Source organism: Ferruginibacter sp., from assembly GCF_031391665.1.
Classification (GTDB): Bacteria; Bacteroidota; Bacteroidia; order Chitinophagales; family Chitinophagaceae; genus Ferruginibacter.
The window spans coordinates 1-48678 of sequence record NZ_JANMUN010000241.1 but is presented as its reverse complement, the minus strand read 5'-3'; the positions used below and the strand labels follow the sequence as shown (position 1 = coordinate 48678).

Sequence of the window (48678 nt, the reverse complement as noted above, 5' to 3'; positions counted from 1 at the left end):
TAATCCCTTTTTTACCATTAATATCAAAGTAATTTTTCGGATCAATTTCTATACAATTATATACTTTGTTATAATTAATTTCTTTTCCAAAAATTACAGCAGTATAATTTAAATCGTATCCTTGAGTAGTATGGATACATCCGATTTCATTAAATGCGTTTGGTGAATTGATCCAATCCTTATCTGTAGAATTCCATTTAAAATTTAATCCGTCCAATTCAATGTCAGTAATATTTAGAGAAGGTTTTGGGTCTAGTTTTGGATTAGATAACCAAGGCCATGAATATCCTGCAATCATTCTGCATAACCCGAATTCATTTTCTTTTTTTATTAATTCAATATGCAGATCGGCAAAATTGTCAAAAACAAACATTTCATATTTCTCTTCTTGATATCTGGTAGTCTCATTTCTTTTGACATGAAGCAAGTCATCAACGAATTGTATATAATTATTGCCGCCTTTTACTCTCATTTGTGATTTCAAATTAAGCAGTAATGTATTCTTGTCATTTAAAAGTTTTATGAAATTTAGAGATCCAACATCTGATGGCTTTACTGATTGGGCGGAGTCATAGAAGAAAATTTGATTTTTACTATTTGCAATTATCCAATCTAATTCATTTCCATTGCCATCCAATCCTAACTTTTGATTATTTTTTTTAAATGCACCCATCCAACTAATGTTTTTGTATTGTCTTAGTCGGTGAGCTTCATCTACGATTAATAAATCATATTTATCTTTAGATTTAAAAGTATCGGATGGATTGATAACCATTGATGATTTCAATCCTGGGATTTTTTTAAAAACACTTTCTAAAGATTCTCGTAGCGAAGTCATTGCTACTACCAAGCCTATTTTCGCATTTGGATATTTATTCTTGAATTCCTTGATATAATTAACTTCTCTCAATTCGTCATCATTGAATTCTTCAAGCTGATAATTTTCCACATCTGAAGTTAATAGTTTCATCAAATATGTCGCAAGTATTGTTTTTCCAGTTCCTGCACTTCCGCTTATAAAAATTCTATTTGATTCTTTTAAAGTTAATCCATGTAATATTTCAAGAACAGAATTGTACTGATCTTCATTAAGTGATTTATAGGGGGAATATTTAAATAACTCCGAATTCTCAATTTCAGTTAAGGACTTTGTTACAATCTTTTTCTCAACAAGCTTATTCCAAACTTCTTTGAAAAGATTTTTATAGATATCCTGTTGGTAGTAATTGTGGTTGATTAAACCGTAATTACCATTTTGAAGTTTAAATGTACCTTCTGCTGTGATGTATTGAATTAAATTCGATTCAATATCCAATGTGGCGGATTTATTGAATTTATCGGAACCGATTATGGATATTTTATCAAGCTTGCATCTTTCAGGATTAGCCAAATGATTTTTTATTCGACTTAAAGCATTAGTTGATTCGCCTACATAGGCAATTTTAATAGAATCGTTTTGAATAAAATAAACTAAAGGCCATTGATTTTTAACCCAAGTATTTTGTTCAATCCTGTTTAATGATTCTTTAGTAAAATCATATTGTTCCGAAACCTCAATTGACAACTCGAAAGATAAACTCATAGTTCGTCATATTTTTTGGCAGTTCCTTTTGCTTTATTTACCGGGTATTTTTCAGAGTTCACTTTTATTTTGTCAAGAATAATTTGTTTCACATCAAAGCCATATTTATCGGCTAATAAAAATGCAAAAGAAAAAATATCAGCTAACTCTTCGCTTACTTTTTCCTTGTTGGCATCCTCAGCATTTTTCCAGAGAAACAATTCCAATAATTCTCCTGCTTCAATATTGATAGCTAATGCAAGGTCTTTAGGATTGTGAAATTGCTCTCAATCTCTTTCATTTCTAAACTTTATTAGTTCCTTAATTATTTCTTCCGATTCAGTCATTTTACTTGTTGGGTTTATTCATTGATAAAGCAAGTTTGTATTCATCATCATAAGGTAATTTGAGTTGAGAAATCATTTCTGGAATAGCCAACATCCAACTTACGTAATAGTATGCCAATATGTGATAGCCTGAAAAAACTTTGCCTGATATCGAATTTATTCTGTAATCTTTTTTATCAGGGCTATAACCTTGCGTTCCTTGCATTGCTATTTCAAAAGCAATCTCTTTAATTTCTTCTTTTGATTTTTTTTCAAAGAACTGAAAAGCATCTACCATAAACATAACAACTGCCATATTTGTACCAATACCTTTTTGCGACTTTTGAAATTTATCCATTTCCCTTTGCTTGTAAGGATCTTTGGATTTTAAGTCGTAAGGATCTTTTTCAATTGATGAGAGAAGATTATCTATATCCGTCCTTTTTGTTCTGTACTCAACTTCGTTAACGAGTTCAAAATTTTTATCAAGTTTTAAATCTTCTGCCCAATGTAAAACCATTTCATATTCTTCGGCAGGTTCTTTATCATCTCTGTATTGCAAATACTCGTCATAAAATTCCGTAGCATGCTTTAGTTCGGTTGTCGATGGTTGAAAATCTTTTATAAAGTCAATGCCAAACAAATCTTTGAATTGAATAGCATTTACCAAATTATATATTTTGCTTTTAGAAAGAATTTCTTTTGGCGATAGGTCAACTATTTTTTTATCAGTTACTGCCTTTAATCCTTCCTGAATTAAAGCATACAAAGAAAGAAACTGATAAGGCCTTAATTCAGCATATTCATTAAATATGAAATTCTCAATCAGTAAATCAATTGGGGTATTAAAAATTTGTCTGTTCATTCCATCGAAAAGACTTGAGGAGTAACTGGCAATTGAACTTTCGGAAATCCCCATTTTATTAAATTTCTTAATTGTTGGTTCAAGTCCTTTTATAAATTCAGATTTATGTTGTTGGGTAGAAATAAAGAGTTGATTTAATTCTCCTTTTCTTGCTTCGATTACAAAATCTAAGTGAACCAATTCATGCATTATTAAATGCTCTACTGCCGGATAGTTCGGTTTGTATTTTACTATGTGTTTTGGTCTGTCATAATTTTCTGCAAATTCTATTTTGGCTGCAGTAGGAATTTCTGTATCCTCTACAATATCTATTTCTTTGCCACCTTCAAATTCCAGTTTGTGCCTGTATTCCCTGAATATTTTTTTGCCTTCGCCCATTTCAATAATTTTCTTTGAAATATCAAATGCCTGCCTTACAGAATTTTGATACAATACGTCTTTGGTTTTATTGAGTTTAATGGCTTGTATAGTAATGTAAAAAGAAGAATGTAAATCATTTTCCATTTCTGCAATCATGCCTAATGCAAAATGTGTATTTGGGTATTGATCATTAATTTTTATTGCCTCCCAAAAATATTTTTTTGCTTCTTCAAGTTTTCCTTGTTGCATGAGATTAGCCCCAATATTATTAATAGCTATGTTATCGTTAGGATTAGCAATTAAAGCCTGGTCGTAATACTTCATTGCAGTAGGTACATCGTTTTTGAATTTCGCAAAAATGTTACCCATCATTAATAAAGCCCAACCATTTTTAGAATCCCAACGAAGTGAATCAATTAAACAATTGATGGCTTCTTCCTGATCTCCTTCATCAGAAAGTATTTGCCCCATAATTCGATGGTATTCCGAATTAGTGGGATTTTTTTGTATTAAATCTTTAAGTATTGGTTTTGCTTCTGCGTACTTTCCTTTTTCGCAAAGTGCTACGGTTTTTCTGTAGCCTGCCTCCTGTGAGATTATAGTTGGGGTGTCAATTTGTATTGTTACCCATTCATTATCTATTGTAACTTTAGGTTTAAAAGGACCGTATGTATAATAATTTTCTAACTCATTTATTATCAATGAATTACCCCCCCCCCTATTTTTAATTTAGGAAATATTGTAAATAAAAAATCGTCTATTTTATGAATGATTTGCATCTAATTTATATCTAAGTATTTATATAATTTTTCTAAAAAAATTTCTTAATGTCTAATTCAATTTACTAATTCTCAAGAACCGCTTAAATAAGATTTCAACAAAGGTATGTAGTACAGGTGAGTGACAACAACGATGCCCAACAAAGAACAAATGTCCGTTCCAAAAAATTATTTCAACCGCTCTCCTTTTCCAGTTCGTGCCTTTACAAAACATTTGCATCAATCTTTATTTACAGGCAAATCAACATAAAAAACAGTATCGATAAAAAAAATAATACCGCTGTTCATTATTACATTTTCGTCGTGTATATCTTCTAAAATAAGACCTAAGCTTTTATTAAAATAATCGTTACGACGGGTATTCTCAAAGCCATTAAATTCTAAGAAAGCTTTTACATCTGGTAAATGTACCGGGCTGTCTGAAATTACAAATGCCTGTTTTAATACTGCCTGTAAATTATTATCACGTTTTGCAAAACCAATTAATTCATAACTGGTTTCTTCAAACAAAACATTATGCAGGAGGATGCTGTTAAAAAAATCGAGCCATGTGGAATAATATACGGCATCATTAAGCTTTATTACATGCCGTTGATCTGTATTCATGTACACTTCTGCTTCTCCGCCAACAGTTAGCAAACGTTCTGCCTCGGGAGGTCTGTGTACCCACAAATGATTTTCGTTGATGTAATGTATTAGTGCTGCTGCCTGCTCTTCTTTGATGAGGGCTCTGTTATCGAAATCTTTTTTAACCGTTGTACTTGGGCTAAAGCTGCTGCAAAGGAAATTTCGGGCTGCTGTGCAAGTATTAGTTTGCCAGTGGATGTGCGTTCCGCAAATGATATCCTGTATCTTGTTTTTTGTATCATCGTTGAGCATGTTTTAAAATTTGCTGCCTGTTGCCGCTGTAAATATAATAAATACTTACAAGAGTTATCTTATGCAACACCTTTTCCATTATTTAGTGTGTTCATTTGTTATTCACATCAATCTACGCTGCAATAAAAGTTCAATAATGATATGCAGTACAAGAGTGCCCTTCGTTCCTCAGGATAAACTCTGCCAATGAAGCCAAATAGAAATACCAAAGCTTGGCCCAAACCCTTCGACATCGCTCAGGATTATTTCAGCCTCTCCTTAAAATCCAAATCATTATTCCTCAACGTATCCTTTGCCACATCATAACCAGCATCAGCATGCCTAACCACTCCCATGCCCGGGTCGTTGCGTAACACACGGCTTAAACGCAAAGCGGCATCGGCGGTACCATCGGCAACAATTACCATACCTGCATGTATGCTGTAGCCCATGCCCACGCCGCCACCATGGTGCAGGCTTACCCAACTGGCGCCGCCTGCAGTATTTACCAGGGCATTTAATATGGGCCAATCGGCAACGGCATCGCTGCCATCCAGCATGGCTTCGGTCTCACGGTTAGGGCTGGCCACACTTCCGGTATCTAAATGGTCTCGCCCAATTACAATGGGTGCTTTTACTTTGCCGGTGCTCACCAGTTCGTTAAATGCCAGGCCTGCTTTTTCTCTTTCGCCCTGGCCCAGCCAGCAAATACGGGCGGGCAAACCCTGGAAAGCAATTTTTTCTTTTGCTAAATCTAACCAGCGTAATAAAGAAATATTATCCGGAAATAAATTACGAATCACCTCATCGGTTACTGCAATATCATTGGCATCGCCGCTTAATGCTGCCCAGCGGAAAGGGCCTTTGCCTTCGCAAAAGAGCGGGCGGATGTAGGCGGGGACGAAGCCGGGAAAAAGCCCCCCCGCCCCCGGAAGGGGGGATCTGGACTCTAATGATTTGAAAATACTTTCGGAATTTGGATTACTGCTTTCATATTCTATCGCTCTTGCTCTTATATTATTTCCATAATCAAAAGTTATTGCGCCTTTGTCCATTAACTGCAACATTAATTGTACATGCAGGTACATGCTTTGGTAACTGAGTTCGGTATAATGTTCGGGGTTTTGCTGGCGTAAGGTGTTGGCTTCTTCGTTAGTCAAAGTATGCGGCACGTAACCTATCAACGGGTCGTGGGCACTCGTTTGGTCGGTAAGAGTATCGGGAATGATTTCTCTTTGTATCAAACGGTCCAGCAAATGCACGGCATTGCACAACACGCCGATACTTTTTGCAATGCCTTCTTTACGGTAATGCATGGCCGCATTTATGGCATCATCGATATTGGTATGTTTTTCATCAAGGTATTTTGTTTCAATGCGTTTGTCTATGCGCCACTCTTCTACTTCGGCAATTAAGGCTACGCCTTCGTTCATGGTAATGGCGAGCGGTTGTGCGCCACCCCTGCCGCCGAGGCCGGCGGTAACGTTGAGGGTAAAGCGAAGGGAAGCCCCCCCACCCCCCGAAGGGGGGATTTTTAGAGACTGAATATTTTTAGCTGCTTCATCTAATTGAGGTGTTTTTTGCTCCCCCCTTTGGGGGGCGGGGGGGCTGAAATGTTTGTTGGCAATGGCTGCGTAGGTTTCGTACGTGCCTTGTACAATGCCCTGGCTGCCGATGTATATCCAGCTGCCCGCCGTCATTTGGCCGTACATCATCAGGCCCTTTTTTTCCAGCTCATCAAAATGTTTCCAGTTGGCCCAGTTGGGTACCAGTTGACTATTACTTACTAAAACCCTTGGAGCATCTTTATGCGTTTTTAACATGGCTACTGGTTTGCCGCTTTGCACCAGCAATGTTTCATCGTCTTCCAAAGCTTTTAAAGCTTTTATAATTAAGTCGAGGCTTTCAAAATTTCTTGCGGCTTTGCCACGGCCACCATACACAATTAATTCTTCGGGGCGCTCGGCCACTTCGGGATTTAAATTATTTAAAAGCATGCGTAACGCAGCTTCCTGTACCCAGCCTTTGCAGTTGAGTTTGGTGCCGGTTGGGGTGGCGTATTTTATGGGGTCGTAGTTAGCCATTGTTTGAACGGGGATTTGGGGTGATTGATGTTGATTTTGGGGATGGATTGGGTTTGTATTTAAGATTTTCCAATCGCTTAAACTCCAAAGAAATTCCTCCGAAATTTAATAACAATCCAACTTCAAGGTTATACGCTTCTAAATAATTTCTTGCTTGTGCATAATGAACTTTTTCTAAAATCTCTCTTGCTTTTAACTCTACACTTATTAGTGCTTCTACAAAAAAGTCCACCCTTCTTTCTCCAATTTGTTCGCCATCATAAAATATGGGCATGTTAAATTCCCGTACAAATTGCAATTCCAATTTTCTCATTTCAATTTCCATTGCCCATTGGTAAATCACTTCCTGGAAACCATTACCTAAAGTGGAATGTACTTTCATGGCGGCACCAATTATTTTTTTTGTTATGTCTTCGTATTTAAACTGCGTCATAATTATATTTTTTGTCTGTACGTGGATTTTGAAGGATTAGAGGGATTGTATAGATTTTTTATTTCCAATCTTGTAAATCCTTTTAATCTACCCAAATCCCCCGTTCTAACTTATCCTTTTCATCCGCCCAAATCACCGTTCCGACAATTGTTTTATCAATTGCGTTTCTCTCACATCATACGGCGTTCCGTCTTTCCTAAATATATCATGAAACCAGGGATTGGGTTCGGGGCTGCCTTCTTTACTGCCCCAGGGAAAAATGGTATTGCTTTTGCCGCTTACCAATCCCCAGTTGATGGCACCAACATTATAGCGTTTTAAAATGGGTAAATGCGTTTCAAATTTACTCTTGTTACTCCTGGCCATATATTCGGTACAAATTACCGGACGGCCAATTTTTTGTAAACTGTCTATAGCTTTTTTCATAGAAACGGTGTCTTCGTAATTATGAAAAGTTATCACATCGCTATGTTGCAATTGATAAGCGTTAACAACAGGGAAATCCATAAACCAAACACCGGCAGTTAAGGGTTGCGATGGCCTTACCGCCCATGCCCATTGAAAAACTTTTTTTAATAATGGTAACGAAGTGATACCGTAACCACTGTTTGCCGGTTCGTTATACAGGTCCCACATTAAAATGCGTTTATCATTTTTAAAACTGTTTAAAATATCAGTTACATATTTTTGAAGATAAGCCCATTGTGTGCTGTCGTTATGTACACTCATGCCCGGGCTTCTTACCCAACCGGAATTATGAACACCGGGTTTAGGATCGGGTTGTTTACCAGTGGCAGGCTCAGGGTTCCAGCAATCATCAAAAATGCAAAACAATATTTTTATTTTATGTTTTGCGGCAATGGTTAAAAAACTATTCATGCGCTTTTTAAATCCTGCTGCATCTGCTTTCCATGCCAGGTCGTGCAGGTACACCCTCATTACATTCATACCGATGGCTGCAGCCCAGCCTAATTCTTTATCAATTGTTTTGGCATCAAATGTTTCTGCCTGCCACATATCTAATTGGTTGATGGCGGTGCTGGGTAAAAAATCGGCCCCCACTAACCAGCTTTGTTTTTTGTACCAATCGTTGGCTTTTGCTGCGGACCAGATTTTTGATTGGGCAAACCCGGTAGAAATGATGAATAGCAGTAAACAGAAAGGAAAATATTTTTTCATATCATTATAATTTTCACGCAAAGAAGCAAAGGAGCAAAGCCGCAAAGTTTTCTTAGCACCTTGTGTTTTTAACTTTGCGCCTTTGCGTTGAAATCTTTTTTTATAAATTCAATTGCCTTCACCATATCCACATTTAAAATTCTATCCGCATCATTAAAGCTTATTTCTTTTCTAAAGGCTGTAACTATTTGTTCAATGGCTGGCGAACTTTTTAATGGCCTGCGGAATTCTAATGCCTGCACAGCAGTTAATAATTCTATGGCTAAAACTTTTTCTACATTATCCACTACCCTTTTGCATTTGGTGGCAGCGTTGGCGCCCATGCTCACATGGTCTTCCTGGTTGTTACTGGATGAAATAGAATCTACACTTGCCGGTGTACACAATTGTTTGTTCTCACTTACAATACCTGCGGCAGTGTATTGCGGTATCATAAAGCCGCTGTTGAGGCCGGCATCTTTTACTAAAAATAAAGGAAGATTTTTTTGTCCGCTGATGAGTTGATACGTTCTTCTTTCGCTGATGTTGGCCAACTCACTCATGGCGATGGCTAAAAAGTCTAAACCTAACGCCAGGGGTTGGCCGTGAAAATTTCCGCCGCTAACAATCAGGTCATCATCAGGAAAAATATTGGGATTGTCGGTAACCGAATTTATTTCTTTGATGAAAATACTCAGCACATAATCGAAAGTATCTTTAGTAGCGCCATGCACCTGCGGTATGCAGCGGAAAGAATATGGATCCTGTATCTGTTGTTTTTTTTGTGTGGCGATGGCGCTGCCTTGTAATAATTCTCTTAATCTTGCTGCGGTGCTTAGCTGGCCGCTATGACTGCGGATGGAATGAATTTTTTCATGCAGTGGTTCCATGGTGCAATCAAATGCATCAAAAGAAATGGCAGCAATAATATCGGCCCATTTTAATAAACGGTCGGCCTGCATTAAATTATGCATTCCATAAGCACTCATAAATTGTGTACCGTTTATCAACGCCAAACCTTCTTTGCTTTGCAATTGTATCGGTTGCCAGTCAAACTTTTTTAATGCTTCGGCCGCAGGCATTTTTTTTCCTTTATGCATTACTTCTCCCAAACCAATTAAGGGTAAACTTAAATGCGACAAAGGTGCCAGGTCACCGGATGCACCTAATGAGCCCTGTGTATAAATTACGGGGAACACATCGGCATTGTACATTTCCATTAATCTTTTTACGGTATCTATCTGCACACCGCTGTGGCCATAACTGAGCGATTTTATTTTCAGCATCACCATCAGCTTCACAATATCTTTTGGCACTTCTTCTCCCAGGCCACAGGCATGCGATTGTATTAAATTACTTTGCAGTTGCTGCAATTGTGCGGCATCAATTTTTACATTTTGTAAATAACCAAAGCCGGTGTTGATGCCATAAAATAATGCATCGGGGCTTTGTAATTTTTTATCGAGGTAATTGCGGCATTCGGTAATGCGGTGGTGTGCATCAAAAGTAATAGATACCAGCTGATCGAACTGTAACAGGTTTTTTACCTGCTGAAAATTCAACGGGCTTTTATCTAAAGGCAAATAATTATAACTCATGGGCTGGCGTTTTTGGCAAATCGTTTTTTAGTTTTAGTTTAGGTAAAAGTAACACAAAAACATTTCTCTGCTGCTGATTTAGGGCGGTAACTATTAATGAAAAGTTTAGCTTTTCTTTTCTATTTTTGAACAATACTTTATTTCTCTTTGCTTTATACCATTAACCCCTGTTATGCAAAAAATTATTTTTGGTTTGTTTACATTTTTTTTGTTTGGCTTTGCAAAAGCACAAACGGTTAAAGTATTGGTAGCGGATAAAAAAATAAGCATGCGTGGGCTGAGTGTGGTAAATGATAAAGTAATTTGGGTTAGCGGCAGCGAAGGGGCTGTGGGCAGAAGTATTGACAGCGGCACCACATGGAAATGGATAACAGTAAAAGGTTTTGAAAAAACCGACTTCAGGGATATTGAGGCTTTTGATGGCATGACGGCTGTAATTATGGGTATTGCCGACCCAGCTTATATTTTAAAAACAGTTGATGGTGGTGATAGCTGGAAAGTGGTGTACGAAAATAAAACTAAGGGCATGTTTTTAGATGCCATGCATTTTTGGAATGAGATGAGCGGCATTGTAATTGGAGACCCCATTGATGATAAAATTTTTATTGCCCGAACTTTTGATGGCGGCACAACCTGGGAAAGTATTCCGCCACAGTATTTTCCTGTTGCTGAAAAAGGTGAAGCCTGCTTTGCATCGAGTGGTACCAATATTGTTGCATTAAATTTAAGCGAAGCAGTTTTTGTTACGGGTGGTTTACGCAGCCGAATGTTTATACGCAATGATAAATTTGAAATGCCGATACTGCAGGGAAAAGAAAGTACCGGCGCCAATTCGGTGGCTGTAAAAAATATAAAAAAGAAACCAACTATAATTGTTGTCGGCGGCGATTTTACCACCAAAGATTCAACCACAAAAAACTGCTGCATTACAACTGACGGAGGTAAAACTTTTACCGTGCCGGATATTGCACCGCATGGCTACAGAAGTTGTGTGGAATATTTACAAAAAAAGAACTGGTTAAGCTGCGGACTAAATGGTGTGGACTACAGTACAAATGATGGCAAAACATGGACATGGATTAGCAAAGAAAGTTTTCATGTTTGTAAAAAAGCAAAAAAAGGTAAGGCTGTTTTTTTTGCAGGTAATGGTAAAATTGGTAAACTGGTACAATAAATGTTAGGTGTAACCGGGTATGATAAAATTTATTCTTGCTGTATGCATTTTATTTTTTTGTAACTGCACTGTGGCGCAAAATAAAAACATTGCAGCCATCATTATTAAAAATACGATAAGGCAGCCAATCTACATTACTGCACATGCGGTAAATGAAAAATCCACTTTCATCTATTGCGATTTTGCAAAAGCTCCGCTTAATTTTAAAGACAGCGTAATTAATTTTGATACGGTTCAGGTAACTGCGATTGATTTAGTATTTACAGATTTTCCTTCTTACAATGATTTAATAAAGCTTAATACACAGAGAATAGAAAATCTATTTACAAAATATCCTTCTCTTGCAAAAAATAAAACCATAGCCTGGAAACTGGTGAGGCAAACCAAAGGTGCTGAAAAAGATTCGGCTCTAAATCTTTTTCATGGCTTTGTAATGTATTACCGGCCATTGCAAAATAAAACTACCATTGCGGCTGATCTTATTAAATTAAAAGAAATGCTGGCACCAAAAGACAGCATGGCTAAAAGAAGAAATGGTTTTGTAACCGGCGACACTACCGAACTGCGTAAGCAATACGAAATTGAAGATTATACTACTGTTTTAAAATTGCCTGTGAAAGAAGCACTGCAATATTTAGGTATTGATGAAAGAGAAAAAGTAATTTATAAAAATTATGATTCGCTTTTTGTGTATTTAAAACCAACTGGTGACAGTTCTTACAAACAAACTTTAAAACCGCCAGTTGATTCTACTGTTTTAAAAGTGCTTGACCGTATGCAATGGAAAAACATGCTGGTGGTGGCCGATGTTACGGCGAGCATGTATCCTTACGCCGGGCAATTATTGTACTGGTTACAATTGCATGAAGATGAAAGACGCATTAACCAGTTTGTATTTTTTAATGATGGGGATGATAAGGATGATGAACAAAAAATTATTGGAAATACCGGTGGCGTTTATACCACTGCATCATCTGTTTTTGAAGTAGTGGAGCAATTGGTTTTTAAAACGATGAGCAATGGTAATGGCGGTGCCATACCGGAAAATAATATTGAGGCATTATTAAAAGGAACTGCTGCCTGTACAAATTGCGATGCTGTGGTTATGATTGCAGACAACAATTCTGCTGTAAGCGATATGGCATTACTAAAACAGTTACATAAACCGGTTCACATTATTTTGTGCGGTGTACACGATGCTGTTAATCCAGATTATTTAAATATTGCAAAAAGCACCAACGGTTCTGTGCATACGGCAGCAGAAGATATACAACTGGCCAATTTAAAAGAAGGAGAAAAAATTATAATCAATAACCATAGTTATAAAATTATCAATGATAAATTTATTGTCCAATAAAAAAGCCGGTGAAGAATCACCGGCCGGAAAATGGATATTTAACACTTCTATTTATGCAGAACAATTTTACCTAAATCCGTATCGTCGCCATGGCGGATTGGAATATTATTGATAACAGAATCTTTATACCCGTTGGATGGTTTAATAATAAGAGTAACCGTATTGGTTTTAATGCCCCTGATTTTAAATTCTCCATCATTATCGGGAATTGCCCTTAAGGTATCAGCACCTGCAATTACCATAAGCGTTGCCGGTAAAGCGCCTGATGGCCTTATTTCTCCTTCCAGCTCACCAGATTTACCATGACTGAAATGCCCAATTTTTAATTTCAATTCCCATCTGCCGTTATGAAAGCGAATGGAACCATGCCCGTCGAAATCTAACCAAATGCGTAAATGACGTGGGTCTAAATGATCTACATCGCCATGTACATCAATGGTTATTACTTTATCAATATTAGTAAGCGGAATAATTGCGCCATTTAATACAACCGAGTTACGTGTGCCCAATGTAATTCTTATTTTTTCCACTTCGCCGTTGGGTATATAGCCCACAGCCAATAAAGTATCCAGGCCGTTTCTAAAACGCAGGATATTGTACACCCCTGCTCTTATAGTAAGTGTATCCCAGCGTTCTCTGCCAGTTGAATCTTCTACTTTTACTTCAACCCTTTGTATATCTAAAAAAATAGAATCGAAAATTACCGACGGGTCATCGGTCATCATAATTTTTAATTCGCTTTTTCCGGGAGGTAAAGCACTGTTGGCTTCGGCAGAGCCATCTTTTTTACAGGAAATAATTACCAATATCATTGTTAGAAAAAGCAATGACAGCAACAGCAATGTTTTTTTGTTTTTCATACAGCAATTTTTAAGGTGAATGTTTTTTATTCTCCTGAATAACAGTACCAAATTAATACCAACAAACTCTTAAAAACCCCCAACCTTGCCGAATAGTAAAAACTAACTGCTGAGCAGGTAAAAAAAACAGCTGAAAAAATGGGAGACTTTATTTTTTAAAAGCAAAATATACCGCACCCAGTACAAGTGCAAAACTTACCAGGTATTTCCAGTGAAAAGGTTCTTTTAAATACAATACAGCAAACGCTGCAAAAACTGTTAACGTAATTACTTCCTGTGTAATTTTTAACTGAAAACCATTGAGGCCGTTTGCAAAACCTATTCGGTTTGCAGGCACCATTAAGCAGTATTCAAAAAAAGCAATTCCCCAACTGATTGCTATAGCTTTCCATAAAGGAATTTCGGTATTTTTTAAATAGGCCGTACCAGGCGAAGGTCATAAATATGTTGGAGGCGGTGAGGAGGAGTATTGTGCGGAGCATAGAAAACAATTGATAATGACGTAATGGATAATGAGTAATCTTTTCGGGCAAACTGCTATTATCTTTTACGAGGGTATGCTTTTAAGTTGAAATTATTATTCAAATTTTTTTTCGAAGTATTTTTTAATATCATCGTAAGTGTGATAGTTACCGTTTTTGATTTCATTTCGTGCTTTTTCAATTAATTCCCATTGTTCAATACTTAGTTCATCATCTTCTTTTAATTTATCAATTATGTTTTGTTCTCCTTTCATAAATTGTTTTTATAAAAATAATCCTTTTTTGTTTAAAGAAAAAGCCCGGTTTAAACCAGGCTTAATATTGAAAATAAAATCTTTAATACTCATTAATTCAAACTTCTAAAATCCACAGGCACCAGTTTACTTACACCGGCTTCCTGCATGGTAACACCGTAAATTACATCCACCGCACTCATGGTTTGTTTATTATGTGTAACAATGATAAACTGAGAGTTCTCACTGAATTTTTTTATCATGTTGGTAAACTTGCCCACATTGGCATCATCCAGCGGCGCATCTACCTCATCTAAAATACAGAAAGGTGCAGGCTTAATTAAATAGATGGCAAACAATAAGGCCGTTGCTGTTAATGTTTTTTCTCCTCCGCTTAACTGGCCAATTGATGAGGGACGTTTTCCTTTTGGTTTTGCCACAATATCAATTCCGGTATCAGCTAAATTTTCAGGGTCAACCAAAACCATATCTGCAGTATCATCTTCTGTAAATAAAGCCTGGAAAACTTTTTGAAAATTTTCTCTTACTTTATTAAATGTATCTAAAAATTGCTGGTTGGCTGTTGCTTCCACTTCCTGAATAGTAAGCATTAAACTTTCCTTTGCAGTAACCAAATCATTTTTTTGCTCTAAAATAAATTCGTAGCGTTTCTTCATTTCGGTGTACGCTTCAATTGCCGTAGGGTTTATTTCACCGATATTTTCTAAACGTTTACGCTGTCTTTCATTTTTTTCCTGCAATTCTTCCAATGGCGTATCACCGGTTCTTGGCTCGTCAATAATGGCATCAAGGTCAACTTTAAATTCCACATTCAGCCTTTCTTTCATTCCGGCTAACTGCAGTTTTAAATCGGTTAACTTATCTTTTATTTCATTTAATAAAGTATCAATGCCTTCTTTACTTTTTTGTTTGTGGCGCAACTCACTTTCTTTTGCAGCCAAAGCATTTCTTAAATTGTAGTAGGCCTGGTCTGCTTCGTTCAACTTCTTTTCTTCACCTTCCTTATTTTGCAGCATGGTTACCAGTAAAGTTTCCAATGCCTGCAAAGCCACAGCGGTTTCAGCAATACTTGTTGCTGCTTCGTTTAATTGGGAGCTGCTGCTTTCTATTTGTGTTTGTAAATCTTTTAACTGGTTGCTTTTAAATTCAAATTCCTGCTTTAAAGAAATTACTTTGCTTTGCTGTTTGGTAAATTGAAGATTGCTATCATTAAAAGTTGCAGTCGCAAAATTATATTCGTGCTCTGCAGTAGCATAATCCTGTTCTATCAATTGCATTTTATCTCCCAAATCTTCTAACTGAGTATTGAATTTTTCCAGCTCATCCCTGGTGCTTGCAATGGCATCATGGTTGTTTTGTAATTGTTCCTGCAACTCCTCTACCCTTTTGCTGCTCGTTTCTTCTAAGTGGTGCAGGTTTTCAATTTTATTTTGCAGAGAGAAAACATGATTGGTTAAATTATTAATATCCTGCTGCGTTTGCTTAATGGCATTTTCTTTTAACTGCTCGTTAAAAGCAATTACTTCATTATGCCTGCTTTGAATAACTGCTTTTAAATCATTAACAATAATTTCCTGTGCAGAAATTTCGTCAAATAATTTCTCCATATTTTTTGCCCGGCCAATTTTCTTTCCTTCAAATAAACCTACGCTGCCACCGGTTAAAGAATATTTTCTTTTTACATACTTACCTGTTTTTTCCAATACTACAGCACCGTTGCTGTTGTGCAATGCTTCTTCATTTTCGGCAATAAAAACATTGCCTAATAAATGTTTGGCAAGATTGGCATATTTACTGTCAATCTCCACCACACTTAATGCAGGTATGGTTCCATCGGGTTGATGATGGCTTTCAAAATCGGTAAACTTATCCTGTAAAAAAAAGTTGGCTTTACCTTTTTTATTATCATCTAATAAATGAATGGCCTGTAAACCTTCTTCTAAATTATTAACTACATAATAATTTAAATAAGGTTCTAAAACATTTTCTACAGCAGCACGGTATGCTTCTTTTACATAAATAATATCTGACAATAATGGTGCTGTATGGTTCCAGCCCGAGTTGTTATGTAAAAACTTTACACTCTCGGGGTAACCTTCCATCGAGTCTATCAAACTTTTTAATAAAGCATGTTCATTTTTTTTGCTGTCGAGCTTCCTGCTTTCATCTGCCAGTTCATTACGCAAACCTTCCAGCAAACTTTGTGTCGCTAAAATTTGTTCTTTGGTAAACTCATGATGATCCTGCAATTGCTGCAGATCCGTTTTCTTTTGCTGCAGTTCTTCTTCCTTAATTTTTTTATCTCCTTCTAATTGCTGTAACTGATTTTGGCGCTGCGTTTTTTCTTCCTGTATTTGTACAACAGTTCTTTGTACGTTTTGTATAGAGGTATCTGCTACTGCAACTTTTTTCTCTGCTTCAAACTGGTTTCTCTGTATGGCCTGGTTTTCTTTTCTTAATTCATCTATGCTGCTGCGTTTTTCATCAAACACTTTGCGTTTATCTTCTACAGCATTTTTTAATTCGTCCAGCTTTCCTTCAAACTCTTCTAATTTTATTTCGTCATCTTTTATCTGCTGACTGGTAAATTGTATGCTTTCATCCAATCCTTTTAACTGGCCTCCGGCTTTTTGTAAAAATTCGTTTAAACTGCTTTCTCTTTCTTTTAAATACTGTAAACGTTGTGCGCTTAAATTTTTATCACTCTCTTTATTTCTTAAGCCATCCAGCATATCATTAAAAGCATGCTGCATTTGCTGTAATGCTTTTTCCTGTTCAATAAAGCCCAATTTTTCCTGCTCTAATAAAGCTTCTTCTTTTGCAATAGAAGTTTCCAGTTCAATTCGCTTATCAACTTCTGCCTGCTGCTGATGGTTTAAATCACGGTAAGTAATATTAAAACCTTCCAAAGCCGCTTTGGCTAATTCAATACTTACTTCTTTATACTCTTTTTTTATTTCGAAATACTTCTCTGCTTTTTTTGCCTGGCTCTCTAAACTTTTTAACTGGTTATTTATTTCAAACAATAAATCTTCAATACGTGCTAAGTCCTGCTCGGTAGCATCTAATTTTAATTTAGCTTCTTTTTTACGGGTTTTGTAAATGGTAATTCCTGCAGCCTGCTCCAGCATTTTGCGGCGGCTGTTTTCTTTATCCTTAATAATATCATCTACCATGCCCAGTTCAATAATGGCATAACTGTCGGTGCTAACACCGGTATCCATAAAAAGATTATGAATATCTTTTAAGCGGCAGGCCACATCATTAAGGCGGTATTCGCTCTCGCCGTTTTTATAATATTTACGGGTTACAGTTACAGTATTAAATTCTGTGGGCAGTAAATTTTTTGTATTCTCAAAAGTAAGGCTCACTTCTGCAAGGCCGCTTGCACTACGGGTTTTAGAACCATTAAAAACAAGGCTCTCTAAGTTTTCGCTACGCAGATTACTTATTTTATGCTCGCCAATTACCCAGCGGATACTATCCACAATATTACTTTTACCACAGCCATTGGGGCCAATTACACCAGTAATACCTTCATCAAAATTGAGTACGGTTTTATCGGCAAAACTTTTAAATCCTTTGATTTCTAAACTCTTTAATCGCACTTGTCTATGTTTTAGTCAGTCGGCAAATATAACGGAATGGGGCAAAACAAATATTTGATTGTTTGCACCAATTATCAAGAGTTATACACAGTTTTTTAACAGGTAAATTTTTGTTATCATAAAAATAGCTTACAATCGATTTTTACTTAATTCATCCAGCAGCTATAAAAACAAAATGCCTCCCTTCTTTAAAAAAAAGAAGAAAGGCATTAACCGATGAAACCATACAAAATATGAAAATTATTGTTTAATAAGTTGACCTCTTATTTCTCCGCCGCCAAACGCTGCAGAATGAATATTTACATAAAGCATATTATTCATTAAACTATCCTGTTGCCCAACTGTAATTGCAGGCGAGGTATAACTTATGGGAGAAGTAAAAGGAGAAGAACCCAAACCATATACAACTGGTCCCGAAACACCAGCCGCACCTCTATGTATATGCATATTTGTAGCTGTAACGCCTGTATAAGTCATGTTAAGGGTCAATATTTTTGTATCCTGATTGAAAATTACAGTAGCAGTTCCTGTAGCAGTTGAAGCATTTACAGGCACTTCACTGGCTCCATTTATGGTAGCTTTAAAAGTAACATTAGGATCGGGAACAGGCGTCGGCGTATCGTCTTTACTGCAGGAAGATCCGACAGTTAACAAAGTTGCAATGGCTAAAAAATTAATTAAACGTTTCATAATAAAATTTTGAAGGTTAAGAAACAAGTACAGCTAATTATAAGCTGTTTAATTTTTAAATCGGTTTAAAAAATAATAGGGTTGCCTGTGAGCATCTTCTTAAAGCAATTAGTTGCTTTTAGTATCACAAATCCGTTAGTATTTTTGACTTATTGCTATGAAAAAGTGGCTAAAAAATATTTTCGTAAATAAAGAAGCCGCTGAAAATTCAGCGGCTTCTTTGCAGTATATATATTAATTCCTTTTACAACTTATCTACTTCCGCCTTTTTCTTATCATATTCAGCAGCTTTCTTTAAGTCGTTTTTGGTATTATAAAACTGGCTTAATATATCCAGTACAATTTTATAATTCGATTTTTGTGTAGCTTTTAAAGTTGGCTGTGCAGCAAAATAACTTACCACTCCTTCTGCATACGGAATACATTCATCAATCTTTTTTATAACCATTGCCTTTAGATCGTTGCGAAGTTTTATATCAGCAGGTTTTGTGCCTTTAATTTTTTTAGATGAATCCTGCAGATCGTAAGCTGCATTATACAAATGTCTTGTCATCAGCATTTTTGCATCAATGCCTTTATCAAGCGGTATAGCAATTTTTAAAGTTTCTGTTAATTTATTTTTCACTGCTTCAGGGTTGGCCGGTCTGCTATCTCCTGTATAGAGATCATTATACATTTCCACACTTAAATTATAAGGATAAGTATATTTTTCAGGATACTTTTTCATCAGTTCCTCATACTTTGCAATTAAGGCGGTTTTATCGCCAGATTTTGAAACCCTGTCTAATTCAAACTCCGTCCAGTAATCATCAGCCGGGTATAAAGATTTTCCTTTTTCGAGCAAAGCAGTTAAATTAGCTTCGTCCTTGTTTTTTGAATAATACTCCGCCAGGTACTGGTAAATATTTAAATATTGCTGGCCCGATAAATTAGCATCGGTTAGCTTTTTGTAAAAACTAATGGCAGAAGCCTCGTCTTTAGCATTGGTAGCAGCAATTGCAGTATTTAAAATTAACGAAGTATCCAGCCCTGGAAATTTAAATCCGTTGTATTCATAGTTTTTAGATTTTACATAATCCTCCACCAGTAAAGCATTTTTAAATCCTTCAAAAGAAAGAGGGAAATTTTTAGCATTAAATTCTTTTGCGCCAATATCAAAATATCCGTTGTACAAATCAAAGTATGTAGCATGGTTTTCCTGTACAAAAGCTTCCTCCTTAGCATCCATTTGCTGGTATTTTTTTAATGCTTCAAAAGCCTCTGCTTTTAATTTCAGTGCATCTGCTGAACTTAATCCAGAATCTTTAGAGGCTGTATTGTAAATTCTGCCTTTGTAAAACCATGCAAGAGATGATTTTGCATTTTTTGCATCTGCTATAAATTTATCAAGCCCTTCCTTGGCTTTTTTGTTTTGCCCCAAAAGCATCATTTTATTAATATCATCAAGGCTTTGGCCAAAAATTGCGGTGCCTGCAAAAAGCAGCATAATAAAAAAACAATATTTCTTCATTCTATTTTATTTTTAGGTGATAAAGATATTAGTTAATTGCGTATAAGGATGATTTTTTAACCAGTTTTTCATAAACCATGCCATAAAACTGTTCCATAAAATAAAGACGATAAAAAAACTAAAGTTGGCTAAATTGCAGCTGTTTTTAACATTACTTTGATTACACAAAATACCATACAGCAAATACTCAGCCGCATAGATATTGTAGAGATTGTGGGCTCGTTTGTAAAATTAAAAAAAAGAGGCACTAATTATATTGGCCTCTGCCCTTTTCACAACGAAAAATCGCCTTCGTTTACCGTATCTGCCGCTAAAGAAATTTACAAATGTTTTGGCTGTGGCCGCAGTGGCAACTCCATAAGCTTTTTAATGGAGGCCGAAAAGTACAGCTATGCCGAAGCCTTACGCTGGCTTGCCGCAAAGTACAATGTAGAAATTGAAGAAACAGAAACCAGCCCCGAATACAAACAGCAACAACAGGTTGCCGACAGCCTTTACATCATCAACAACTTTGCACAAAAATTTTTTACTAATGCCTTGTTTAATACAGAGGAAGGCCAGGATATTGCTTTAAGTTATTTAAAACAACGGGGCTTTAGAGAAGAAATAATTAATAAATTTCAATTGGGTTTTAACCCCGAGGCCAGGGATAGCTTTACAAAAGAAGCTTTGGCCAATCAATACAATTTAGAATACCTGCAAAAAAGCGGATTGGTAAATGTTAGAGATGGTAATGCGTATGACAATTACAGGGGAAGAATAGTTTTCCCTATCCATAATCAAAGCGGAAAAGTATTGGGCTTTGGTGCCAGGATTATTAAGAACAACGATAAAGCACCTAAATATATTAACACGCCTGAAAATGAAATTTATGTAAAAAGTAAATTGCTGTACGGCAGTTATTTTGCAAGGCTGGCTATTGATAAAGCAGATGAATGTTTATTGGTGGAAGGCTATACGGACGTAGTTAGTTTACACCAGGCCGGTATAGAAAACGTGGTGGCCAGTGGTGGTACCTCTTTAACACCAGACCAGTTAAGGCTGATAAAAAAATATACCAATAACCTTACTATTATTTATGATGGCGATAATGCAGGTATAAAAGCTGCACTGCGTGGGTTGGATTTAGCATTAGAAGAAAGCCTGAATGTAAAATTGGTTTTAATACCGGATAAAGAAGATCCCGACAGTTACGTAAACAAAGTTGGTGCTGCTGCTTTTGCAAATTTTATTGCAGAAAATAAAAGAGATGTAATTTTATTTCAGTTGGATATTGCATTAAAAGATGCAGGCACCGACAGTAATAAAAAATCCATCATTGTAAACCAGATTGCCGAAACCATTGCAAAAATTAATAAGGCAGAAGATTTTACCAAGCAGCAGGATTATATAAAACAATGCTCCGAAATTTTAAAGATTGAAGAAAGTGGTCTGCATGCTTTGGTAAATAAATTTATAAGAGAAAAAGTTACCAAGGCAGAAAACCAATCGTACAGGGAAGAAAGGAGTGATACAAATATTTTATCAGCCCAAACAGAAGATGACACTCTCTCTTTATTTAACAAAGATGAAATGCACGAAAGGGCCATGGTAAGAAGTTTGCTGGAGTTCGGTTTAAAAGACTGGGATGAAGAACAAAAAGTAGCCAATTATATTTTTAAAGAAATTGAATTAAACCAGTTAGAGGAATTGATTGACAATAAAGATTTAGTACATGTGGTACAAACTTATAAAACATGGTACAACGAAGGGATAGAACCCACACCTAAAAATTTTTTATATCACGATAATTTAAAAATGAGTTCGCTGGTGGTAAGCATCATGGATTTTAATTATGAAATTAGCCCCAAATGGTCTGAACATTTTGAAGGCCATATTCCTACCAGGGAAGATCTGTTTAAGGAAGAAGTTTTTAGCACCCTTAATTACCTAAAATTAAAAAAGATAAAAAGGCTGATGGATGAAAACCAGCGTGACCTGGAAAAATCTTTAATCTCCGAAGAGCAAATGATTTTAGTACAAACACACCAGCACCTTAAACAAATGGAAATAGAATTGACCAAACAATTGGGTACAGTAATTTTTAAGTAACTTATTTTTGATTAAAATTTTTCTTTTGGGCTATTAATTTTTCCATGGTAGTTTCCAGGCGCTTAGTTTTAGTTTCTTCTTTTTTTGCACTTACAATCCACTCCACATATTCCCGTTTATGGCTAAACGCAAGCGAATCAAAAAATGCAGCAGCAGTTTTATTTTTTTCCAGCATTTTTTGTAACGCTGCAGGTGTCTCAATAGTTCGGTTTGTGTAGTCTACACCCGGTGCTGGGTTTGCAGAAGAAAATGAAGGCGCTTTATTAGTTTCTGTATCCGGCTTTTTAAATCTTGCAGCACTCCACAAGTTATCTACCGCAATCAGCCGTACTGTTTCAAAACCATGTTCAGTAATAAAATCCCAGTTGGCATCCCTGCATAAGTCACTTGCAATTTTTGAGGAAGCTTTAGGATAAGCAACCCAAAATTTAGCTTCGGCATGTAAAGCCGGTATTACTTCTGTTAATATTTCTTTCAATTGTTTTTGGCTAAATGCAAATATTAAAGCAAAATCAATTTTCCTAATTTTAAGTAAAGGTGTTACATTTTTAGAGAAAGAAAGTTTGATGAATTGTTTTTCAATGGCAAGTGGCAAACCCTGCAACAGCAAATTTTTTTCATCACCCAGTTGCAATTTTTCCAATAAAGATTGAGAAGACATAGGCAAAACAACAGTTAATTTTAATAATTATTATACCAACAACAAAACAATTATTGACTGCAAAAATGCAGCTAATTTAAAAGAAGTTTTTTCCGGAGGGTTAAAAGTTGTATAACAGCAAGACTGTTTAGAACTGTAAAATTAAACATTAAGTTTGGTAGATAAAAGTTTAAACAAAAAAAACTCTGCAGTTTGCAGAGTTTTTTTATTATATAGAATATTTTATTTATTTATAGGTTTATAATAAGTCAGCGCTTCAGGCATATTCTTCTCTAAGTTTGCAATCCTTCTGTCATCAGCCGGGTGAGTTGATAAAAACTCCGGTGGCTTAGCATTACCACCAGCAGCAGCCATTCTTTGCCAAAAAGGAATTGCCTCTCTTGGATTATAACCAGCCATTGCGGCAAAATTTAATCCTAAACGATCAGCTTCGAGTTCTTGATTTCTACCATTGGGTAATAAAACACCAACTTGTGCAGCCGGAGCAAAAATATTATTAAACAGGCTGTTATATTTTGAATTACCTGATGTAGCAATATTACCTACAATTTCTAAACCTTGTGCAATAGCACCTTGGCTCATACGTTCGTTACCGTGGTGCGCTACTGCATGCGTAATTTCATGGCCAAGCACAATTGCTAAACCTGCTTCATTTTGTGTATAAGGTAACAGGCCTGTGTACACCACCACTTTTCCGCCGGGCATACACCATGCATTTACAGCTTTATCGTTTACTAAATTAAATTCCCATTTGTATCCGTCCAATTCTGCAGCAAGGCCTTTACCACGATAATATTGAGTAATAGCTGCAGCAATTCTGCCGCCTACACGGCGAACCATTTCTGCATCTTTACTGGTATTTTCACTAACCACCTGGTTTTGAGATAAAAAACTTCTGTATTCAGTAACAGCCATTTGCTGCAATGATGCTTCTGAAAAAAGCCCCAGTTGCTTGCGGCCTGTAATTGCATTTCTTGAGCATGCTGCTAACAGCGAAACTGAAAATAATAAGATAAATACTTTTTTCATTTTGTTTGAGTTTTAATTATAGTATGTAATAAACAATTGGCGTACCAATTTTAATAACTTCAAAAATCACAAAATGTAATTTTAAGTTAAGACGTAAATTTTTAAGATAAGGTTGTAGAGAAAATGTTAATCGTTGCGGCGGCGTGATTTTCTTCTGTCACGGTGTTTAAGTATTGGTACCCTGCTTTCAACGCCACGTAATATGCGGCCAATATTTTTTTGATGGGTTAAGATAACCAATGAAGCCACTAACAGTGCAAATATTCGGTATAATATTTCATGCTCATTCCATATCCACAATACACAAATGGGTAAAAATAATGCTGCTAATATTGAGCTGAGGGAAACATAACGGGTTACATAAAGTACAATTAAAAAAACACCCACACAGCTAATGGCAACTACAGGTTGCACTGCCAGCAACATTCCAAATAAAGTAGCCACTCCTTTACCCCCTTTAAAATCGGCAAAAATGGGGAATATATGCCCCGCTACTGCGGCAAGGCCCAAACCAATCATAAAATTGGTACGGTACAATTCCATATCGGGACTGAAGTAATAAGGGAGAAAATTATATAAAGCAACGGCTACTGCACCTTTTAAAATATCAAGCACCATTACAATAGTACCATATTTGCTACCCAGCACCCTGAAAGTATTTGTAGCTCCCATATTGCCACTTCCGTAATCCCTGATATCTACACCAAAAAATTTTTTGCTTATAATTAAAGCGGTAGGAATGGAGCCGATTAAATATGCAATTATGATAAGAAGTAATTCTTTCATGCGATTCTTTGAGTTGAGTTGAACATCACAAAAATAATGAATTATGAGTTTACTTAACCTTAATTTAATTACAAAATTCAAACGTATTTAAATTATATAAATATCTCAATCTGCTCTATACTCAGCTTTAACGCATATCCAGTCTTTTTGGTGTGTAAAAGATTGTAAAACTATACCGTTTACAGTCAGAGATTCCCTAATTGAAGCTTCATCAGTAATTAAAAAACCACTCAATAATATTTGACTGCCAGGCATACATGCTTTAGCGATAAGGGGCATATTTTGCAAAATAATATTCAAATTTATATTGGCAAGAATAATATTGTACGTCTGGTTAAGAGGAATGATTTCTGCTTTTTGCAAAAAGATATTTTTTGAATTGTTTGTAACAATATTTTCTTTCGCATTCTCTATGCTCCAGTCATCATTATCAATTGCAGTAATTGCAGAGGCTCCCATTTTTTCAGCTAAAATTGCCAGCACACCTGTACCCGTACCAAAATCTACAACAGATGTATTTTTAAAATTTAAAGCACTCATTTGTTCCATCATTAAAAAGGTGGTGGCATGATGGCCGGTACCAAAACTCATTTTTGGGGTAATGATAATTTCGTGCTGCACATTTTTTACCGGCTGATGAAAACCTGCACGTATAGCCGCAAAATTATTTACAACAACAGGGTCAAAACTACTCTCCCACTGTGCGTTCCAGTTTTGCTGTTCAATTACTGTTAATTGATACGACAGGCTATTACTGCTGGCAACAGCGTCTAAAGTTTCTTTATCAAATTTTGTTTCGGGAATAAAAGCTTTTAATTCGTTTTCGTTTTCTTCAAAACCATCAAAGCCAATATCTGCAAGCAGGGCAATCAGTATTTCGTTTTGTTCGGCAGAATTGGTGTTAATTTTAATTTCGATGTGTTTCATTTTATCAATTTAATAAAAAACCGCAGGAAAAATCCTGCGGCTGTGAATATGTAATGTGATTGATTAATTCTGCTGCTCACCCTGCTGCGGCTTGGGCTGCATATCGGGTTTTGGTATTAAAGCTTTGCGGCTTAATTTAAACTTACCGGTCTTTTGATCAACATCAAGCAACTTCACTTTTACTTTATCGCCTTCTTTAAAAATACCATCCATAGTTTCTAAACGCTTCCAGCTTATTTCACTAATGTGCAGCAAGCCTTCTTTTTTAGGAAGGAATTCTACGAAAGCACCAAATTCTTTAATGCTCTTAACTGTTCCTTCGTATGTATCCCCAACAACTGGTGTAGCTACTAAACCTTTAATCCATGCTAAAGCTTTTTCCAGTCCTTCTTTTTGTGCAGAGAAGATACTTACCTCACCAGCATTATTCACTTCTTCAATATTAACTGTAGCACCGGTTTCTCTTTGTATTTCCTGAATTACTTTGCCACCGGGTCCTATCACGGCACCAATATACTCTTTGTCGATAATAATTTTAACCATACGTGGTGCATGAGGTTTAACTTCTGCTCTGGCGGCAGGCATACACTCGTACATCGCATCTAAAATGTGTAAACGGCCGGCACGTGCCTGAGCTAAAGCCTTACGCATAATGTCCATGCTCAAGCCATCAACTTTAATATCCATCTGTACGCCACAAATACCATCACGGGTTCCTGTAACTTTAAAATCCATATCTCCCAAATGATCTTCATCACCCAAAATATCTGTAAGCACTGCAAACTGGTCGCCTTTTTTTATTAAGCCCATTGCAACACCACTAACGTGTTTAGGTAAAGGCACACCTGCATCCATTAATGCTAACGAACCTGCACAAACTGTTGCCATTGATGATGAGCCATTGCTTTCTAAAATATCACTTACTACACGAACGGTGTAAGGGTAATCGCTGCCGGGCATCATCTTTTTTAAACTACGCATGGCAAGGTTACCATGTCCAACTTCTCTGCGGCCAACACCTCTCATCATTTTTACTTCACCTGTAGAAAACGGAGGAAAGTTATAATGCAAAATGAATTTTGTATAATCAGATTTGTGTGCACTTTCAACCAATAATTCATCTAAAGGTGTTCCGAAAGTAACTGTTGTAAGTGATTGTGTTTCACCTCTTGTAAATAAAGATGAGCCGTGTGGGGTTGGTAAAATATTGGTTTCCATTGCAAGAGCACGAATATCTTCTGTACCTCTTCCATCCAAACGTTTCTTATCATTCAAGATCATATCCCTTACCACGTAATATTGTAATTCGCCAGTATAATGACCAATCAATTTTTTATCTGCATCAGGTAATTCCTCTCCCAAAAATGTTTTTACTTCTTCGTGCAGTGCTTTATAAGCATCGCTTCTTTCATGCTTTGCAGATGCTGAAGAAGAAATCGTATGCATTTTATCTTTTGCAAAAGCAGTTATCTTTTCATTTAATTCTTCGTTGCGATAAGGTTTGGTGTATTCTCTTTTTGCAGTCAAGCCAAGCTGTTCCCTAAGTTCTGCTTGTGCTTTAATTTGTACTTTAACAGCTTCGTGACCTAATTCAATTGCTTTAATTAAATCTTCTTCCTGGCATTCGTTAGCTTCACCTTCTACCATCATAATATTTTTATCAGTAGCGGCAATTATAAATTCTAAATCGCATGCTGCTAATTCGGTACGGCTTGGGTTTACTATAAACTCACCATTCTTTCTGGCAATACGCACTTCCGAAATAATTTCCTGAATGGGAATATCTGAAACAGCTAAAGCTGCAGAAGCCGCAAGGCAAGCTAATGCATCAGGCATAACTTCAGCATCGCTTGATATAAGGCTTATAAGTACCTGAACATCACATAAATAATCTTCTGGAAAAAGCGGACGTAAAGCCCTGTCTATTAATCTTGAAGTAAGAATTTCGTAATCATTTAACCTGGCTTCTCTTTTAAAGAAAGAGCCCGGCACACGGCCGGCAGAAGCAAATTTTTCCTGGTAATCTACAGATAATGGAAAAAAGTTTTGGCCATCTTTAGGCTCTTTGTTGGCAACAACTGTTGCTAATAAAATACAATTGCCCTGGCGAACAGTAACAGCGCCATCTGCCTGGCGGGCAATTTTGCCTGTTTCGATGGTAACCATGCGGCCACCGCCAATATCAAAAGTTACAGATTTTGGTTGTAGTAAAGACATAAATACTATTTATGATTTGGGATTGCCGATTTAAGATTTACTTAAACCCTAACCCCGGTGAGTTAATTACGTAAAAAAGAATAATTCCCAACCGTAAAATTTCAGTTGGGAATTATTGCTATTACATACTTGGAATAATTTATTTACGAAGGCCTAATTTTTCAATTAAACTTCTGTAGCCTGTAAGGTCGTGTTTGCTCAGGTAAGTTAACAAGCGCTTGCGCTGACCCACCATTTTCATCAAACCTCTTTGAGAAGAAAAATCTTTTTTGTTGATTTTCAGGTGTTCTGAAATGGAATTGATACGCTCTGTTAATAAAGCGATTTGGCCCTCAATAGACCCTGTGTTAGTGGCTTTACCACCATAAGTTGAAAAAATACTTGCTCTTTTTTCGATTGTTAAATAAGGCATCTCTTTGTTTTTTTAATAACGTCTTTGTTATGTTTCTTTTATAATTGTGTGCAAAAGTACATAAAAAAATGGTTTTTACGAGGTGAATTGAGGATTTTTTTTGAATATTGCCAAATATGAAACCGTCGTTCGCCATAATAGGCTGTGGAAGAATTGCTAAAAGGCATGCTGAACAAATAATAAAACATGGAATACTGTCGGCTGTTTGCGATATAATTCCTGAAAAAGCCAATGAACTGGCTGCAATTTACAATGCCACAGCTTACTATTCCATAGAAGATTTGCTTGCCAATGAAAAGAATATAAAGGTGGTTAGTATTTGTACTCCAAATGGTTTACACGCCATTCATTCTATAAAAGCACTGGAAGCTGGCAGTAATGTTTTGTGTGAAAAGCCATTATGCATTAACACAACAGATGGAGAAAAAATGATTGAAACCGCACTCAACTGCAATAAAAAACTGTTTGTAGTTAAACAAAATCGCTACAATCCCCCCGTTGCTTTTTTAAAAGATTTGATTGATACTGACAAACTGGGTAAAATTTACAGCTTTCAAATAAACTGTTTTTGGAACAGGCCGAATGAATATTATAATGGTTGGAAAGGAACGAAAGATTTAGATGGCGGAACACTATTTACCCAATTCAGCCATTTTATTGATTTGTTGTATTGGCTATTGGGAGATGTAGCTGCGATTAAAACCAATTCCAAAAACTTTGCGCATGCATCAATTGAATTTGAAGATACCGGTATAGTTTTATTTGAAATGAAAACAGGCGCTATTGGATCTTTAAACTATACCGTAAACAGTTTTAATAAAAATATGGAGGGCTCGTTTACGGTTTTTGCAGAGAAAGGAACTATTAAAATTGGAGGACAATATTTAAACGAATTAGAATATTGCAACGTAGAGGGAATTACTAATCCTGAATTGCCCAAAGGTAATCCGGCCATTGGTTATGGGTTTTACCAGGGCAGCATGAGCAAACATGATAAAGTGTATGAAAATTTAATTAAGGTATTGAAAGATGATGAACATGAATTTGCCAGTGCGGAGGAAGGATTGAAAACAGTGGAGATAATTGAGCGGATATATGAAGCCCCCTCCGCCCCCTGAAGGGGGAACTTATACTCTAATGAAAGAAATAGCTTTACATAAAGAGACCAATGCCTGAAGATTTAAAAACAACTCACGAATCCGCAAACACCAATGTTCCCCCTTCAGGGGGCGGAGGGGGCTGTATTTTTTTTACAGTTACCACCGATCTTACTTACGACCAGCGCATGATCCGTATTTGCACATCACTTGGTAATGCAGGATATAAAATAACATTGGTGGGAAGAAAAATGAAAGCATCTCTTCCGCTGTCATCGCAACCATTTTTACAAAAAAGATTGTTTTGTTTTTTTGAGAAAGGGAAACTGTTTTATGCCGAATATAATATTCGTTTGTTTTTTTATTTACTTTTTAAAAAGATCGATTGTGTTGGAGCAATTGATCTTGACACTATTTTACCGGGCTACTTCATTTCTAAAATAAAAAAAATAAAAAGGGTTTACGATGCACATGAATTGTTTTGCGAAATGAAAGAGATTGTAACAAGGCCCACAATTTATACAATTTGGAAAAAGATTGAACGTTTTACTGTCCCCAAATTTGCATGCGGCTACACCGTTAACCAGCCTATTGCCGATGAATTTAAAAAAATGTATGACGTAAATTATAAAGTAATAAGGAATATTGCATTACTGAGAGAAATAAATCTAACCCAAAAAAAAGAAAAATTTATTTTATACCAGGGTGCAGTAAATGAAGGCCGGAGTTTTGAAACACTTATCCCTGCAATGAAAGAAGTGAACTGCAAACTTATTATTTGCGGTGATGGAAATTTTATGCAGCAGGCACAGCAATTAGTAACCACTAATAACTTACAGAATAAAATAATTTTTAAAGGTAAAATAAAACCTGATGAATTAAGAAGTATTACACAACAGGCATACATTGGTATTACACTGTTTGACGATAAAGGATTAAGCAATTATTATTCTTTAGCCAACCGTTTTTTCGATTACCTGCATGCAGGCATACCGCAGTTGTGTGTAAGTTACCCGGTGTATAAAGAAATAAACGAAAAGCACCATATTGCAATTTTAGTTGATGATATCAGCGCAAAAAATTTGGCCTTACAACTGAACAATTTACTGGAGAATGAAGTTGTATACAAGGAGTTGGAGCAAAATTGTTTAAAAGCAAGAGAAGATTTAAACTGGCAGGAGGAAGAAAAAAAATTATTAGCTTTTTATAAAAACTTACTTGGATAAACATTTACATATCGTAACCCTTGATGTGCCCTGGCCTGCTGATTATGGCGGCGTGGTAGATCTTTTTTACAAATTGAAAGCTTTACATCTTCTTGGTATAAAAATTCATTTACATTGCTTTACACAAGATAGAAAACCACAGGAAGAATTAAATAAATACTGTGTTTCGGTAAACTATTATCAGCGTAAAAAAAATAACAGCAGTTTTTCTTTTCGTATTCCATTAATTGTAAAAAGCAGGCAGCATGATGAATTGATTGCTAATTTAAAAAAAGATGACCACCCCATTTTATTAGAAGGCATTCATTGTACCTATTACCTGCACAACGGAGCATTGAATAACAGAAAAATTGCAGTGCGCCTGCACAACGTCGAATTTGAATATTACAAACAACTGGCAAAAAACGAAAGCAATCTTTTTAAAAAATTGTATTTTATTCACGAAAGCAGGTTATTGTATAAATATGAAAAAGCCATTGCCAACAAGGCCACTATTATTGCTGTAAGCGAACATGACGCAACGGTTTATAAACAACTATTTGATGCAAAAGATATTTTTTACCTGCCGGTTTTTATTCCGCATACTTTAGCCGTGGGGGATGCTGGCAAAGGATGTTTTTGTTTGTACCATGGTAATTTGTCCATCAACGAAAATGAAACTGCAGTAATTTGGCTTTTACAAAATGTGTTTAATACTTTAGAAATCCCTTTTGTAATTGCAGGAAAAAATCCTTCTCAAAAATTACTTCAGCTTGCACATCAGCACAAACAAACTTGTATTGTAGCCAACCCCGGCGAAAAAGAAATGCAGGATATGATAACAAAGGCACAACTGCATGTGCTGCCCTCTTTTAACAACACTGGTATAAAATTAAAATTGTTAAATGCATTATTTAATGGCCGGCATTGTATAGTAAACAGCGCAGGAGTGGAAGGCAGCGGCCTGGAAGGTGTTTGCCATATTGCAAACGACGCCACATCTTTTAAAAAAATAATTGAAGAAATGTATCAGCAACCATTTACAGAGCAGGAAAAAGAAAAGCGCCAGGGCTTCTTGCAAACAATTTATAATAACGAAGCCAATGTGATAAAACTAATCGGATATTTAGGATTATAGCAACAAAACATCCTAATTCCTAATCCCAAATTACAAATTCCTTACACCCTTACATTTCAATAGAAGCATTATCCCACACCTTATTCCTTTCCGTTTTAATCATCCGTGCAGGAAATTTATTGATCACCATGTAATCATGTGTAGCCATAATTATAGTGGTGTTGTAATCTCTGCAAATATGAAAAAGTAACTGCATAATTTCGTCACTCGTTTCAGGGTCAAGGTTACCGGTAGGTTCATCGGCCAAAATTAATTTAGGCGAATTTAATAATGCCCTTGCCACATCCACCCTTTGCTGTTCTCCCCCGCTCAATTCAAAAGGCATTTTAAACCCTTTGGTTTTTAAACCCACTTTATCCAGCACATCTGCAATTTTTTCATTCATTAATTTATCATCCTTCCAACCGGTAGCTCTTAAAACAAATTTTAAATTTTCATTTACATTCCTGTCGGTAAGCAATTGAAAATCCTGGAACACCACACCAAGGTTACGGCGCAAGAAAGGTACTGTCTTCCACGTTAGTTCTTTTAAATTATGGCCCACCACCCAGCCTTCGCCTTCCGTCAATTGTAAATCGCCGTACATGGTTTTAAGCAAACTGCTTTTTCCCGTTCCGGTTTTACCCACCAGGTAAACAAACTCGCCTTTTTCAATGCTAATGTTAACATCGCTTAAAATAAGACTGCTACCCTGATAAATATTTACATTTTTTAATTCGACAATAGATTGAGACATAAATTGGTTTGATGTTTAACTCCTATCCCTAAAGGGAGAAATGGAGAAATTTGTGTTTTATTTTTTTGTTACAAAGCCTTATTAATTCTATTTAGCTTCAGTGGCGTCGCACTCTTCAACAATATTTCTTTATTCAACTTTTATCTAAGCGTAAATAAAATCTTTGCAAGTGGTGCAAATTTAGCTTTTAGTGCCACTACATTAAAATATATTTTCTTCACCATTTGTTAAAAAATGTGAATAACTAAAAAAATAGTTGTAAAACTAAAATATTAGTTTTAAATTTACACAAGCAAATTAAAAGAATGCAAAATGAAAAACTTAACCAAAGCAGAAGAACAGATAATGCAGGTGATATGGAAATTAGAAAAAGCATTTTTGAGAGAAATACTGGATGAATTACCTGCGCCCAAGCCACACAGTAATACAGTGGCTACTATAATTAAGATATTAACCGATAAAGAATTTGTAGGCGTTACTGTTTTTGGAAGAACACATCAATACCATCCGCTTGTTAGTAAAGAAGTGTACAGTAAAAGCAGTATGAAGAGTTTGGTAAAGGGTTATTTTGAAGGCAGCTTCAGCAATGCTGTTTCTTTTATGGTAAAAGAAAACAACATCAGTTTAGATGAGCTGGAATTACTGCTGAAACAGTTGAAGAAAAAATAAAAAACAATTTAAAGTTGAAGGTTTAATGTTGAAAGTTGATTAAACACCAAAAACTTTTTGAAATACTTGTACTATTAACTTTCAATCATCAACATTTAATTAAATAATTATGCTGCCTATCGCCTGGTACCTTTTAAAAGTAATTATCTGCTCCGGCATTTTGTATTGTTATTACTGGTTGCTGCTACGTAACAAAGTTTTTCACAAGTACAACCGCTTTTACCTGATGGCAGCTGTAGTATTATCATTGCTATTGCCATTTATAAAAATAATTTTTTGGCAACCGGCAGCAGAGCAACCCACAGGAGTAATACAAGCGTTGCAGGCAGTTAGCAATGGCGATGAGTATATGGGCAACATAATTATATCTGCCTCATCTAATTCATTTGATATAACCCAACTGTATCCATTGGCATATTTAGCTGTATCGCTTGTGCTATTTATAATTTTTCTGCATACACTCTACAGTATTTTTAATCTTATCAGAAAGTACCCAACACAAATTATTGATAAAATTTCTTTTGTAAATACCGATGCTAAAAGCACCCCATTCTCCTTTTTCAATTATATTTTTTGGAATAACAGTATTAATATAGAAACCACAACAGGCCATCAAATTTTTAAACACGAGCTGGCGCATGTACAGGAAAAACACAGCCACGATAAAATTTTCTCCAATATCATTCTCATCTTTTTTTGGTGTAACCCTTTCTTCTGGCTTATCCGCAAAGAGCTGAACATGATACATGAATTTATTGCCGATAAAAAAGCGGTAGAAGACAGCGACACCGCATCTTTTGCAGCCATGATATTGCAGGCTACTTATCCACAGCACCGGTTTCAACTCACTAATAATTTTTTCTATTCCCCCATAAAAAGAAGATTGCTCATGCTAACTAAAAATAAAAATCCTAAAGTAAATTACTTTGGAAGAGTAATGGTATTGCCGTTGCTGGTTTTAATTTTTGCAGCGTTTACTTTTAAAGTAAAAAACACTTCTTTAGCAAAGCAAGAAACCGCAGGATTAGAAAAAAATAATCTAAATAAATCGCAGCAATTTAAAGACACGGTACCAGTTACAATGATTATGAATACAAAAAATGCTGATACCAATTATTTTAAAACCGATGCATTTAAAACTAAAGCTTTAGTAATAGTTGATTCAAAAGAAATTGGCAACTTAGGTTATAATTATGTAGAAAAAAATAACGCCAATTTTAATACTGCAGTAATATACAACCCTGAAAAGGCTATGAAAATTTATGGTGCAAAAGGCAAATACGGTGTAATTAAATTAACTCAAAAAGATGCTGTTGTAATTACTGCAGATTCTGCTTTTTTTGATGAGAAGAATAACGCTGTTAAATTATCTGGCAATAAAACAGTAGTAAGTGGTGATTTATCGAATACCTTAATTTATATTGATGGAAAAATTTCCACTCCGGAACAATTAAATACAATACCACCTGATAAAATAAGTAATGTAACTGTTGTAAAGGCAATAAACTGGATGATATTATTGATGCCAAAGGAAAAACTGCTATGATAAATGTAACCTTAAAAGCAGATGATTTAAGGGAAGTTGTGGTTGTGGGATATAAAAAACCGACGCCTTTATATGTTGTTGATGGTAAAGTAAAAGAAGACAACTTTAATGTTAATACTATTGCACCGGATAACATTGAAAGTATAAATGTTTTGAAAGGTAATTCTGCAACATTGCTATATGGAGAAAAAGGGAAAAATGGGGTTGTAGAAATAAAAACAAAAAATAAAAATGTAACTGAAGTTATTGTTCAGGGATACAAAAAAACAACTCCATTATACATTATTGATGGAAAAGAATCTACTAAAGAAGATGCAGACAAGATAAATCCTGAAAGAATAGAAGAAGTAAGAGTGATAAAAGAAATCACAGCGCTGCAGATATATGGAGAAAAAGGGAAAAATGGGGTGGTGATAATTAATTTAAAACCAGAAAAAAGTCCTCCCTATATCAACAGGTTAACTTCCTACGGCGATTTAAATAACCAGGGAACAAGCCCGTACTTTGAAGTGGATGGCAAAGAATACAAAAGGTACACCCTTGTAAAATATATGAAGGAAACAGGTATAGAACATTTTGACGAAATAAAAATGTACGATAAAATTGAAGGCCCTAAAAAATTTGGAGCAAAAGCAGATGACGGAGCAATAATAGTTACCATTAAAACTGATAATACTTTTAAAGTATTTACCAAGACTGAAATTGAACCATCCTTTGCCGGCGGTGATGATGAATGGAGAAAGTATTTAATGAAAAATTTAAACCCGGATATTCCGGTGTATGAAGGATGGAAAGCGGGCACCTATACCATCGTTGTTCAGTTTATTGTACATGCAGACGGAACTGTAAGTGACGTTACTACCACCAATTATCAAAACAGTAAAACTGCACAACATTGTATCAGTTTAATAAAGCAAAGCCCCAATTGGAAACCCGCCATTCAAAATGGCAGACCAGTAAATGCTTACCGTAAACAACCAATTACTTTTGTGGTGGAAGGAAATAAAAAATCTGTAACAGCTAACTTATTAAGTAATCCTTTGTTAAATATTTGAATATAATACAAACAAATTCCTATTCTGGAATATAGTTTTTATTTTAGCAAATGATTTGCCTTTTAATAAAAACGTATTTTCTTAACCCTCAAAAAATATTATCGCTTTTATCTGTGATGTTGATAATATTTTTTGCACCCCATATACAAGCACAAATTCTTACAGTTAAAACACCTTCAAAACAAATACCCGAATTTACTGTAGGCAATATTATTGGCACAAGGGTAAACATTGATTCATTTAAATTGCAAAAAGAAATAAAAGTTACAACCGGTTTTAAATTTAAAAGTGCCTCTGTATATTTTTCGGGAGCAAATTTTCAAAATGTAAAAGTTGCTTTTTTAGATACAAGTGCATTATTTCGTTTAGATACACTATTTGCCAGATGTATGCCAGGTTCAGTTGTAACATTTGATAATATTAAATTAATCAATAAGAAAGCGGAAGAAATTACGATAGCGGGTAAGGCTTATTTTTTTTATGGAGGTGCATATGTAAATATTGACTCCAGCAGATATCCCGGAAATATTAATGAAATCTTTGAGTTAAGTAAGAAAATTTTTATCTCTGGTACCATTTATTTTTCAGGCGAAAATTTTCATAATGTTCTTACTGTTCACACCGGGGAAAATGATTTGTTAAAAAACTTAATTGCCAGATGTAGCCCTGGCAGCATTATAAGTTTTGAAAACTGCATCTTTAAAAATACTGATGGTACACTTGCAAAACCTATAACCAAATCAATAAAATTGGAATAATATCCTAATACACTATCTCCTCCCCATCTACCTTAATCACTAATTCTTTTTTATCACTCTCCTCTACCCTGCCAATAATTTGTGCAGCAATACCAAATTTATTAGCCTCGGCAATCATAGTTTCCGCATCCTTGGCATTGCAGTAAATTTCTAAGCGGCAACCCATGTTGAATACTTCGTACATTTCCCGGTTATTGCTGCCGCTGTTCTTTTTAATGATGTTAAAAATTGCAGGCGCTTCAAATAAATTGTCTTTTATAATTTTCAGGTGTCTTGACGGTTTAGAACCGTCTGACACCTGAGAAGGCAAATACTTCATACACTTCGTTTGTCCGCCGCCGCTACAATGTATAAGACCGTGAATTTTTTCAAAATGATTTTGCAACAATGATTTTAATACAGGAGCATAAGTTCTGGTAGGGCTTAAAATAAGTTGGCCAACGGTTGCGGTGCTAGAAATACTGTCCGTTAACTTTTGCTTTCCAATATACACCACATCATCATCCAAATTATTATCAAAACTCTCTTTATAATTCTTGGCATAAAAATTACTCAGCACATCGTGCCTTGCACTGGTAAGGCCGTTGCTGCCAATACCGCTGTTGTATGCAGTTTCGTAAGTGGCTTGCCCGTAACTGGCAAAACCAACAATTACATCACCAGCTTTTATTTTATCGTTGCTAATAATTTTATCTTTAGGCCAGCGGCAGGTCATGGTGCCGTTAACCGCAATAGTACGCACTACATCACCCACATCAGCAGTTTCGCCGCCGAGGTAGTGAATATTCACACCAAATGTTTTTAAGGTATCAAATAAATCCTGGCTGCCGGTAATAATTTGTTCCAGCACGGCGCCGGGTATTAAATTTTTATTTCTGTCGATGGTAGAGTTGAAAACAATATTATCATAAATGCCTACGCATAACAGATCATCTAAATTCATCACAATCGCATCCTGTGCAATGCCTTTCCAAACAGTAATATCACCCGTTTCTTTCCAGTACAAATAAGCCAGAATACTTTTTGTACCGGCACCATCGGCATGCATAATGTTTACAAAATCATCATCGCCGCCTAAAAAATCGGGATACACTTTGCAAAAAGCATTGGGAAATAAACCCTGTTCGAGGTTTTTAACAGCCGCATGCACTTCTTCTTTTTGGGCAGATACGCCACGTTTACTGTATAAAGACATTGTGAATGGTCAATTGTGAATAGTGAATAATGAATCGGGCGCAAATTACAAACGAATTATCCATTATCCATTAAATAATTATCCATTATTCATTATAAATTTATCCATTAGATTTGCAAGTCTTTAAAGAAAAAGAATAAGATCTAATTTAAAAAGCTGCAGTTCCCCTTCAGGGGTTAGGGGCAATTTATCCATTAGATTTGCACAACTTTCCTATGCAGGTACATCATAACATAGATAATTTGCCGGTTTTTAAAAATGCGGTCATTACCATTGGCACATTCGATGGGGTACACAGCGGCCACCAGCAAATTATAAATACACTTAAAGATGCAGCAGTGGCGGCAGGTGGCGAATCTATCATCATCACCTTTCATCCGCATCCACGTAAAGTGGTTTCCTCTGCCGTTACGGGCATCAGGCTCATCAATACACTAAGCGAAAGAATTGAACTTATAGAAAAAGCCGGCGTAGATCATTTGGTGGTAGTGCCTTTTACCGATTATTTTGCCAACCAAACTGCCGAAGAATATATCAAAGATTTTTTGGTAGATAAATTTCAGCCACATACCATCATCATTGGGTACGACCATCGCTTTGGCAGAGAACGTATGGGTGATTATAAACTGATGGAAGAAAAAGCCATCGTATATAATTATCAGCTTATGGAAATTCCTTTGCATTTGCTGGACACTATAAAAGTAAGCAGCAGCAATATCCGTGAAGCAATTTTACACGGCCATGTGGAAGAAGCCAACCAACTGCTGGGCTACACTTTCTTTTTTGAAGGCGAAGTAGTGCATGGCGATAAAATTGGCCGCACTATTGGCTACCCCACTGCCAACCTTAAAAGCACCGACGAAGAAAAAATTGTTTTAGGTGATGGTATTTATGCAGTGTACACCGAGGTTGATGGCAGCCGTTACAAGGCCATGATGAGTATTGGTTTCAGGCCCACGGTAAATGGAAAAAAACGTGTGGTGGAAGTAAATATTTTTAATTTTGAAACAGAAATCTACGGTAAAACCATAAGGGTGTATGTAAAAAAATATTTACGCAGCGAAGTAAAATTTAATGGCCTGGAAGAATTGAAACAACAACTGCACAGGGATAAGGAAGATAGTTTAGCGGTTTTATAAAACTTCGTTTTACATTTTTTGTTACGGGCATTTGTTTATTAATTTGGCATTGTTGCGTCGCACTCTTGTACGGCATAACATTGGGGAACTTTTATTGTAGCGGAGAATGGAGCGAAAGTTTCGTGAAGTCACGAACCAAGGCGAAGGTGATCCATAAAACATGATTAAAGTTTAATAATGATTTAATGCACAAGAGTGCGACGCCACCGAAATTGAACAAAGAAATATAGCCCGGCTCAAAAAAAAAACAAAATTGCTGAAAGCTTTTTATTTTCTACGCAATCATCTTCACCACCATTTCCTTCATCAGCGATGCATCGGAAGTGCCGGTATCGCCAACGCCTACACCTTTTAAATTGTAATGGTGCAGTAATAATAAAATTCTTTCAATACCGTCGTAGCCGTAATTGCGGATGGTTTCTAATGCATTTTTTACGGCGGTGCTGTTAAAATAAAAATGTGGTTTCAGAGCGGCTTCGCTTTTATCGTTCATACCAAAAACGGTATATACTTTACTAAAGTTGGCATACAGTGCCGGCAGAACCATTTGTATGGGTGCGGCTTTGGGATTGCCTTCAAAATACTGTATAATTTTTATGGCTTTGGCCAAATCTTTTTTTGCAATGGCGGCCTGCAGTTCAAAAACATTATACTCCTTGCTGATGCCGATAAACTTTTCAATATCATCTTCTGTAATTTCCTTGCGGCCTTTTAAATTAATAGAGAGTTTATCAATTTCGTTGGCCATACGGGTAAGGTCGTTACCAATATGTTCTTCCAGCAAACCCACGGCTTTGCTGCTTATAGAATAGCCTTTACCCGTTACCATTTCTTTTATCCACTCCTGTACTTTAAAATCTTTTAATTTTTCAGATGTAAAAATTTCGGCTGATTGTTTTAAAAGCTTGTACAATTTTGTACGCTTATCGTAAGTTTTAGTTTTGTACGCTATTACAAAAATGGTGGAGCTTAACGGGTGCTCAAAATAACTTTCCAGCTTATCAAGATCTTTCATTTGCTGGGCTTCTTTTAAAAGCACCACCTGCCGCTCGGCAAACATGGGATAACGCTTGCAGGCATTTATTACTGATGGCCAGTCGGCATCTTTACCATAAAAAACGGTAAGGTTAAAACCGGCTTCTGCTTCATCTAAAATTTTATGCTCGGCATAATCCATTACCATATCGATGTAGTAATCTTCTTCGCCTTCAAGCCAGTACAGGGTTTTAAAGCTTTTCTTTTTCCAGTCGTTGATAATTTTTTCGGCACTCATGGCACCAAAGATAAAATATTTTTACAGGCATTGGCTGCTGTTACCCATATAAAAATTGGCATAATTTTAGCGCAATTGCCAACATAACAGCAGTCTGTTATTTATTCACATATTAACACTACAGCTATTTTACTCTTTTTTTAACTTGCTGAATGAATACTTTTGTCAACAATAAAACCCAAATAAATTATGGCTTACGAAAATTTTCCTGCTACTGAAAGTACGCAACCGGCTGCACCACCGCCACCAAAAAACAACATGCGTAATTTACTTACCGGCGGTTTATTGGTTGCACTGTTAGGCACCTGGGGTTATATTCTTTATGATAAGAATCAAACCAAAGAAACTATTCAGTTAAAAGATACTCAGCTTGCTACTACTACCAGCGAAAAAGATCAGCTGCGGAAAGAATTAGACGATGCCACTATGCAGTACGACATGATTAAAACCAGCAGTGCTAACATGGCGCACAGTAAAGACAGCATTGTAACGCAACGTGACAGGGATATTGCCGCCAAGAGAACGCAAATTCAGCAGTTACTCAGTAAAGCCAATGCAACAAAAGAAGAACTGGCTCAGGCAAAAACTTTAATTGCTTCTTTAAATACAGACATTGCCGGATACAAAACACAAATTGAAACACTACAGGGAGAAAAAATTGTTTTGATACAGGAAAAAGAAACGGTTACAAAAGAAAGGGATGTTGTTCAAAAAAACTTTGACTCAGCAAAATCTGTTATCGCAGAAAGAGAAAATGTTATTGATATAGGTTCTACTTTACATGCCAGCAATTTTGCTATAACAGGCATTAACGAAAGAAGAGGCGGCAAAGAAAAAACAACCAGCACCGCAAAACGTGTTGATAAATTACGTATCTCTTTCGACCTGGATGAAAATCGGATTACACAGTCGGGTAATAAAACCATTTATATTTCTATCACCGATCCTAAAGGAACGCCGGTTACCGTGGAAGCTTTAGGCTCAGGTACTTTTAAAACCAGAGAAGGAGAAGATAAATTTTTTACCCAAAAGGTAGAAGTAAATTATACACAGGGCGAGCGCCAAACTATAAATGTTGACTGGAAACAGAACAGCGATTTTGAAACCGGCAATTATAAAATTGAAGTGTACAATAATGGTTTTAAAATTGGCGAAGGTGTTAAGAGTTTTAAAAAGGGCGGATTGTTTGGATAAAGATTTTTTTTGCTGATTAAAATACAAGAACTTCTTCTGTAAACTTTACTTTTAAATTTACAGAAGAAGTTTTTTAGCATAAAAATTTTTGTACTTTTACTAAAATAAAAAATATGGGTGCTGCGCCACTTTTAAAACACAGTATAGCGGCTTATTTAGAAAGCGAAGAAAAATCTGATGTAAAACATGAGTTTTATAAAGGTGAAATTTTTGCTATGGCCGGTGCCTCCATTCAGCATAACCAGATTGCAAGTAATGCCCATGTTGCTATTGGTAGTTTTATAAATGACAAAGGCTGTACTATTTTTCAAAGTGATTTAAAAATTCATGTAGAGCTTAATTCTCTTTTCACTTATCCTGATTTATCGATAGTTTGTGGTACAATAGCAACCTTAGAAAATCATAAAGATATTGTTACAAATCCTTCAGTATTAATTGAAGTACTTTCTGACACTACACAAGATTATGACAGAGGCGGTAAGTTTAAATTATACAGGGATATACCCAGTTTAAAAGAATATATTTTAATATCGAGCCTTGAACTATTGGTTGAAAAATACACCAAACAAGAAGATGGTACCTGGATACTGCATGAATACAAAACTTTAAATGATTTTTTTACAATTGATGTAATTGCAATGCAGGTTGATCTAAAAGGTTTGTATAAAAATGTGGCGTTGGAAGCCACCAATTAATTTGACCGCCATTACAAAATTGCCCTTATAGATGCCCTGCCTACATGCACCGTTTTTGCTTCGCCGGGCTTGCGGCCTTCGTACTGAATGCTTACCTCAAAATTTCCTGCAAGCCGCCTGGTGTATTCTACATTCCACAAATAATTTTTGCCGGGTAATAAACCATCTAAAATAATATAACCTACTGTAGTGTTTGCTGCACCGGGGTAAGCCTTAAAATTAATTTGATTAAAAGTAATTTTAGCATTAAGCGTACTGTTGTTTAAAATATTATACCGAACATCGGCGATAAGCGAATGAGTGATCGCTTTCTCCAATGAATCGATAGTATTTTTTTTATCGCTGAAATTATACGCCAGGCTTAACCGAAAATTTGATTTATAAATATAGGCAACAGAAGGCTCCGCACTGTTTTGCAGAATAAGATAATTACGGTTATTAAATTTTGTACCGCTGGTATTTAATTCGTTTTTAGATTGACGGAAATTTACTGTAGTGGAAAAATTTTTGTTGAGGTTCCATCTTAGTTTTCCAAACAGGTTACGCACTTTTCGGCTTTCGAAGCCGTACGACAGTAAAGTTTTTCCATTGCTTAAACCATGCGTAACATCAAAACCCCATTTTACATTACTGCGGTTAAAAAAATAAGTGTTGGTTAAAAAGGAGTTTAAAGCAAGCAATGTAGTATCTACCAATTGTTTTGTAAACGGATTAAATTTAAATTTACCGGTAGAAATATCTTTTTTATTTATTTGCAAAGAGGAACTGGTGCTGGAGCGGTACAATAATTTTTTTATGCCTTTTGCATTTATGGGCTTTATTATCAACTTTGGGTTAATATCCAAATTGTAATTAAACTGTACATAATTTGCTTTTACATATTCGTTGCTTGGTGTAAAAAGCTTTACGTACTTACGCTGATCCTGAAAAACAGCAATTTCAAATTCATTTAATTCTTTTATGCCGTTTGCATTATAATCTATCCAGGTATATTCGCCCTGCCCTGCCGGTACTTCAAAAAAAGTAAATTCTCTTTTTTGCTCCTGCCCCGAACCAAGCTCATACAAAATATTTCCGTTTAATAATCCCTTAAATTCTTTAAAAGCATATTCGGTACGGCCCAGTAAACTTTCATCAGGCCGTTGCCTGCTGATGCTGCTGTTTAAAATATGCAGCTTACGGTAAGTGATATTTATTTTCAACTGCCGGTCTTCATTCTTCATCACTTCAGTAAAAAAATTATAGTTATCACTTTTATCTGCCTGCTGTAATTTTGTTTGTACGGGCAATAAATCATTTCTTGTAAAATAAGACAGCCCCCATTTGTTTAACTTATTGGGATTTGATTTTACATACACCTGCCAAATATTAAATGCAAAACTTAATGGCGATAAACTATCTGTAATTTTATTGCGTTGTTTATTTTGTTCGCTGCTGTAATTAATGCCCACCTGCAGCTTTTTAATTTTGGATAACTCTTTACTTATATCAATGGTGGGCCTGAAGTAAGTACCGTTATCGCTTTGTGAATTGGTGGTGGTAAAACTTATTTTGTTGGTAAACTTCCATCCTTTGGAAACGGTATAATTATCAATTTGCTGGCGAATGCCATTAAAATTATCGCTGCGTTTGTAATTAATAATTTCGTAAGCATAAAAATTACCTTTGCTGTCTGCAACTTTTACCGATGCATTGGTAATATGTTCATCTGCTTTGCTAACTGCAAAAGGTAAACTCCAGTCACGTAAATATTCTACATTACGCAAACGCTCCAATGGTTTAAAGCGGCCCTGCACAAATTCGTATCCTAAATTTGTTTGCATCAGCAAAGCCTTACTGAACAATTTAATTTTTGCATCGCTGTTTTGAAATTGCAGTTTTGCTGCATAACCTTTATCGTTTGCTTTGTCTTTTGCCGAAAAAAGATTGATATCATAATTACTCATGGCACCTTCCACTTTAATTTTTGTTTTGGCAGAAAATAAATATTCTCCCCCAATGGTAATTACCTGTTGCTTTTTGGGTGCAATTAATAAAATTACCGGAGCCCAGTCACCTTTCTTTACATTATTAATATCGGGTGCAACCCAGTTGTACACTTTACCATTAACGGCATTTTGCAGTGGCATATAATTGCCTTTGCCCGGCCCTACGTAAGCAAATGAAAGACTGTACAAAACATCGTTGGGGTTAGTAGAAAAAACAAAAATAGAATCATGCACCGTTCCATTGTATAAAGTATCAATTTTTTTATACAAAATTTTATCTACCGAAAAAGTATCCCGTTGGGCATTTTCGTAAAAAGCACTGTCCACTCCATCTCCTGCATCAGCTAAAAATTGTTTTTGTTTGTTATCAAGCACCTGGTTGATAGAAGAATTTTTTGCATCAGAATTGCTGAACGCTCCAACACTTAAAATAAATTTATTATTAAAATTCAAATCATCGGTTGCATACACCTGTGCATTTAAAAAATTGCGGTCGGCATATTCAAATTCTACCTGTATCCTTTTATCTTTTGTAATTAAGTTTTTTTGGGTAAAAGTTATTTCGGCAGTGTTATAATTCATTATATAATCCTGGTCTTCGCCACGCTGCATTAGCTGCCCATCTATAAAAACACGTTCTGTGCCGGCAAGAATTACAAAATACACTTCGAAATTAGCGCCCTGCAACCGGTAAGGTCCCTGGTTACCTTCAATTGGTGTAAGAATATTACGGGTAAACTTTCCTTTGGCAACAGCACCGCTTACCAGCAACGAATTAGACAGTTTTTTACTGATCTTATTAGTTGTACTGAAAGAAACTCCCTGTAAACGTTTATAAAAATTAAGAAAATAATTTTTACTTTGCCTGATATCAATATCGCCAAAATTTGCCTGCCAGCCTTTCTTTTTTATTTGCAAAAATATTTTATCAAAATCCCTCAGGTCTTGTGTATTGCCTTCCGGCTGTATGGGGATATTGTTATCCGTTATGGCCGCAGTTAATTCCAAACTGTCGCCAATAAAACCACTGAGTTGTAAATTAAGGCTGGAGTTTACCACTGCATCCTGGCTGTTACCAAAAGATATTCCCCTGCCAAAACTGCCTTCGGATTTTACAGTACCAAAATCGAAAAGCGGATTACCCTGCTTAGTATTAAGATTAAATGTTACGGGGTTGTTGTTGATAAAATTATACCGGATACTGTCGTAATTATAATGTTTTACAACAGCATTTAATTTAAAAGGAAATACACGGTAAGTAACCAGTACAGTTTCTGCTGCTGGTTTATTTATCCAGGTAATAGTGGCATTTACTTCGTCCACTTTATAGGCAGATGATGGCACATTGGCTATACTTACCGAATTGGGAACAATGCTTAGAGAATCGAATTTTACCGCATCTGCATTTACCACTAATAGTTTTGTACGCAGGTTAGACAGCGGTGAAGGCTTTTGTGCAGATACTACCTGCACAAAAAAAATCATTATTAAAAACAGGTATATCCGGGGGTGCTTCAACAGTTTTAGATTAGTAATGCATAAAATTAGCATTTATTGTGCAAGAGACGGATAACTGGCAATTTGCTGCATAAAAAAACCTTCTTAACGAAGGTTTGCATTTTATAAAAGTGTTTTTTATTCCGATCCTAAACTTGCACCAAGGTATTCTCTGTTCATCCTTGCAATGTTGGCAACGGAAATACCTTTAGGGCATTCCGCTTCACAGGCATAAGTATTGGTACAATTACCAAAACTTTCTTTATCCATCTGGGCCACCATATTCATTACCCTTGTATTTTTCTCGGGTTGCCCCTGTGGCAACAATGCTAATTGAGAAACTTTAGCGCCAACAAATAACATGGCACTGCTGTTGGGGCAGGCTGCAACACAGGCGCCGCAACCAATACAGGCAGCAGCAGCAAATGCATCATCTGCATTTTTTTTATCAATAGGTATAGCGTTAGCATCAACTGCATTACCAGTATTAACCGAAATAAATCCTCCGGCCTGTATCACCCTGTCAAATGCACTCCTGTCCACCATTAAATCTTTTATTACCGGAAACGCTTTACTGCGCCATGGTTCCACTACAATGGTATCGCCATCTTTAAAAGCCCTCATGTGCAATTGGCAGGTAGTGTTTTGAGCCCACGGCCCATGTGCTTTGCCATTTATATGCATGCTGCACATACCGCAAATACCTTCACGGCAATCATGGTCAAATGCAATAGAATCTTTTCCTTCAGTAATTAACTGTTCGTTCAACACATCAAACATTTCTAAGAAAGACATTTCAGATGAAATATCTTTTACCTGGTAAGTTTCAAACTGGCCTTTGTCTTTGGTGTTTTTTTGTTTCCACACTTTTAGTGTGAGATTCATGTTGTAATGCTCCATATAATTGAATTGCTGTAATTATTTTATTTATAAGAACGTTGCGTTGGTTTCACAATCTCAAAATCCAATACTTCTTTATTTAATTCCCAATTACTCTCACCTTTAAATTCCCATGCTGAAACATAACTGTAATTATCATCATCACGTTTTGCTTCGCCATCTTCTGTTTGGCTCTCTTCTCTAAAATGCCCTCCGCAACTTTCGTTACGCTCTAATGCATCTTTACACATCAGTTCGCCCAGTTCAATAAAATCCGCCACACGTCCGGCCTTATCCAGTTCTGGATTCATACCATTTATTTCTCCCGGAATTCTTACATCACTCCAAAATTCTTTTTTCAACTGCTGAATTTCGGCTATAGCTTCCTGTAAGCCCTGTGCATTACGTGCCATACCGCATTTATCCCACATTATTTTTCCTAAACGTTTATGAAAACTTTCTACTGTTTGTTTGCCTTTAATATTCATCAAAGTATTAATCCGGTCGCTTACTGCTTTTTCTGTTTCTTCAAATGCAGGATGTATTGTAGGAATTGATGGGTTACGAATTTCATCAGCAAGGTAATTACCCAATGTATAAGGCACTACAAAATATCCGTCAGCTAAACCCTGCATTAATGCAGATGCACCCAATCGGTTGGCACCATGATCGCTGAAGTTGGCTTCGCCTAATGCATACAATCCCTGTACAGTTGTCTGCAATTCATAATTTACCCAAAGCCCGCCCATAACATAATGCACAGCAGGGTAAATCCTCATGGGTACTTCGTAAGGATTTTCACCGGTTATCTTTGCATACATTTCAAACAGGTTACCATATTTTTCTTTCACCACTTCTTTACCCATAGCAATAATTCCAGCCTCGTCCACATTTTCCAACGCCCCTTTACCCACTTCAATTTTTCCGTAACGTTTAATCGCATCAGCAAAATCAAGATACACTGCCAGCTTTGTTGTACCAACTCCGTAACCTTCATCACACCTTTCTTTAGCAGCTCTTGAAGCTACGTCTCTGGGCACAAGGTTACCGAATGCAGGATATCTTCTTTCCAAATAATAATCTCTTTCCTCTTCAGGTATATCAGTTGCCTTGCGGTTGTCATCTTTTTGTTTAGGCACCCAAATTCTTCCGTCATTACGCAAACTCTCACTCATTAAGGTAAGTTTACTTTGGTAGTCGCCGCTAACAGGAATGCATGTAGGATGAATTTGCGTAAAGCAGGGGTTACCAAAAAATGCACCTTTTTTATGCGCCTTCCATGCAGCAGTAACATTACTGCCCATAGCATTGGTACTTAAATAAAATACATTACCATAACCGCCGCTGCATAATAAAACGGCATGACCAAAATGCCTTTCCAATTCGCCGGTTACTAAATTTCTTGCAATAATACCTCTTGCCTTTCCGTCAATCATCACCACATCCAGCATTTCGTGGCGACTGTATTGTGTTACATTTCCCAATGCAATTTGTCTTTCTAAAGCACTGTATGCACCTAACAGTAACTGTTGCCCTGTTTGGCCGGCGGCATAAAATGTACGCTGTACCTGTGTACCACCAAAACTTCTGTTACTTAATAAGCCCCCGTATTCTCTTGCAAAAGGCACACCCTGCGCCACACACTGATCAATAATATTTGCACTCACTTCTGCCAAACGGTGTACGTTAGCTTCTCTCGCCCTGTAATCGCCACCTTTTACAGTATCGTAAAATAATCTAAACACCGAGTCGCCATCGTTCTGATAATTTTTTGCGGCATTAATTCCACCCTGCGCTGCAATACTATGGGCACGGCGTGGGCTATCCTGAAAACAAAATGTTTTTACTTTATACCCCAACTCTCCCAATGCAGCAGCAGCAGATGCACCGGCCAAGCCTGTGCCCACTACTATTACTTCTAACTTTCTTTTGTTGGCAGGGTTTACAAGTTTTACATGTCCTTTGTAATCTTCCCACTTTTCGTTCATTTCACCTGCAGGTATTTTTGAATCTAAAGCCATATTGTAAATTATGAAACCCCCTCTATCTCCCCCTGAAGGGGAAGAGAAATGGAGATTATGTTATAGATCTTGTTTTATATTTTTTATTCCAACCAATTTTTTTTCAATTTAGCTTCCTTGGCGTCGCACTCTTGTACATTATTTCTTTGTTCAACTTTAATCATGTTATGTACTTCTTCGCACTAATCTCCTCCATTTCTCTTCCCTTCGGGGTTCTTTGAAAAAGAACGAACGAAGTTCAATAGGATGGGGTTATATCCAACCCATATAAAATGCCACAGGCATTGATGCAAACAGCAGGCAAATAACTATTGAATACCCTACACCCATTGCTTTTATTATTGGTGTGTATTTTTTATGATTTACACCAAAGGTTTGAAATGCACTTTGAAAACCATGTATCAAATGCCAGCATAAGGAAATTACTCCCAACACATAAATAATTACTACTAACAAATTATTTTGAAAAACGTTTTGCATTTCGGCATATAAATTATGCACAGCCTGGCTGTT

General features: G+C 36.2%; 40 protein-coding genes and 1 pseudogene. 13 read left to right on the top strand and 28 right to left on the bottom strand.

Going from position 1 to position 48678, the window contains the following annotated elements; translation table 11 throughout:
* The 8 genes and pseudogenes from ACY651_RS18490 to hutH all read right to left on the bottom strand — a co-directional run.
* The coding region (locus ACY651_RS18490) for a DNA/RNA helicase domain-containing protein (RefSeq protein ID WP_462254985.1) at positions 1 to 1582 on the bottom strand (1582 nt) is incomplete at its 3' end.
* Positions 1579 to 1815, bottom strand: a pseudogene (locus tag ACY651_RS18485) (MazG-like family protein); the annotation flags it as partial. The pseudogene ACY651_RS18485 and the gene ACY651_RS18490, both read right to left, overlap by 4 nt.
* A 94-nt stretch (positions 1816 to 1909) precedes the next feature.
* Entirely contained in the window at positions 1910 to 3814 is a 1905-nt protein-coding gene (locus ACY651_RS18480; protein ID WP_462254984.1) for a tetratricopeptide repeat protein, read from the bottom strand.
* A gap of 296 nt (positions 3815 to 4110) precedes the next feature.
* Entirely contained in the window at positions 4111 to 4770 is a 660-nt protein-coding gene (locus ACY651_RS18475; protein ID WP_462254983.1) for a putative polyvalent protein kinase domain-containing protein, read from the bottom strand.
* 242 nt (positions 4771 to 5012) lie between these two features.
* On the bottom strand, positions 5013 to 6833 hold the full coding sequence (gene hutU / locus ACY651_RS18470; protein WP_462254982.1) for a urocanate hydratase: 1821 nt from the start codon (positions 6831 to 6833) through the stop codon (positions 5013 to 5015).
* On the bottom strand, positions 6826 to 7266 hold the full coding sequence (locus ACY651_RS18465; RefSeq protein WP_462254981.1) for a GxxExxY protein: 441 nt from the start codon (positions 7264 to 7266) through the stop codon (positions 6826 to 6828). Before ACY651_RS18465 ends, hutU begins: the two co-directional genes overlap by 8 nt.
* 132 nt (positions 7267 to 7398) lie before the next feature.
* Complete coding sequence (locus ACY651_RS18460; protein WP_462254980.1) at positions 7399 to 8445, bottom strand: cellulase family glycosylhydrolase; 1047 nt, start codon at positions 8443 to 8445, stop codon at positions 7399 to 7401.
* A gap of 68 nt (positions 8446 to 8513) precedes the next feature.
* On the bottom strand, positions 8514 to 10022 hold the full coding sequence (hutH, locus tag ACY651_RS18455) for a histidine ammonia-lyase (RefSeq protein WP_462254979.1): 1509 nt from the start codon (positions 10020 to 10022) through the stop codon (positions 8514 to 8516).
* A 172-nt stretch (positions 10023 to 10194) separates the two neighbouring features.
* On the opposite strand from hutH, the gene ACY651_RS18450 reads away from it, so the two are divergent.
* Together ACY651_RS18450 and ACY651_RS18445 are read left to right on the top strand one after the other, a co-directional pair.
* On the top strand, positions 10195 to 11196 hold the full coding sequence (locus tag ACY651_RS18450; protein WP_462254978.1) for a WD40/YVTN/BNR-like repeat-containing protein: 1002 nt from the start codon (positions 10195 to 10197) through the stop codon (positions 11194 to 11196).
* A gap of 19 nt (positions 11197 to 11215) precedes the next feature.
* On the top strand, positions 11216 to 12553 hold the full coding sequence (locus ACY651_RS18445) for a hypothetical protein (protein ID WP_462254977.1): 1338 nt from the start codon (positions 11216 to 11218) through the stop codon (positions 12551 to 12553).
* Between the two features lie 47 nt (positions 12554 to 12600).
* Here the strand turns inward: ACY651_RS18445 and ACY651_RS18440 are convergent, their stop codons facing one another.
* From ACY651_RS18440 to ACY651_RS18410, 7 genes are all read right to left on the bottom strand, one after another.
* Positions 12601 to 13413 (bottom strand): DUF4382 domain-containing protein, encoded by an 813-nt coding sequence (locus tag ACY651_RS18440; protein WP_462254976.1) that lies wholly within the window; start codon positions 13411 to 13413, stop codon positions 12601 to 12603.
* A gap of 148 nt (positions 13414 to 13561) precedes the next feature.
* Positions 13562 to 13777 (bottom strand): DMT family protein, encoded by a 216-nt coding sequence (locus ACY651_RS18435; protein WP_462254986.1) that lies wholly within the window; start codon positions 13775 to 13777, stop codon positions 13562 to 13564.
* Positions 13764 to 13895, bottom strand: a complete 132-nt coding sequence (locus tag ACY651_RS18430; protein WP_462254975.1) for a DMT family protein — start codon at positions 13893 to 13895, stop codon at positions 13764 to 13766. The genes ACY651_RS18435 and ACY651_RS18430 overlap by 14 nt, the downstream gene beginning before the upstream one ends.
* A gap of 95 nt (positions 13896 to 13990) precedes the next feature.
* Positions 13991 to 14149, bottom strand: a complete 159-nt coding sequence (locus tag ACY651_RS18425) for a hypothetical protein (RefSeq protein ID WP_462254974.1) — start codon at positions 14147 to 14149, stop codon at positions 13991 to 13993.
* A 92-nt stretch (positions 14150 to 14241) separates the two neighbouring features.
* Positions 14242 to 17757: a chromosome segregation protein SMC gene (smc, locus tag ACY651_RS18420; RefSeq protein WP_462254973.1), complete on the bottom strand. Its 3516-nt coding sequence runs from the start codon at positions 17755 to 17757 to the stop codon at positions 14242 to 14244.
* A gap of 240 nt (positions 17758 to 17997) precedes the next feature.
* Entirely contained in the window at positions 17998 to 18447 is a 450-nt protein-coding gene (locus ACY651_RS18415) for a CHRD domain-containing protein (RefSeq protein WP_462254972.1), read from the bottom strand.
* A gap of 244 nt (positions 18448 to 18691) precedes the next feature.
* Positions 18692 to 19957, bottom strand: coding sequence for a hypothetical protein (locus tag ACY651_RS18410; RefSeq protein ID WP_462254971.1), 1266 nt, complete (start codon positions 19955 to 19957; stop codon positions 18692 to 18694).
* A 156-nt stretch (positions 19958 to 20113) separates the two neighbouring features.
* Between ACY651_RS18410 and dnaG the strand changes: the two genes are divergently transcribed.
* A complete protein-coding gene (dnaG, locus tag ACY651_RS18405) occupies positions 20114 to 22048 on the top strand; it encodes a DNA primase (RefSeq protein WP_462254970.1) in 1935 nt (644 codons plus the stop codon).
* A gap of 1 nt (position 22049) precedes the next feature.
* Here the strand turns inward: dnaG and ACY651_RS18400 are convergent, their stop codons facing one another.
* The 6 genes from ACY651_RS18400 to rpsO form a co-directional block, all read right to left on the bottom strand.
* Complete coding sequence (locus tag ACY651_RS18400; RefSeq protein WP_462254969.1) at positions 22050 to 22709, bottom strand: YdeI/OmpD-associated family protein; 660 nt, start codon at positions 22707 to 22709, stop codon at positions 22050 to 22052.
* 222 nt (positions 22710 to 22931) lie between these two features.
* A complete protein-coding gene (locus ACY651_RS18395; RefSeq protein ID WP_462254968.1) occupies positions 22932 to 23738 on the bottom strand; it encodes a M48 family metallopeptidase in 807 nt (268 codons plus the stop codon).
* Between the two features lie 126 nt (positions 23739 to 23864).
* Positions 23865 to 24524, bottom strand: a complete 660-nt coding sequence (gene plsY, locus ACY651_RS18390) for a glycerol-3-phosphate 1-O-acyltransferase PlsY (RefSeq protein ID WP_462254967.1) — start codon at positions 24522 to 24524, stop codon at positions 23865 to 23867.
* Positions 24525 to 24629: 105 nt separating this feature from the next.
* Positions 24630 to 25451 carry a 50S ribosomal protein L11 methyltransferase gene (gene prmA, locus ACY651_RS18385; RefSeq protein WP_462254966.1) on the bottom strand — a complete coding sequence of 274 codons (822 nt, stop codon included), beginning with the start codon at positions 25449 to 25451 and terminating at the stop codon, positions 24630 to 24632.
* A gap of 63 nt (positions 25452 to 25514) precedes the next feature.
* Positions 25515 to 27668, bottom strand: a complete 2154-nt coding sequence (pnp, locus tag ACY651_RS18380; RefSeq protein ID WP_462254965.1) for a polyribonucleotide nucleotidyltransferase — start codon at positions 27666 to 27668, stop codon at positions 25515 to 25517.
* A 139-nt stretch (positions 27669 to 27807) separates the two neighbouring features.
* Positions 27808 to 28080, bottom strand: coding sequence for a 30S ribosomal protein S15 (rpsO, locus tag ACY651_RS18375; protein WP_462222439.1), 273 nt, complete (start codon positions 28078 to 28080; stop codon positions 27808 to 27810).
* Positions 28081 to 28196: 116 nt separating this feature from the next.
* Between rpsO and ACY651_RS18370 the strand changes: the two genes are divergently transcribed.
* The 3 genes from ACY651_RS18370 to ACY651_RS18360 are packed head-to-tail and all read left to right on the top strand — an operon-like array spanning position 28197 to position 31520.
* The gene (locus ACY651_RS18370) at positions 28197 to 29198 is read left to right on the top strand and encodes a Gfo/Idh/MocA family protein (protein ID WP_462254964.1); all 1002 of its coding nucleotides are present in this window, start codon (positions 28197 to 28199) and stop codon (positions 29196 to 29198) included.
* 50 nt (positions 29199 to 29248) lie between these two features.
* Positions 29249 to 30403, top strand: coding sequence for a glycosyltransferase (locus ACY651_RS18365; RefSeq protein WP_462254963.1), 1155 nt, complete (start codon positions 29249 to 29251; stop codon positions 30401 to 30403).
* Complete coding sequence (locus ACY651_RS18360) at positions 30396 to 31520, top strand: glycosyltransferase (protein WP_462254962.1); 1125 nt, start codon at positions 30396 to 30398, stop codon at positions 31518 to 31520. Before ACY651_RS18365 ends, ACY651_RS18360 begins: the two co-directional genes overlap by 8 nt.
* Before the next feature lie 49 nt (positions 31521 to 31569).
* On the opposite strand, the gene ACY651_RS18355 is transcribed toward ACY651_RS18360, so the two are convergent.
* A complete protein-coding gene (locus ACY651_RS18355) occupies positions 31570 to 32256 on the bottom strand; it encodes a cell division ATP-binding protein FtsE (protein ID WP_462222443.1) in 687 nt (228 codons plus the stop codon).
* 312 nt (positions 32257 to 32568) lie between these two features.
* Here ACY651_RS18355 and ACY651_RS18350 point away from each other — a divergent pair, with 312 nt between their 5' ends.
* The 4 genes from ACY651_RS18350 to ACY651_RS18335 all read left to right on the top strand — a co-directional run bounded on the left by ACY651_RS18350 (position 32569) and on the right by ACY651_RS18335 (position 36284).
* Positions 32569 to 32925: a BlaI/MecI/CopY family transcriptional regulator gene (locus ACY651_RS18350; protein WP_462254961.1), complete on the top strand. Its 357-nt coding sequence runs from the start codon at positions 32569 to 32571 to the stop codon at positions 32923 to 32925.
* Between the two features lie 109 nt (positions 32926 to 33034).
* Positions 33035 to 34471 carry a M56 family metallopeptidase gene (locus ACY651_RS18345; protein WP_462254960.1) on the top strand — a complete coding sequence of 479 codons (1437 nt, stop codon included), beginning with the start codon at positions 33035 to 33037 and terminating at the stop codon, positions 34469 to 34471.
* Positions 34468 to 35526: a TonB-dependent receptor plug domain-containing protein gene (locus ACY651_RS18340; protein ID WP_462254959.1), complete on the top strand. Its 1059-nt coding sequence runs from the start codon at positions 34468 to 34470 to the stop codon at positions 35524 to 35526. The genes ACY651_RS18345 and ACY651_RS18340 overlap by 4 nt, the downstream gene beginning before the upstream one ends.
* 245 nt (positions 35527 to 35771) lie before the next feature.
* Positions 35772 to 36284 (top strand): hypothetical protein, encoded by a 513-nt coding sequence (locus ACY651_RS18335; protein ID WP_462254958.1) that lies wholly within the window; start codon positions 35772 to 35774, stop codon positions 36282 to 36284.
* A 4-nt stretch (positions 36285 to 36288) separates the two neighbouring features.
* Here the strand turns inward: ACY651_RS18335 and ACY651_RS18330 are convergent, their stop codons facing one another.
* The gene (locus ACY651_RS18330; protein ID WP_462254957.1) at positions 36289 to 37479 is read right to left on the bottom strand and encodes an AIR synthase related protein; all 1191 of its coding nucleotides are present in this window, start codon (positions 37477 to 37479) and stop codon (positions 36289 to 36291) included.
* Positions 37480 to 37694: 215 nt separating this feature from the next.
* Between ACY651_RS18330 and ribF the strand changes: the two genes are divergently transcribed.
* Positions 37695 to 38618, top strand: a complete 924-nt coding sequence (ribF, locus tag ACY651_RS18325) for a riboflavin biosynthesis protein RibF (RefSeq protein ID WP_462254956.1) — start codon at positions 37695 to 37697, stop codon at positions 38616 to 38618.
* Between the two features lie 274 nt (positions 38619 to 38892).
* Here ribF and holA read toward each other — a convergent pair whose 3' ends face one another.
* A complete protein-coding gene (holA, locus tag ACY651_RS18320; RefSeq protein ID WP_462254955.1) occupies positions 38893 to 39891 on the bottom strand; it encodes a DNA polymerase III subunit delta in 999 nt (332 codons plus the stop codon).
* Positions 39892 to 40080: 189 nt separating this feature from the next.
* On the opposite strand from holA, the gene ACY651_RS18315 reads away from it, so the two are divergent.
* Both ACY651_RS18315 and ACY651_RS18310 read left to right on the top strand, forming a co-directional pair.
* On the top strand, positions 40081 to 41085 hold the full coding sequence (locus ACY651_RS18315) for a hypothetical protein (protein WP_462254954.1): 1005 nt from the start codon (positions 40081 to 40083) through the stop codon (positions 41083 to 41085).
* 113 nt (positions 41086 to 41198) lie between these two features.
* Positions 41199 to 41780, top strand: a complete 582-nt coding sequence (locus tag ACY651_RS18310) for a Uma2 family endonuclease (protein WP_462254953.1) — start codon at positions 41199 to 41201, stop codon at positions 41778 to 41780.
* An 11-nt stretch (positions 41781 to 41791) separates the two neighbouring features.
* On the opposite strand, the gene ACY651_RS18305 is transcribed toward ACY651_RS18310, so the two are convergent.
* The 4 genes from ACY651_RS18305 to ACY651_RS18290 all read right to left on the bottom strand — a co-directional run.
* Positions 41792 to 45241: a hypothetical protein gene (locus tag ACY651_RS18305; protein WP_462254952.1), complete on the bottom strand. Its 3450-nt coding sequence runs from the start codon at positions 45239 to 45241 to the stop codon at positions 41792 to 41794.
* 162 nt (positions 45242 to 45403) lie between these two features.
* Complete coding sequence (locus ACY651_RS18300; RefSeq protein ID WP_462254951.1) at positions 45404 to 46150, bottom strand: succinate dehydrogenase/fumarate reductase iron-sulfur subunit; 747 nt, start codon at positions 46148 to 46150, stop codon at positions 45404 to 45406.
* Between the two features lie 38 nt (positions 46151 to 46188).
* Positions 46189 to 48165, bottom strand: coding sequence for a fumarate reductase/succinate dehydrogenase flavoprotein subunit (locus tag ACY651_RS18295; protein ID WP_462254950.1), 1977 nt, complete (start codon positions 48163 to 48165; stop codon positions 46189 to 46191).
* 252 nt (positions 48166 to 48417) lie between these two features.
* A partial coding sequence (locus tag ACY651_RS18290) for a succinate dehydrogenase/fumarate reductase transmembrane subunit (protein WP_462254949.1) occupies positions 48418 to 48678 on the bottom strand: 261 nt, incomplete at its 5' end.

Bases quoted from the DNA above. Each gene is read 5' to 3' on its own strand.
- ACY651_RS18440 (WP_462254976.1), bottom strand. From the start codon at position 13,413: ATGAAAAACAAAAAAACATTGCTGTTGCTGTCATTGCTTTTTCTAACA.
- ACY651_RS18410 (WP_462254971.1), bottom strand. From the start codon at position 19,957: ATGAAGAAATATTGTTTTTTTATTATGCTGCTTTTTGCAGGCACCGCA.
- ACY651_RS18365 (WP_462254963.1), top strand. From the start codon at position 29,249: ATGCCTGAAGATTTAAAAACAACTCACGAATCCGCAAACACCAATGTT.
- prmA (WP_462254966.1), bottom strand. From the start codon at position 25,451: ATGAAACACATCGAAATTAAAATTAACACCAATTCTGCCGAACAAAAC.
- ACY651_RS18430 (WP_462254975.1), bottom strand. From the start codon at position 13,895: ATGCTCCGCACAATACTCCTCCTCACCGCCTCCAACATATTTATGACC.
- ACY651_RS18370 (WP_462254964.1), top strand. From the start codon at position 28,197: ATGAAACCGTCGTTCGCCATAATAGGCTGTGGAAGAATTGCTAAAAGG.
- ACY651_RS18450 (WP_462254978.1), top strand. From the start codon at position 10,195: ATGCAAAAAATTATTTTTGGTTTGTTTACATTTTTTTTGTTTGGCTTT.
- ACY651_RS18300 (WP_462254951.1), bottom strand. From the start codon at position 46,150: ATGAATCTCACACTAAAAGTGTGGAAACAAAAAAACACCAAAGACAAA.
- ACY651_RS18425 (WP_462254974.1), bottom strand. From the start codon at position 14,149: ATGAAAGGAGAACAAAACATAATTGATAAATTAAAAGAAGATGATGAA.
- ACY651_RS18350 (WP_462254961.1), top strand. From the start codon at position 32,569: ATGAAAAACTTAACCAAAGCAGAAGAACAGATAATGCAGGTGATATGG.
- ACY651_RS18340 (WP_462254959.1), top strand. From the start codon at position 34,468: ATGATAAATGTAACCTTAAAAGCAGATGATTTAAGGGAAGTTGTGGTT.
- ACY651_RS18295 (WP_462254950.1), bottom strand. From the start codon at position 48,165: ATGGCTTTAGATTCAAAAATACCTGCAGGTGAAATGAACGAAAAGTGG.
- pnp (WP_462254965.1), bottom strand. From the start codon at position 27,668: ATGTCTTTACTACAACCAAAATCTGTAACTTTTGATATTGGCGGTGGC.
- ACY651_RS18345 (WP_462254960.1), top strand. From the start codon at position 33,035: ATGCTGCCTATCGCCTGGTACCTTTTAAAAGTAATTATCTGCTCCGGC.
- ACY651_RS18395 (WP_462254968.1), bottom strand. From the start codon at position 23,738: ATGAAAAAAGTATTTATCTTATTATTTTCAGTTTCGCTGTTAGCAGCA.
- ribF (WP_462254956.1), top strand. From the start codon at position 37,695: ATGCAGGTACATCATAACATAGATAATTTGCCGGTTTTTAAAAATGCG.
- rpsO (WP_462222439.1), bottom strand. From the start codon at position 28,080: ATGCCTTATTTAACAATCGAAAAAAGAGCAAGTATTTTTTCAACTTAT.
- ACY651_RS18400 (WP_462254969.1), bottom strand. From the start codon at position 22,709: ATGTCTTCTCAATCTTTATTGGAAAAATTGCAACTGGGTGATGAAAAA.
- hutU (WP_462254982.1), bottom strand. From the start codon at position 6,833: ATGGCTAACTACGACCCCATAAAATACGCCACCCCAACCGGCACCAAA.
- ACY651_RS18330 (WP_462254957.1), bottom strand. From the start codon at position 37,479: ATGTCTTTATACAGTAAACGTGGCGTATCTGCCCAAAAAGAAGAAGTG.
- plsY (WP_462254967.1), bottom strand. From the start codon at position 24,524: ATGAAAGAATTACTTCTTATCATAATTGCATATTTAATCGGCTCCATT.
- ACY651_RS18460 (WP_462254980.1), bottom strand. From the start codon at position 8,445: ATGAAAAAATATTTTCCTTTCTGTTTACTGCTATTCATCATTTCTACC.
- hutH (WP_462254979.1), bottom strand. From the start codon at position 10,022: ATGAGTTATAATTATTTGCCTTTAGATAAAAGCCCGTTGAATTTTCAG.
- ACY651_RS18475 (WP_462254983.1), bottom strand. From the start codon at position 4,770: ATGCTCAACGATGATACAAAAAACAAGATACAGGATATCATTTGCGGA.
- ACY651_RS18445 (WP_462254977.1), top strand. From the start codon at position 11,216: ATGATAAAATTTATTCTTGCTGTATGCATTTTATTTTTTTGTAACTGC.
- ACY651_RS18310 (WP_462254953.1), top strand. From the start codon at position 41,199: ATGGGTGCTGCGCCACTTTTAAAACACAGTATAGCGGCTTATTTAGAA.
- ACY651_RS18415 (WP_462254972.1), bottom strand. From the start codon at position 18,447: ATGAAACGTTTAATTAATTTTTTAGCCATTGCAACTTTGTTAACTGTC.
- ACY651_RS18355 (WP_462222443.1), bottom strand. From the start codon at position 32,256: ATGTCTCAATCTATTGTCGAATTAAAAAATGTAAATATTTATCAGGGT.
- ACY651_RS18315 (WP_462254954.1), top strand. From the start codon at position 40,081: ATGGCTTACGAAAATTTTCCTGCTACTGAAAGTACGCAACCGGCTGCA.
- holA (WP_462254955.1), bottom strand. From the start codon at position 39,891: ATGAGTGCCGAAAAAATTATCAACGACTGGAAAAAGAAAAGCTTTAAA.
- ACY651_RS18465 (WP_462254981.1), bottom strand. From the start codon at position 7,266: ATGACGCAGTTTAAATACGAAGACATAACAAAAAAAATAATTGGTGCC.